This is a genomic window from Pandoraea captiosa, assembly GCF_902459775.1.
Lineage (GTDB): Bacteria > Pseudomonadota > Gammaproteobacteria > Burkholderiales > Burkholderiaceae > Pandoraea > Pandoraea captiosa.
Genome location: NZ_CABPSQ010000005.1, coordinates 230,076 through 280,257, shown reverse-complemented (window position 1 = coordinate 280,257; position 50,182 = coordinate 230,076). Strand labels below are relative to the sequence as shown.

The 50,182-nt window shown below is 63.3% G+C and carries 45 protein-coding genes (1 of these 45 running past the window's edge); 13 read left to right on the top strand and 32 right to left on the bottom strand.

What is annotated here, in order from left to right; translation table 11 throughout:
- Positions 1-554 (bottom strand): electron transfer flavoprotein subunit beta/FixA family protein (locus tag PCA31118_RS16370; protein ID WP_150626166.1); only part of this gene is annotated, 554 nt, incomplete at its 3' end.
- Positions 555-976: 422 nt separating this feature from the next.
- On the opposite strand from PCA31118_RS16370, the gene PCA31118_RS16365 reads away from it, so the two are divergent.
- The gene (locus PCA31118_RS16365) at positions 977-1,912 is read left to right on the top strand and encodes an alpha/beta hydrolase (protein WP_150626165.1); all 936 of its coding nucleotides are present in this window, start codon (positions 977-979) and stop codon (positions 1,910-1,912) included.
- A gap of 102 nt (positions 1,913-2,014) precedes the next feature.
- The gene (locus tag PCA31118_RS16360) at positions 2,015-2,788 is read left to right on the top strand and encodes a ferredoxin--NADP reductase (protein WP_150626164.1); all 774 of its coding nucleotides are present in this window, start codon (positions 2,015-2,017) and stop codon (positions 2,786-2,788) included.
- A 39-nt stretch (positions 2,789-2,827) separates the two neighbouring features.
- Here PCA31118_RS16360 and PCA31118_RS16355 read toward each other — a convergent pair whose 3' ends face one another.
- A complete protein-coding gene (locus PCA31118_RS16355) occupies positions 2,828-3,649 on the bottom strand; it encodes an enoyl-CoA hydratase (protein WP_150626163.1) in 822 nt (273 codons plus the stop codon).
- 148 nt (positions 3,650-3,797) lie between these two features.
- Entirely contained in the window at positions 3,798-4,721 is a 924-nt protein-coding gene (locus PCA31118_RS16350; RefSeq protein ID WP_150626162.1) for a histone deacetylase family protein, read from the bottom strand.
- 483 nt (positions 4,722-5,204) lie between these two features.
- Between PCA31118_RS16350 and mltB the strand changes: the two genes are divergently transcribed.
- Positions 5,205-6,470 (top strand): lytic murein transglycosylase B, encoded by a 1,266-nt coding sequence (gene mltB, locus PCA31118_RS16345; RefSeq protein ID WP_246190269.1) that lies wholly within the window; start codon positions 5,205-5,207, stop codon positions 6,468-6,470.
- A gap of 76 nt (positions 6,471-6,546) precedes the next feature.
- Here the strand turns inward: mltB and cysM are convergent, their stop codons facing one another.
- The 10 genes from cysM to cmk all read right to left on the bottom strand — a co-directional run bounded on the left by cysM (position 6,547) and on the right by cmk (position 16,539).
- Positions 6,547-7,449 carry a cysteine synthase CysM gene (gene cysM, locus PCA31118_RS16340; protein ID WP_150626161.1) on the bottom strand — a complete coding sequence of 301 codons (903 nt, stop codon included), beginning with the start codon at positions 7,447-7,449 and terminating at the stop codon, positions 6,547-6,549.
- Positions 7,450-7,575: 126 nt separating this feature from the next.
- Positions 7,576-8,277, bottom strand: a complete 702-nt coding sequence (locus PCA31118_RS16335) for a ComEA family DNA-binding protein (protein ID WP_150626160.1) — start codon at positions 8,275-8,277, stop codon at positions 7,576-7,578.
- A 261-nt stretch (positions 8,278-8,538) separates the two neighbouring features.
- Positions 8,539-9,543 (bottom strand): ADP-glyceromanno-heptose 6-epimerase, encoded by a 1,005-nt coding sequence (rfaD, locus tag PCA31118_RS16330; RefSeq protein ID WP_150626159.1) that lies wholly within the window; start codon positions 9,541-9,543, stop codon positions 8,539-8,541.
- Positions 9,540-10,529: a D-glycero-beta-D-manno-heptose-7-phosphate kinase gene (gene rfaE1 / locus PCA31118_RS16325; RefSeq protein WP_150626158.1), complete on the bottom strand. Its 990-nt coding sequence runs from the start codon at positions 10,527-10,529 to the stop codon at positions 9,540-9,542. Before rfaE1 ends, rfaD begins: the two co-directional genes overlap by 4 nt.
- A gap of 17 nt (positions 10,530-10,546) precedes the next feature.
- Complete coding sequence (locus PCA31118_RS16320; RefSeq protein ID WP_044454729.1) at positions 10,547-11,920, bottom strand: UDP-glucose dehydrogenase family protein; 1,374 nt, start codon at positions 11,918-11,920, stop codon at positions 10,547-10,549.
- A gap of 21 nt (positions 11,921-11,941) precedes the next feature.
- On the bottom strand, positions 11,942-13,117 hold the full coding sequence (gene lapB / locus PCA31118_RS16315; protein WP_150626157.1) for a lipopolysaccharide assembly protein LapB: 1,176 nt from the start codon (positions 13,115-13,117) through the stop codon (positions 11,942-11,944).
- 60 nt (positions 13,118-13,177) lie between these two features.
- Complete coding sequence (locus PCA31118_RS16310; protein ID WP_044454725.1) at positions 13,178-13,471, bottom strand: LapA family protein; 294 nt, start codon at positions 13,469-13,471, stop codon at positions 13,178-13,180.
- A 248-nt stretch (positions 13,472-13,719) separates the two neighbouring features.
- On the bottom strand, positions 13,720-14,013 hold the full coding sequence (locus PCA31118_RS16305; protein ID WP_017232087.1) for an integration host factor subunit beta: 294 nt from the start codon (positions 14,011-14,013) through the stop codon (positions 13,720-13,722).
- Positions 14,014-14,025: 12 nt separating this feature from the next.
- Entirely contained in the window at positions 14,026-15,729 is a 1,704-nt protein-coding gene (rpsA, locus tag PCA31118_RS16300; protein ID WP_044454718.1) for a 30S ribosomal protein S1, read from the bottom strand.
- Between the two features lie 114 nt (positions 15,730-15,843).
- The gene (gene cmk / locus PCA31118_RS16295; RefSeq protein ID WP_217431273.1) at positions 15,844-16,539 is read right to left on the bottom strand and encodes a (d)CMP kinase; all 696 of its coding nucleotides are present in this window, start codon (positions 16,537-16,539) and stop codon (positions 15,844-15,846) included.
- A 112-nt stretch (positions 16,540-16,651) separates the two neighbouring features.
- Here cmk and PCA31118_RS16290 point away from each other — a divergent pair, with 112 nt between their 5' ends.
- On the top strand, positions 16,652-17,974 hold the full coding sequence (locus tag PCA31118_RS16290) for an Nramp family divalent metal transporter (RefSeq protein WP_150626156.1): 1,323 nt from the start codon (positions 16,652-16,654) through the stop codon (positions 17,972-17,974).
- Positions 17,975-17,994: 20 nt separating this feature from the next.
- On the opposite strand, the gene aroA is transcribed toward PCA31118_RS16290, so the two are convergent.
- From aroA to gyrA, 6 genes are all read right to left on the bottom strand, one after another.
- Positions 17,995-19,317, bottom strand: coding sequence for a 3-phosphoshikimate 1-carboxyvinyltransferase (gene aroA, locus PCA31118_RS16285; protein WP_150626155.1), 1,323 nt, complete (start codon positions 19,315-19,317; stop codon positions 17,995-17,997).
- On the bottom strand, positions 19,317-20,189 hold the full coding sequence (locus tag PCA31118_RS16280) for a prephenate dehydrogenase (RefSeq protein ID WP_150626154.1): 873 nt from the start codon (positions 20,187-20,189) through the stop codon (positions 19,317-19,319). Before PCA31118_RS16280 ends, aroA begins: the two co-directional genes overlap by 1 nt.
- A 20-nt stretch (positions 20,190-20,209) precedes the next feature.
- On the bottom strand, positions 20,210-21,292 hold the full coding sequence (gene pheA / locus PCA31118_RS16275; RefSeq protein ID WP_150626153.1) for a prephenate dehydratase: 1,083 nt from the start codon (positions 21,290-21,292) through the stop codon (positions 20,210-20,212).
- Between the two features lie 102 nt (positions 21,293-21,394).
- Positions 21,395-22,507, bottom strand: a complete 1,113-nt coding sequence (gene serC, locus PCA31118_RS16270; protein WP_150626152.1) for a 3-phosphoserine/phosphohydroxythreonine transaminase — start codon at positions 22,505-22,507, stop codon at positions 21,395-21,397.
- A gap of 306 nt (positions 22,508-22,813) precedes the next feature.
- Entirely contained in the window at positions 22,814-23,401 is a 588-nt protein-coding gene (locus PCA31118_RS16265; RefSeq protein ID WP_150626151.1) for a DUF2059 domain-containing protein, read from the bottom strand.
- 141 nt (positions 23,402-23,542) lie between these two features.
- Positions 23,543-26,164: a DNA gyrase subunit A gene (gyrA, locus tag PCA31118_RS16260; RefSeq protein ID WP_044454706.1), complete on the bottom strand. Its 2,622-nt coding sequence runs from the start codon at positions 26,162-26,164 to the stop codon at positions 23,543-23,545.
- A gap of 411 nt (positions 26,165-26,575) precedes the next feature.
- On the opposite strand from gyrA, the gene ompA reads away from it, so the two are divergent.
- Positions 26,576-27,241 carry an outer membrane protein OmpA gene (gene ompA / locus PCA31118_RS16255; RefSeq protein ID WP_150626150.1) on the top strand — a complete coding sequence of 222 codons (666 nt, stop codon included), beginning with the start codon at positions 26,576-26,578 and terminating at the stop codon, positions 27,239-27,241.
- A 199-nt stretch (positions 27,242-27,440) separates the two neighbouring features.
- On the opposite strand, the gene PCA31118_RS16250 is transcribed toward ompA, so the two are convergent.
- Positions 27,441-28,229 carry a hypothetical protein gene (locus PCA31118_RS16250; protein ID WP_150626149.1) on the bottom strand — a complete coding sequence of 263 codons (789 nt, stop codon included), beginning with the start codon at positions 28,227-28,229 and terminating at the stop codon, positions 27,441-27,443.
- Positions 28,230-28,363: 134 nt separating this feature from the next.
- On the opposite strand from PCA31118_RS16250, the gene PCA31118_RS16245 reads away from it, so the two are divergent.
- Together PCA31118_RS16245 and PCA31118_RS16240 are read left to right on the top strand one after the other, a co-directional pair.
- Positions 28,364-28,834 carry an EVE domain-containing protein gene (locus PCA31118_RS16245; RefSeq protein WP_150626148.1) on the top strand — a complete coding sequence of 157 codons (471 nt, stop codon included), beginning with the start codon at positions 28,364-28,366 and terminating at the stop codon, positions 28,832-28,834.
- Between the two features lie 156 nt (positions 28,835-28,990).
- The gene (locus PCA31118_RS16240; RefSeq protein ID WP_150626147.1) at positions 28,991-29,698 is read left to right on the top strand and encodes an SIMPL domain-containing protein; all 708 of its coding nucleotides are present in this window, start codon (positions 28,991-28,993) and stop codon (positions 29,696-29,698) included.
- A 271-nt stretch (positions 29,699-29,969) separates the two neighbouring features.
- On the opposite strand, the gene PCA31118_RS16235 is transcribed toward PCA31118_RS16240, so the two are convergent.
- From PCA31118_RS16235 to dctP, 6 genes are all read right to left on the bottom strand, one after another.
- On the bottom strand, positions 29,970-31,502 hold the full coding sequence (locus PCA31118_RS16235; RefSeq protein WP_150626146.1) for a malonate--CoA ligase: 1,533 nt from the start codon (positions 31,500-31,502) through the stop codon (positions 29,970-29,972).
- Between the two features lie 63 nt (positions 31,503-31,565).
- Complete coding sequence (locus tag PCA31118_RS16230) at positions 31,566-32,366, bottom strand: enoyl-CoA hydratase/isomerase family protein (RefSeq protein ID WP_150626145.1); 801 nt, start codon at positions 32,364-32,366, stop codon at positions 31,566-31,568.
- Positions 32,367-32,383: 17 nt separating this feature from the next.
- Positions 32,384-33,931, bottom strand: a complete 1,548-nt coding sequence (locus PCA31118_RS16225) for a malonyl-CoA decarboxylase domain-containing protein (protein WP_246190268.1) — start codon at positions 33,929-33,931, stop codon at positions 32,384-32,386.
- 50 nt (positions 33,932-33,981) lie between these two features.
- The gene (locus PCA31118_RS16220; protein WP_150626144.1) at positions 33,982-35,325 is read right to left on the bottom strand and encodes a TRAP transporter large permease; all 1,344 of its coding nucleotides are present in this window, start codon (positions 35,323-35,325) and stop codon (positions 33,982-33,984) included.
- A complete protein-coding gene (locus PCA31118_RS16215; RefSeq protein WP_150626143.1) occupies positions 35,322-35,930 on the bottom strand; it encodes a TRAP transporter small permease in 609 nt (202 codons plus the stop codon). Before PCA31118_RS16215 ends, PCA31118_RS16220 begins: the two co-directional genes overlap by 4 nt.
- On the bottom strand, positions 35,927-36,973 hold the full coding sequence (gene dctP, locus PCA31118_RS16210; RefSeq protein WP_150626142.1) for a TRAP transporter substrate-binding protein DctP: 1,047 nt from the start codon (positions 36,971-36,973) through the stop codon (positions 35,927-35,929). The genes PCA31118_RS16215 and dctP overlap by 4 nt, the downstream gene beginning before the upstream one ends.
- Before the next feature lie 345 nt (positions 36,974-37,318).
- Between dctP and PCA31118_RS16205 the strand changes: the two genes are divergently transcribed.
- The gene (locus PCA31118_RS16205; protein WP_150626141.1) at positions 37,319-37,990 is read left to right on the top strand and encodes a GntR family transcriptional regulator; all 672 of its coding nucleotides are present in this window, start codon (positions 37,319-37,321) and stop codon (positions 37,988-37,990) included.
- A 45-nt stretch (positions 37,991-38,035) separates the two neighbouring features.
- On the opposite strand, the gene PCA31118_RS16200 is transcribed toward PCA31118_RS16205, so the two are convergent.
- From PCA31118_RS16200 to PCA31118_RS16190, 3 genes are all read right to left on the bottom strand, one after another.
- The gene (locus tag PCA31118_RS16200; protein ID WP_150626140.1) at positions 38,036-39,517 is read right to left on the bottom strand and encodes an ankyrin repeat domain-containing protein; all 1,482 of its coding nucleotides are present in this window, start codon (positions 39,515-39,517) and stop codon (positions 38,036-38,038) included.
- A gap of 297 nt (positions 39,518-39,814) precedes the next feature.
- Complete coding sequence (gene lgt / locus PCA31118_RS16195; RefSeq protein WP_150626139.1) at positions 39,815-40,705, bottom strand: prolipoprotein diacylglyceryl transferase; 891 nt, start codon at positions 40,703-40,705, stop codon at positions 39,815-39,817.
- A gap of 257 nt (positions 40,706-40,962) precedes the next feature.
- Positions 40,963-41,922, bottom strand: coding sequence for a LysR family transcriptional regulator (locus tag PCA31118_RS16190; protein ID WP_150626138.1), 960 nt, complete (start codon positions 41,920-41,922; stop codon positions 40,963-40,965).
- Between the two features lie 227 nt (positions 41,923-42,149).
- Here PCA31118_RS16190 and ilvD (PCA31118_RS16185) point away from each other — a divergent pair, with 227 nt between their 5' ends.
- The 3 genes from ilvD (PCA31118_RS16185) (at position 42,150) to PCA31118_RS16175 (ending at position 46,564) form a co-directional block, all read left to right on the top strand.
- Positions 42,150-44,018 (top strand): dihydroxy-acid dehydratase, encoded by a 1,869-nt coding sequence (gene ilvD, locus PCA31118_RS16185; RefSeq protein ID WP_150626137.1) that lies wholly within the window; start codon positions 42,150-42,152, stop codon positions 44,016-44,018.
- A 204-nt stretch (positions 44,019-44,222) separates the two neighbouring features.
- Positions 44,223-45,896: a dihydroxy-acid dehydratase gene (ilvD, locus tag PCA31118_RS16180; RefSeq protein ID WP_150626136.1), complete on the top strand. Its 1,674-nt coding sequence runs from the start codon at positions 44,223-44,225 to the stop codon at positions 45,894-45,896.
- A 272-nt stretch (positions 45,897-46,168) separates the two neighbouring features.
- Positions 46,169-46,564, top strand: coding sequence for a c-type cytochrome (locus PCA31118_RS16175; protein ID WP_246190267.1), 396 nt, complete (start codon positions 46,169-46,171; stop codon positions 46,562-46,564).
- A gap of 75 nt (positions 46,565-46,639) precedes the next feature.
- Here the strand turns inward: PCA31118_RS16175 and PCA31118_RS16170 are convergent, their stop codons facing one another.
- From PCA31118_RS16170 to PCA31118_RS16160, 3 genes are read right to left on the bottom strand one after another with little or no spacing between them, the layout of a single operon-like run.
- A complete protein-coding gene (locus PCA31118_RS16170) occupies positions 46,640-47,008 on the bottom strand; it encodes a DUF2486 family protein (protein ID WP_174990496.1) in 369 nt (122 codons plus the stop codon).
- A 2-nt stretch (positions 47,009-47,010) separates the two neighbouring features.
- Positions 47,011-47,427 carry a DNA polymerase III subunit chi gene (locus PCA31118_RS16165; RefSeq protein ID WP_044454684.1) on the bottom strand — a complete coding sequence of 139 codons (417 nt, stop codon included), beginning with the start codon at positions 47,425-47,427 and terminating at the stop codon, positions 47,011-47,013.
- Positions 47,424-48,935 (bottom strand): leucyl aminopeptidase, encoded by a 1,512-nt coding sequence (locus PCA31118_RS16160; RefSeq protein WP_150626134.1) that lies wholly within the window; start codon positions 48,933-48,935, stop codon positions 47,424-47,426. Before PCA31118_RS16160 ends, PCA31118_RS16165 begins: the two co-directional genes overlap by 4 nt.
- A gap of 91 nt (positions 48,936-49,026) precedes the next feature.
- Here PCA31118_RS16160 and lptF point away from each other — a divergent pair, with 91 nt between their 5' ends.
- Both lptF and lptG read left to right on the top strand, forming a co-directional pair.
- Positions 49,027-50,154 carry an LPS export ABC transporter permease LptF gene (gene lptF, locus PCA31118_RS16155; RefSeq protein WP_150626133.1) on the top strand — a complete coding sequence of 376 codons (1,128 nt, stop codon included), beginning with the start codon at positions 49,027-49,029 and terminating at the stop codon, positions 50,152-50,154.
- On the top strand, positions 50,154-50,182 hold the start of the coding sequence (gene lptG / locus PCA31118_RS16150; RefSeq protein WP_150626132.1) for an LPS export ABC transporter permease LptG. The gene runs 1,111 nt beyond the window's last position; only the first 29 of its 1,140 coding nucleotides appear in the window; its start codon is at positions 50,154-50,156; the stop codon falls past the right edge of the window. The genes lptF and lptG overlap by 1 nt, the downstream gene beginning before the upstream one ends.

Sequence of the window (50,182 nt, the reverse complement as noted above, 5' to 3'; positions counted from 1 at the left end):
TAACGCGGCTCGTTCAGACGCAGGTCCGTCGTGATCACCGCCGGCAGCGACAGCGACACCGTCTCCAGACCGCCATCGACTTCACGCGTGACCTGCGCACGGTTGTCCGCCACCGTCACCTTCGAGGCGAACGTTGCCTGCGGCAGCTTCGCCAGCGCCGCGAGCATCTGACCGGTTTGATTCGAATCGTCGTCGATCGCCTGCTTGCCCAGGATCACCAGTTGCGGCTGCTCCTTGTCGACGATCGCCTTGAGCAGCTTGGCCACGGCCAGCGGCTGCAGCTCTTCCTCCGACTCGATGAGGATCGCGCGATCCGCACCGATCGCCAGCGCCGTGCGCAGCGTCTCCTGCGACTGCGACACCCCCGCCGACACGGCGATCACTTCCGTCGCCACGCCCGCTTCCTTCAGGCGCACCGCCTCTTCCACCGCGATTTCGTCGAACGGATTCATCGACATCTTCACGTTCGCAATGTCGACGCCCGTGCCGTCGCTCTTCACGCGAACCTTTACGTTGTAATCCACTACCCGTTTGACCGGTACCAGGATCTTCATGAACTCGCTCCAAAGTTACGTTTACGTCAATCCGCTGCCATTATAACCACACGGCCAATGACGCATAAATTGCATATTTGAGGCATTTTGTGGCGACGTTTCACGACGCACTTCTGATTTGCCACAGATGCGCGATCCCGCTCAAACCGGCAGTGGCACCGGCGGGAACCAAGCCTGTCCGTCGCCGTTTCGCGCCGAACGATCGTGCTATTTTTATGCAAATCGCCACGCGCAGCCAGTTTCCTCGTGGTGCGTTTCCTCTAGAGAAAACGCGCCGCCGCGTGCACGTCTATGATCGAATAGCGAACCGATAATTGCAGCGCCGTCGCGGCAAAGGCGACACCACCATCGGCGAACGTTGGCGGTGTGTGGGGAAGGCTTTACGTCGTCAGGCGAAGACGGCCATCGCGCCCGGAGGAGACATGACAACGCATTCTGAATCGAAGCTGCGCGCCAGCGACGGTCTGGCCCTTCATGTCCACACGTGGCGGCCGCCCGCCGGGCGCGTCCCGCTGCGCGCCGTGGTGGCCATCGTGCACGGCATGGGCGAGCATGGCGGGCGTTACGCGCCACTGGCCGAGCACTTCGCCGCATATGGCATCGCCACCGTGAGCTACGACCTGCGCGGACATGGCCGCTCCGACGGTGCACGCGTCTACGTCAACCGCTTCGACGAATACCTCAACGACACCGAGATCTTCCTTACCCACGTACGCACCACGTTCGGGCCGACGCCGCTGTTCCTGCTGGGCCACAGCATGGGCGGCGCCATTGCCGCGCTTTATACGATTACGCGCGCGCCGGCGAACGTCAGCGGACTGATGCTCAGCAGCCCCGCGCTCGGCCCGGGGGAGCCCGTGGCGCCGTGGATGGAAAAGGCCGGGCGCTGGGTGTCGCGCTGGTTGCCGAAGGTCCCCGTGTTCAAGATCGATCCGGCCGCCATTGCCCGCGACACGACCGTGGTGGACGCTGCACGGCAGGACCCGCTCAACGCCTATCGGGGCACACCGGCGCGCACTGCCGCCGAATTGCTCGACGCCATGGCACGCATCCATGCCAACGCCAACGCCCTGCACCTGCCGCTCTACATCTTCCATGGCACCGCAGACCGGCTCACCGCCCCATGGGCAAGCGAACGGTTTCACGGCAACGCCGGCTCGCAGGACAAGACCCTGCGCCTGTACCCGGGCCACTTTCACGAAACACTCAATGACCTCGATCGCGAGAAGGTCATCGATGAACTGACACAGTGGCTGGAGCAGCACCTGCCGCAGACCGGCGACGCGTCGTCGGACTTCGAGCCCCAACGATTTGCGCCGTCGGCGCGACCGGCATTCGGCGCGCATCACAACGTCTGAACGAGGCCTTCACGCGGAACCCGCCCCGCGAGCAGGGTCTCGCGGCGCGATACCCCACTGCGCGTTACACTGAAAGCGTGTCGAATTGCGAGGAGCCCCGGCATGCAAGCGCAGACGAAGTACTCGCCGCAGACCGTTACCGGCATGCATTTCTGGACGCCGACGATCTTCAGCATCAAGACCACTCGCCCGCCCGGCCTGCATTTCACGGCCGGACAGTTCGTGCGACTCGGTTTGCCGGGCGACGACGGCGAACTGATCTGGCGCGCCTATTCCTTCGTGAACTCGCCCGCAGAAGATACATTGGAGTTCTATGTAATTACAATTCCGGAAGGACAGCTCACGCCACGCCTTGCCGCGCTCAAGGTCGGCGACGAACTCTTCGTCGATCACACCGCGTACGGCTTCCTCACGCTCGATCGCTTCACCGGCGGCGAGGACCTGTGGCTGCTGGCCACCGGCACCGGGCTCGCGCCTTTCATTTCGATTCTGCGCGACCCCGCCGTGTGGCGACGCTTCGAGCGCATCTTCGTCGTGCACAGCGTGCGATGGGAACGCGACCTTGCCTACTACGAGGCGCTCAAGCACTTCTCGCACCCGGACGTCGATCCTGCGCTGGTGCACAAGCTTCGCTTCGCCGTGAGCGTGACGCGCGAGCAAACGCAGGGCGCACTGTCCGGACGCATCACGTCGCTACTGTCGTCGGGCGAGCTGGAAAAGGCGATGGGCGCAACGCTCGATCCCGCGACGTCGCGCATCATGGTGTGCGGCAATCCCGACATGATCAAGGAATTGCGCGCCTGGTTCACCGGCAATGGCTACGCGGTGAGCCGCACGGCAACGCCCGGGCCGCTGGTGCTCGAAAAGCAATGGTAGGCACCGTGAGCCGACGCCACGGCGCCACGGCACGGGGCGTCACCCCGCAGGCTTCGCCCAGTCGGGGGGACGTTTCTCGATGAACGCCTGCACGCCTTCGAGCGCGCACGCCTGCATCATGTTGCAAGCCATTGTCTGTCCGGCCATCTGATAGGCCGCTTCGATGCCGGTCTCGGCCTGGCGGTAGAACAGCCCCTTGCCTGCGGCGACCGCCGCCGCCGGCTTGGCAAGGATCGCCCGGCACAGCGCCGCCACTTCCGCATCGACCCGCTCCATCGGCGCCACGCGATTGACGAGTCCGCGCTCGCGGGCGGTTTCTGCATCGATGAACTCCCCCGTGAGCAGCATCTCCATGGCCTGCTTGCGGGTGAGATTACGAGAGAGCGCAACACCGGGCGTCGCACAGAACAGCCCGACGTTGATGCCGGAGACGGCAAAGCGCGCCGCAGACGCCGCGACCGCGAGATCGCACATGGCCACCAGCTGACAACCCGCAGCGGTGGCGATCCCATGCACGCGTGCGATCACGGGTTGCGGCATGCGCTGCATCGTCAGCATCACGCGCGTGCATTGGTTGAACAACGTGCGGTAGTAGTCGAGCGACGGCTCGGCGCGCATCTCCTTGAGATCGTGCCCCGCACAAAACGCCGGACCGGCGCCTGCGAGCACCACGACACGAGCGCTGTCGTCATGCGAAATGCTATCGAGCGCCGCTTGCAGCGCAGCCAGCATCGCCTCGGAGAGGGCATTGAACTGACGTGGACGATTGAGCGTGAGGGTGACCACACCGGCCAACTCACCTTCTGCGCGTGAAACGAGGACCAGCGGCTCGGCAGCCGCCATCGACTCCGATGACGTCATGATGTCTCCTGTGGCGCAGCGGTCTTCGCCGTGCGGCATTTCTCAGTCGCTACTCAGTCGCAATCTGCCCGTCCCTGGCTCATCACTCACCGACGTACTGTCGAGTATTGTCGAGCACGAGGTGTCACCGCGCGCCGGGCACAGGACGTCAAACGTCGGCGAGCACTTTCAGATGCGCCACGACACTGCGTCCGAGCGCCGAGAGGTTGTAGCCACCTTCGAGGCAGCTCACGATGCGTCCCTTGGCATGACGGTCCGCAATGGCCTTCACTTCCTTGGTGATCCAGGCGAAGTCCGCTTCCGTAAGCCCGAGGCCACCGAGGTCGTCTTCGCGGTGCGCATCGAAACCCGCCGAGAAAAAGATCATCTCGGGACGGAAGGCGTTCAGGCGTCCCAGCCAGCCGTACTCGATCGCTTCACGCGCCGCCATGCCGGACGTGCGCGCTTCGAGCGGAATGTTGAGCATGTTCGGGGCCGGATCGTTCGCCCCGGAAAACGGATAGAACGGATGCTGGAAGATGCCGCACATGAGCACGCGCTCGTCGTTGCCGAAGGCCGCTTCCGTGCCGTTACCGTGATGCACGTCGAAGTCGACGATGGCGACGCGCGAGAGCCCGTGGACTTCGAGCGCGTGCGCGGCCGCAATCGCCACGCTGTTGAACAGACAGAAGCCCATCGCACGCGTGGGCGTGGCGTGGTGGCCCGGCGGGCGCACGCTGCAAAATGCGTTATCGAGTTCGCCACCGATCACGGCGTCCGTCGCGGCAACGGCAGCGCCGGCGGCACGCGTGGCGGCACGCCAGGAGTACGGATTGAGCAGCGTATCGGGATCGATCGGGAAATAGCCGGACTCGGGAATATTGTCGCGAACGAAATCGATATGGTCCTGCGAATGCACCAGCCGCAGGCTGGCCTCGTCGGCGGCCGGCGCTTCACGGCGCTCGAGAAGCCCATCGATGCGGCCTGCGATCAGCTGGTCCTCGATGGCACGCAGCCGCTCCGGGCATTCCGGATGCCACTCGCCCATCTCATGACGGACGCAATCGGGATGTGTATAGAACCCGGTAGCCATTCGTTGTGTCGCCTATCGCTTCGAATCGTTATATTGAGACGGGCGGGGAATGCCCGCCGCGCCGTGGTCTCCACGTCCGGTAGCGGCCGAGTGCGGAGCCTGACTCGCATTGCGGCAACGTGACTTCGCATGCGATCACGTCACTTGCAAATGCGTGCCGATGGCCGGCATCCCCCATGAACACTGTCACAGACAGTGCACAGGCCTTAAGGTATCACAGGTGCACTCGGTTATACTGCCAGGCAGTCTCCCAGCAGACCCGTGTCCGCCGGTAAGGGCCAATCTCCCGAAATTCGGGACGGCCGGAACTGGCATGAATGGTTGACGCTCTAGGTATTAACGCACGTCGAGTGACATGTCGGATCGTCACGCGTGGTAGATGTGCATCGACTCAGGTCGACGTGAGTTTCAACGCGACTAGCGTGGTGGTGGTTCCCGAGTGGACCGCGCCACATTCGACTTCATACAGGCCTGACAGACAGCATGACTTCACCGGTACGGATGTACGACGCTTTCTCATCGGCGCACGCGCGCCCCACTCATCGACCGGACCATGGCCGCCATCCCACGATGGCCGCGCACAGCGCCCGCACCACGCCATCGGTCGGGCAACCCCTCATGATCGCTCGTCGTTCGCAGCGCCCGAATCCGCTTCGCGCCATCGGCGCATTGGGCATTGCGCTGTGCATCGGTGCACTCGCCATGACGAGCGTGGGCGTGCACGCGCAGACAGGCCCCCGGCAGACCGCGCAGACCGAGTTTGAAGAGGAAGTGATACCGCAACGCTATGCGGCGAATCCGGAGGTCGACGCGTTCATCAATGACATCGTGGCGCGCGACGGCTTCAATCGCAGCGAATTGCAGAAGGTGTTCTCGCGCGTCGTGTTCTCGCAGACGGCGGCGCGACTCGCTGCGCCGCCCGCTACCCCCGGTCAGAAGAACTGGACGAATTACGAGAAGCGGTTCCTCGACAACACGCGCATCAACGGCGGCGTGCGGTTCTGGAACCAGAACGCCGCAGCGCTCTCGCGGGCCGCCAGGGAGTATGGCGTGCCGGAGGAGATCATCGTCGCCATCATCGGTGTAGAGACGATCTACGGGCGCAACATGGGTAACTTCCGCACGATTGATGCGCTCACCACCCTCGCGTTCGATTACCCGCCCGCTCGCAACCGCTCGGAGCGCATGGCGCTATTCCGCAAGGAACTGGAAAACCTGCTGCTCTACGCGCGTGAGCGCAGCGTCGATCCGTTCAGCATCTATGGCTCGTACGCCGGGGCCATCGGCATTCCGCAGTTCATGCCGTCATCGATCCGGAATTACGCGGTCGATTACAGCGGTGACGGGAAGATCAATCTGACGAGCGACGTGGCCGACGCCATCGGCAGCGTTGCCAACTTCCTCAAGCAGCACGGATGGCAACCGGGTCAGCCCGTCGTGTGGAACATCGCCAACGATCGCGGCAGTCAGGGCCTGGCGGAAGCCGGGGCCGACGGCCAACCCGAACCGCACTGGAAACTCAGCGACTTCATCAAGGCAGGCATGCTGATGAACGAGCCGAGGCTCGATGTCGGCTCGGCGCTCGACACGCCGGTGCTGATCGTCGATCTGCCGACGCCGGGACAAGCCACGCAGTACCGCATGGGTCTCACGAATTTCTACGTGCTCACGCGCTACAACCGCAGCTTTTTCTACGCGATGTCGGTGTACGATCTGGCCGACGCGATCAAGGCGGCACGTGCGCCGTAACGCCTGAGACTCGCCGTCACCTTACGAAAAACGGGACCTGAGGGTCCCGTTCTCGTTGATGTGGCAGCGCTCGCGATTACGCCGGGAACACGCCCGTCGACAGATACCGGTCGCCACGATCGCATACGACGAACACGATGGTCGCGTTCTCGACTTCGTGCGCCAGGTTCAGCGCAATCTGGCAGGCGCCGGCGGCCGAGATACCGCAGAAAATGCCCTCTTCGGCTGCGAGTCTGCGGGCCATGATTTCCGCGTCGGCCTGCGTTACCGAGACGGTGCGATCGACACGCGCCCGGTCGAAGATCTTCGGCAGATAGGCTTCCGGCCACTTGCGGATGCCGGGAATGCGCGAGCCTTCCGCCGGTTCGGCGCCGATGATCTGGACCGCCTCGCTCTGCTCCTTCAGATATTGCGAGACCCCCATGATCGTGCCCGTGGTACCCATGGCCGAGACGAAGTGGGTGACACGGCCTTCGGTGTCGCGCCAGATTTCCGGACCGGTGCTCTCGTAGTGCGCGAGCGGGTTGTCAGGGTTGGCGAACTGATCGAGGATGATGCCGCGTCCGTCACGTTGCATCTGCTCGGCGAGGTCGCGGGCATACTCCATGCCGCCCTTGACCGGCGTGAGAATGATCTGTGCGCCGTACGCGCCCATGCTCTGACGACGCTCGATGGAGAGGTCTTCCGGCATGATGAGGATCATCTTGTAGCCACGAATGGCCGCTGCCATGGCGAGCGCAATGCCGGTATTGCCGGAGGTCGCCTCGATCAGCGTATCGCCCGGCTTGATGCGCCCGCGCAACTCCGCGTGCTTGATCATCGACAGCGCCGGACGATCCTTCACCGACCCCGCCGGATTGTTGCCCTCGAGTTTGCCGAGAATCACGTTGTTGCGGCGGCGAACTTCGTCGTCGGGCAAACGCACCAGTTGCACCAGCGGCGTGTTGCCGATGGTGTCTTCGATAGTCTTATAGGCCATTGCGCTAAGCTTTTTCGGTCGGGAATCGAAACATTCTAATCCACCGGCCATCAGCGCGCTCAGGCTGAGGTCTTCCGGCCGGGCGGCGCGCTCGCGCACACCCGGCGATTTGCCGCTTCCGGATTGTCAGAGCTTTGGCGCGCTTGCTGCCGCCGGCGCCTTGGCCTTCTTCGACTTGGATGACTTGGACGACGCGGCATCGGCGGGTGCAGCCGGTGCGGATGCCGTCGCAGGGGCCGTTGCGGCCAGTGGGGTGCTCTTGGAAGCGTCGGTCGTCTTGGACTGCTTGGACTTCCCCGATTTGGATGCCTTGGCATCAGCCGCGCCCGCAGCAGGGGTTACCGACGAGGGGGCCGCGGCCGGTGTGACCGGTGTGGCCGGTGTGACTGATGTCGCCGGTTTTGCCGGGATAGCAGTCGGCCCGGCCGAGGCAGGGGTCGGCGTCGGCGCGGCAGACGGCGTGGGTGTCGGCGTCTTTTGCGTGGCCGTGGCCGGCGCCGGAGCGGGGCTCGCCGCTGGCGCCTTGGCAGAAGTTGCGGGCGTTGCCGGTGCCGCGCCACCGCCCTTCCCACCGATGGTCATCCCTTCGGCTTGCAGAGACGACACGGACTTGGCGCCTAGCCCTTTGACGCGCTTGGCGACGTCGTCGGCGTCCTTGTACGGCCCATGGGCATTCCGTTCGTCGATGATGGCCTTGGACTTGACCGGCCCGATGCCCTTGAGCGTCTCGAGTTGCGCCTGATCGGCGGTATTGATGTCGACGGCGGCCATGGCCAGGCAGCACAGGGCAAAAAAGGTAACAACCGCCAGCAAGAGTTTGCGAAGCATGATCTGTTCCTTGAAAGGTCACTCGGGCCGGTACCCGCCGATACCCCGATACCGCCGATACCCAGTTAACGCCTCAGTCGCCCCCAGGATGACATGGATCCCCCCACATCGCGTAGCGCATTGCCCGCCACAATGCCGTGTGGATGCCCTTGGATGCCCTTGGATGCCCTCTGAATGCCCTTGGGTGCCCTTGAATGCCCCGCAAACAACGCGGGGAGCCGTCTGGCTCCCCGTGTCGTCGGCGTCCACCGCTGCTCGAACTTACTGCGCCAGCAGCCAGCGCACGTAGCGCGAAACGCCCTCGCCCACGGTGAAGAACGGTTGCTGATACCCCCCGGCGGTGCGCAGATGTTCGATGCTCGCCTGCGTGAAGCACTGATACTTGCCGCGAAGTGCATCCGGGAACGGAATGTACTCGACGATCCCCTGCTTCACCATCTCGTCAAGCGAAAGCGGCGCTTCGCCGGCCTCCTCGCGCAACGTATTGATCACGGCGACGGCAATGTCGTTGAACGGCTGTGCACGCCCGGTCCCCAGGTTGAAGATGCCGCTGCGCTCCGGATGATCGAAGAAATGCAGGTTGACCTTCACGACGTCCTCGACCGACACGAAGTCACGGCTTTGCGTACCGGCGGCATACCCGTTGTACTCGCCGAAGAGCTTCACACGGCCATTGGCGCGGAATTCGTTGAAGTTATGGAACGCCACCGACGCCATGCGGCCCTTGTGCGCCTCGCGCGGCCCGTAGACGTTGAAGTAACGGAAGCCCGCGACCTGACTCGGCAACTTGCCGCCCGCTTCGCGCATTGCGCGTCGCACGATCTGGTCGAACAGAAACTTCGAGTAGCCGTAGACATTCAGCGGCTTCTCGTACTCACGCGTTTCCACGAACGTCTCCGAGGCGCCATAGGTCGCCGCCGACGACGCATAGAGGAACGGCACTGTCTGCGACTGGCACGCCTCGAACAACGCACGCGTGTAGCGGAAGTTGTTCTCCATCATGTAGCGACCGTCCGTCTCCATCGTGTCGGAGCAGGCGCCTTCATGGAAAATCGCGCGCACGCGACCGAATTCGCGACGCTGAAAACGCGCAACGAAGTCGGTCTTGTCGAGGTAATCGCTGATCTCGCAATCGACGAGGTTGCGGAATTTGTCGGCGCGCGTGAGGTTATCGACCGCGACGATGTCGGTCTCTCCGCGCTCATTGAGGGCTTTGACGATATTGGCGCCGATGAAGCCCGCAGCGCCCGTCACGATGATGGTCATGTCAGGTCGGAAAAGAGTTCGTTGTAGTCGACGGTCGCGGTACCCAGTTTGCCCACGACGATACTGCCCGCGCGGTTGGCAAGCACGACCGCCTGCGGCAACGGCAGACCGGCTGAAAGCGACGCGGCCAGCGTAGCGATCACGGTGTCGCCCGCGCCTGAGACGTCATACACTTCACGCGCCTGCGCGGGCACGTGCAATGCGCCGCCTTCCGTGAAAAGCGTCATGCCCTCTTCGGAACGCGTGAGCAGCAGCGCTTCGAGTCCCAGCGACTCGCGCAGATTTTGCGCGCGCGAAGTCAGGTCGTCTTCCGAGCGCCACACCCCCACGACCTGCTGCAACTCGGCGCGGTTCGGCGTGAGGATGGTCGCGCCACGATAACGCTCGTAATCGCTGCCCTTCGGGTCCACCAGCACGGGCTTGCCCGCGGCTCGCGCCGCCTCGATCATGGGCTGGACATGCGTCAGGCCGCCCTTGGCGTAATCCGAGAGCAGCACGACGTCGTAGCTCGAGAGCAATTGACGATACTGATCGAGCACAGCGAGCAGCACTTCGCGCGCCGGCTGATTTTCGAAGTCGATGCGCAGCAATTGCTGCTGACGCGACACGATGCGCAGCTTGATGGTCGTCGCCAGATCGGCATCGCGCGTCACGAACGCCGTCACGCCGCTCGCATCGAGCATGTCGACCACACGCTCGGCCGGTTCGTCTTCACCGAGCACGCAAAGCAGACCGGCCTGGGCGCCCAGCGACGTGGCGTTGAGCGCCACGTTCGCCGCGCCACCGAGACGTTCCTCGTTGCGCTTGACGTGCACGACCGGCACGGGCGCTTCCGGCGAAATGCGATTGACGTCGCCAAACCAGTAGCGATCGAGCATCACGTCGCCAACGATCAGCACGCGTGCATGGCTGAATGCCTCGCGGGCCACCTTGGGCACGCCAGGCGCCTGAACCGTGCGAGTGAGCGAAGTTGCCGTCGAAGTCATGCGTCGTTCCTCGAAATTCAAGCGGACTCGCTCAGCCCGCGGCCGATGGCGTGATACTCGATGCCCAGTTCCTGCATGGCTTCCGGCTCGTACAGGTTACGGCCGTCGAAGATCAGCGGCAGCGACAACGCGGACTTCACCTTGGCGAAGTCAGGGCTGCGGAAAGCCTTCCATTCGGTGACGATGACCAGGGCGTCTGCGCCGCTCAGCGTGTCGTTCTGCGTCGCACAGAATTCGACGCGGCTGTGCGCCTGCGCATCGTCGGCGAAGTCCAGCGCCACAACGCGACGTGCCTCTTCGAGGGCCACCGGGTCGTATGCACGCACGCGCGCACCGCGACGCACCAGCTCCGCGATCACGCGGCGGCTCGGCGCTTCGCGCATGTCGTCGGTATTCGGCTTGAACGCCAGGCCCCACAGCGCAAACGTCTTGTCCTTGAGGTCGTCGCCCAGACGCGCGACGATCTTGTCGATCAGCACCGTCTTTTGCGTCTCGTTGACGGCTTCCACGGCGTTGAGAATTCGTAGCGGCAAACCGTAGTCTTCGGCAGTGCGCACGAGCGCCTGAACGTCCTTCGGGAAGCAGGAACCACCATATCCGCAACCGGCGTAGAGGAAGTGGTAACCGATGCGCGGATCCGAACCGATGCCCTGACGCACGTCTTCGATATCAACGCCCACGCGATCGGCGAGATTGGCCAGCTCGTTCATGAACGAGATACGCGTGGCCAGCATGGCGTTGGCGGCGTACTTGGTGAATTCCGCCGAGCGAACATCCATGTACAGCGTGCGCTCGTGATTGCGGTTGAACGGCGAATACAGGCGCTTCATCATGGCGCGCGCCTGCTGGCCGTCGGCGTCGTCGTCCACGCCGATCACGATACGGTCCGGGCGCATGAAGTCGTCCACCGCCGCGCCTTCCTTGAGGAATTCGGGGTTCGAGACCACGGAGAACTTCACGTCCTCGCCGCGCTTGGCGAGTTCCTCGGCCACCGCTGCGCGCACTTTGTCAGCCGTGCCGACGGGGACCGTCGACTTGTCGACGATGACCTTGAAACTCTTGGCGTAGCGGCCAATGTTGCGCGCGGCGGCCACCACGTATTGCAGGTCTGCCGAGCCATCTTCGTCGGGGGGCGTGCCCACGGCGATGAATTGCACGTCGCCATGCGCGACCGAGGCCTCGACGTCCGTCGAGAATTGCAGCCGGCCGGCTTCGCGGTTACGTGCGATGACTTCCTGGAGACCCGGTTCGTGGATCGGCACGCCGCCGTTGTTCAGGATCTCGATCTTGCGCGGATCGACGTCGAGACAGAACACGTCGTTGCCGACGTCTGCGAGACAGGCACCCGTGACAAGGCCGACGTAGCCGGAACCGATGATGGTGATCTTCATGATTTTGCGATGTTATGAAACTTATGATGCTGCCGGCACGTCGGCACGGCGCGGCGTGTACGTCTCCCAGCCATTACAGCCAGGGCACTGCCAATAGAAGAGCCGGGCGCGAAACCCGCACTGGTCGCAGACGTAGCGTGGCAACGATTTGGTCCGCTGCGTAATCAGCTTGCCCATGAGTTGCAGGTCGGACTGCATATCGCCGTGCGCGGTCACCGCATTCGCTTCGAGCAGGCGCGCCATGCCCGGCGCGCTCGGCGCGCGATGCATCTGTTCGCGCATCAACTGAAGCGCGGCCTCCGGCCCTTCGAGCGACAACGTCTTCTCGTAGACGATTTCCAGCAGATCGTCCGACGGGTTCTTGCGCAATGCGTCACGCAACATCGCCAGTCCCTCCGGCGCACGCCCCAGCGCTTCGTACGCTTTCATCACGCGTTTGGCGGCCAGCCCGAGATACATCGGATTCTGCGCTTCGATCGTGCGCAGCACTTGCAACGCGCCTTCGGCGTCCCCAGCGGCGAGGAGCATATCGCCACGCAGAAGCGGCGCACGCACATTTGCCGGATTGATGGCAAGCGCGGCATCCAGCTCGCGGCCGACCGCTTCGACGTCCTTGCGCTGCAGCGCTTCCTGCGCCAACTCGCAATGGAACTGTGCAATCTCCTTGCGATACGACACGGCGGGATCGAGATCGCTCAGCATTTCGGCTTCTGCGAGCGCCTTGCGCCATTCCTTCTCGATCTGATAGATCGTGAGCTTCGCGTGCTGCGCAGCCTTGGCGTAAGCGCCGGTATGCAACCGGCCAAAGGCGTCTTCCGCACGATCGAGCAACCCGGCCTTCAGAAAGTCATGCCCGAGTTCATAGAGGGCGTGTTCCTGATCGGCCTGCGGAAGATCGTCGCGCGAGAGCAAATTCTGATGCACGCGAATGGCGCGCTCGGTCTCGCCGCGACGGCGAAACAGGCTACCGAGCGCGAAGTGCAGTTCGGTCGTCTCGGGGTCGAGCTTCGCGACCTCGATAAAGGCGTCGATCGCCTTGTCCGGCTGCTCGTTGAGCAGAAAATTCAGACCGCGGAAATAGGATGCCGGCAGATTGCGGCTCTCCGAGAGCAGGCTGCGCAAGTCCAGTCGCGCAGCCACCCAGCCACAGCCGAAGATCACGGGGATGGCGAGAAGCCACCAGACCTCGAATTCCATGAATGCGTGTTGTCGTTGAAACAGTCGATGAAGATGGCGAGTGTCGCGCGCCGCGCCGTGTCAGACCGGCGGTAGCATCGGCGGCTGATCGCTCGCCTCGGGGTCACGCTGGGCGCGCGCAAGGTCGCGGCGCGTACGACGCAGTTCCAGGCGTTGGCGCATCAGGCTCGGCAAGGTGGCAAGTACGCCGATGATGCCGCCGACCACAAAAAACGCCAGGCCAATCATGATGAGCGGCGCCGTCCACGTATGACCCAGGAACAGGTTCAACGTGACCTCACCGGTGTTGGCGAGCGCAAGACACAGCAACACCACGAACACGATCAGACGAACGATCCAAACAATCAGCTTCATGCCGAAAGGCTCCTGCGGCAGGATTGCCGTATGTTTTGCAACTTGGGCCGCCCGTACGGGGCATCGAAGCGCCCAACGCACCGGGTCGGCACGTGGGCGTATTGTACCGGATGTGCTCCGCGAGGCGTCGTTCCTGCAAAGGGCTTCACATTTGTGGCGATCGCCCGCATGCGCGATTCGCTGCCGAGCGCCAGAGACAAAAAAAGCGCCCGAAGGCGCTTTTCTTGCGTAGTAGATCCCAAAGGGCCTTATTGGTCCGACGCCTTGTGATCAACCCGCTCTCGCAATTCCTTGCCGGGCTTGAAGTGCGGCACGAATTTCTCCGGCACCATCACTTTCTCGCCCGACTTCGGATTGCGGCCGACGCGCGGAGGCCGACGGTTGAGCCCAAAGCTGCCGAAGCCGCGGATTTCGATTCGATGACCGCGCGCAAGCGCGTCAGCCATCGCGTCGAGAATCGTCTTCACCGCGAAATCGGCATCCTTGAGCACCAACTGGGGAAACCGCGCCGCCAACTGGTTGACCAATTCAGACTTGGTCATAGGCCTTGGACCTTACTGATTCTGGCTGTCCAGCTTGGCCTTGAGCAGGGCACCGAGGTTCGTGGTGCCGCTCGCTGCCGAGCTATCCGACGACATCTTGCTCATCGCTTCCTGTTGTTCGGCCGAATCCTTGGCCTTGATCGACAGGTTGATGTTGCGCGACTTGCGATCGATGTTGACGATCATTGCGTTGACGGCTTCGCCTTCCTTCAGCACGTTACGGGCATCTTCCACACGGTCGTGCGAGATTTCCGAGGCGCGCAGGTAGCCTTCGACGTCATCGCCCAGCGAGACGACAGCACCCTTCGGATCAACGGCCTTGATGGTGCCGTCAACGATCGAGCCCTTGTCGTGGATCGCCACGAAGGTGTTGAACGGGTCGCCTTCGAGCTGCTTGATACCCAGCGAGATGCGTTCCTTCTCGACGTCGATGCCCAGAACCACGGCTTCGACTTCGTCGCCCTTCTTGTACTTGCGGACGGCTTCTTCGCCGGCTTCGCTCCACGACAGGTCCGAGAGGTGAACCAGGCCGTCGATGCCGCCAGGCAGACCGATGAACACGCCGAAGTCGGTGATCGACTTGATGGCGCCCTTGATCTTGTCGCCCTTCTTGAAGTTGCGCGAGAAGTCATCCCACGGGTTCGGCTTGCACTGCTTCATGCCGAGGCTGATACGACGACGGTCTTCGTCGATCTCGAGGACCATGACTTCGACTTCGTCGCCCAGCTGGACAACCTTGGTCGGCGCAACGTTCTTGTTGGTCCAATCCATTTCCGACACGTGAACCAGGCCTTCGATGCCCGATTCCACTTCGACGAATGCGCCGTAGTCGGTGATGTTGGTGACCTTGCCGAACAGGCGGGTGCCTTGCGGGTAACGGCGAGCAATGCCTTCCCACGGATCTTCGCCGAGTTGCTTGACGCCCAGCGAGACACGACCCTTTTCCTGATCGAACTTGAGGATCTTGGCGGTGACTTCCTGGCCAACCGAGAGAACTTCGCTCGGGTGACGCACGCGACGCCATGCGATGTCGGTGATGTGCAGCAGGCCATCGATGCCGCCGAGGTCGACGAACGCGCCGTAGTCGGTGATGTTCTTGACCACGCCCTTGACGATCGCGCCTTCCTTGAGCGTCTCGAGCAGCTTGGCGCGCTCTTCACCCTGGGTGGCTTCGATCACGGCACGACGCGACAGCACAACGTTGTTGCGCTTGCGATCGAGCTTGATAACCTTGAATTCGAGGGTCTTGCCTTCGTACGGGGTCGTATCCTTGACCGGACGCGTATCAACCAGCGAACCCGGCAGGAATGCACGGATGCCGTTGACCATCACGGTCAGGCCGCCCTTGACCTTGCCGGTGATCGTACCGGTCACGAGGTCGCCCGATTCGAGGGCTTTTTCCAGTTGCAGCCACGAGGCCAGACGCTTGGCCTTGTCGCGCGACAGCACGGTGTCGCCGTAGCCGTTTTCCAGGGCGTCGATCGCCACGGAAACGAAATCGCCGGCCTGAACTTCGACCTCGCCCTGATCATTCAGGAATTCTTCGATGGGGATGTACGCTTCGGACTTGAGGCCGGCGTTGACGACCACGAAGTTGTGGTCAACCCGAACGACTTCAGCACTGATGACTTCACCAGCACGCATGTCTTGACGGGAGAGCGACTCTTCGAAAAGCGCCGCGAAAGATTCGTTGGTCGAGGTTTGCAGGTCGGACATAAAAGTGGATTACGCCGCTGACGCTCATCTGCCTAAGGGGGGCTGACGACAACGTGCAACGGTTGGGTTAAAGGTTAAACAAAGCCTTGCCGAATGACTGCATGAAACATCCGGTCAGGCGCCTTGCGGGTACTGCACTTGCGCGAACCATTCGAGCACCTGAGCCACCGCCTGATCGACGTTCAGCCCCGATGTGTCGAGTACCCGCGCACCCTCTGCCGGCCTTAGCGGCGCCTCCGCCCGGGTACGATCCCGCGCATCGCGCGCCTCAAGGTCCAGCATGAGACTGTCTATGTTAGCAGAAAATCCTTTTTCTATCAATTGCTTATATCGCCTCTCGGCACGCGCCTGTGGCGTTGCGGTCAAAAACACCTTCAGATCGGCTTCCGGAAAGATCACCGTCCCCATGTCCCGACCATCTGCGACGAGGCCCGGCGCCGTCTTGAAGCCGCGCTGGAGCGCCATGAGCGCCTGACGGACCGCCTTGTGCACGGCAATGGCGGAGGCCCGGTTGCCGATGGCTTCGGCGCGAATGGCGTCCGTCACGTCCTCGCCGGACAACCAGATACGCTGATCGCGGAAGCGCACGTCCAACGTCTCGGCGAGCACCGACAGGGCGCCGACGTCGTCCGGATCGATGCCGTGACGGGCGCTGGCCAGCGCCGTCAGCCGGTAAAGTGCGCCGCTGTCGAGGTAATGAAAGCCCAGTTCATCGGCCACACGGTGCGCCACCGTGCCCTTGCCGGATGCCGTCGGGCCGTCCACCGTAATGACCGGAATCGAGTCGTCCACCACCGTCAAATCAGGCATTCCTTTGTCTCTGTCTATTCAACACATTAAAAAAATAAAACTTCCCATCCAAATAATAATGATTATCATTTAGATGTAGACGCCACTCGCGTCACCTGAAAATGTGACTGCCATGCAAACCCGCGATTATCCCTTAGTCGGTCCCGAATGGGTGCCGCCACCCGACCCGCAAAATCGGCCGCGCCGAGCACAGCGCTGGATGGGATTTGCCGGGGCGGGCACGCTCATCGCCGTGGGCTATATGGATCCGGGAAACTGGGCCACGGCCATTGCCGGTGGGGCCCGCTACGGTTATACGCTGCTGAGCGTGGTGCTGCTCTCGAGCGTCATGGCGCTATTGCTGCAATGGCTGGCGGCTCGCGTCGGCCTCGTGACCGGGCGCGATCTTGCGCAACTCTCACGTACCCAGTATAGCCGTCGCACTTCGTTGGCGTTATGGGGCCTTTGCGAGATCGCCATCATCGCCTGCGACCTCGCCGAAATCATTGGCAGCGCGGTCGCACTGCAATTGCTTTTCGGTCTCTCGTTGCCGGTCGGCGTCCTCCTTGCGGGCGCGCTGGCATTCGCCATGCTCGGGCTGCAAGGCTTCGGCCAGCGTCGTCTGGAAGGCGCCGTCGCTGCGTTGATTCTGCTTACCGCCGGATGTTTTGCGGCACAGCTCGCCCTCGCCAACCCGGATTGGGGCGCCGCGGCCTCAGGGCTGCGACCGCGCGGCGAAATCGTCGCGCAAGCCGGCATGCTGTGGCTCGCGGTCGGCATTCTCGGCGCGACCGTCATGCCGCATAACCTCTATCTGCACTCGGCACTGCTTCGGATGCGTGGCGAGGCCATGACCGAACACACGCCGGCGGCGATGAAGCAGGCATTGCGCACGACCCAGTGGGACACCACACTCTCGCTCGGTTTTGCGTTTCTGATCAATGCTGCCCTGTTGATCCTCGCGGCCGCCGTATTCCATGCAAGCGGAAACACATCGGTGGAATCGCTGGGCGACGCGCACAAACTACTTGCGCCCCTGCTGGGCAGTCACTGGGCGGGCATGATGTTCGCGATAGCCTTGCTCGCTTGCGGCCTGAATTCGACCGTCACGGCCACACTCGCCGGCCAGGTCACGATGGAGGGTTTCCTCAATCTGCGCATGAAGCCATGGCAGCGTGCGCTCATCACACGCGGGCTCGCGCTGATTCCCGCCCTGCTGATCGTCGGTCACGGCGGCGAGGCGCAGACGACGAACCTGCTCATTTTCAGTCAGGTTGTGCTAAGCCTGCAGTTGCCGTTTGCCGTCATACCGCTGGTTCGCTTTGCAGGCGACGCGACGCTCATGGGGCAATGGCGCGTGCGCGGCGTCCTGCTCTCGGCTGCCTGGCTCATTGCAATCGCCATCGTTGCGCTCAACGGCGTACTGCTTTGGCAGGCGATGACGGGGCAAGGCTGACATGACCCCGCGAGTGCGAATTACGACGCGACGCGCGCAAACTCCGCGAAGTAGGTCGGGAATGTTTTCGCGACGCATTTCGGATCGTTGATCGTCACCGGCACGCCTCCCAGACTGACGAGCGAGAAGCACATGGCCATGCGGTGATCGTCGTAGGTGTCGATGGACGCATTCGGCGTCAGCGCTGCGGGTGGTGTCACGCGAAGATAGTCGTCGCCCTCCTCCACCGTAGCGCCGACCTTGCGCAACTCGGTCGCCATCGCGGCGAGTCGGTCCGTTTCCTTCACGCGCCAACTCGCCACGTTGCGAAGCGTCGTCGTGCCATCGGCAAAGAGCGCTGCAACGGCAATCGTCATCGCGGCATCGGGAATGTGGTTGAAGTCCATGTCCAGCGCACGCAGCTTGCCGCTCGGTGTATCGATCCCGTTCACTTCGATGGCGTCGTCATGCAGCGTCACCCGAGCGCCCATCGCTGCGAGCGCGTCGACGAATCGCACGTCGCCCTGAATGCTGTCACGGCCCACGCCCTCGACTCGCATGGGACCACCGCCAATCGCGCCGGCCGCAAGGAAGTACGACGCTGACGACGCATCGCCTTCGACCCGAATCTCACCCGGACTGCGGTACTTCGCACCGGCGGCACCGGCGGCGGGCAACGTGAATCGCGACCACCCGTCCTGTCGGACATCAATGCCGAACCGGCGCAGCAGCCGCAGCGTAATGTCGATGTACGGCTTCGAAATCAGTTCACCCTCGACCTCGACGACGATTTCGCCCGTCTCCGACGGCAATAGCGGCAGTGTGAGCAGTAGCGCGGTCAGAAATTGACTCGACACGTCGCCGCGCACACGAATCGGTGCCGCGGGCGCTGCCACGCTTGCCGGCTTGATGTGAAGCGGGGGGTAACCAGCGTTACCGAGGTAGTCGATCTGTGCGCCAAGTTGACGCAGGCCGTCGACCAGGTCGCCGATCGGACGCTCATGCATACGCGCCACGCCCGAGACTTCATAGTCACCGTGGCTCAGCGAGAGCGCGGCGGTCAGCGGCCGAATCGCGGTGCCTGCGTTACCCATGAAGAGCTTCGCCGCCTTCACGGGAAATACGCCGCCACAACCTTCCACGATGAAGTCGCGGGAGTCCCCGACCTGCGTGCATTTCACGCCGAGCACGGCCAGCGCGTCCAGCATGACCTGCGTGTCGTCCGACGCCAGCAATTCGCGCACGCGCGTCGTGCCCCGCGAAAGGGCCGCGAGCAACAGCACACGGTTCGAGATGCTTTTCGAGCCGGGCAGTCGAAGCGTGCCTTCGGCATGGCCATACGGGCCAAGATCGAGCGTTTCCATTACTTTTCCTGTTGCTTGGCCCAGTCCGTTCGGGCCCGACTGGTGCGAGCGAATACGGCCTCGAGACCGGCGCCGTCGCCAGCATCGATCAATTGACGCAGCGAACCGAGCGTGGCGAGGTAGCCATCGAGTTCGGCAAGCAGGGCGTCTCGATTTGCCACGCAGATGTCGCGCCACATTTCCGGATTCGAGGCCGCGATTCGCGTGAAATCGCGAAACCCACCACCGGCAAAACCGAACTTCAATGCGGCATCCGGCGCATCCAGAATCTGCGCGATCAACGCGTATGACAACACGTGCGGCAAGTGGCTCACGGACGCAAACACGTGATCGTGCTGCGTCGGTGTCATTTCGGAGACCCGAGCGCCGGTCGCCTCCCACATCGCGCGCACGCGCGCCACGTCGTCACTGCGATTCTCCGGCTGCGGGCACAGGACGACACGGCGATCACGATACAGATCGGCCTTGGCCGCATCGACACCCGACAACTCTGCGCCGGCGATTGGGTGACCCGGAACGAAACGCCACGCGTCTTCACCGAGCGCGGCATGCGCAGCGGCGACGGCGTCCGACTTCGTGCTGCCTGCATCGGTTACGATCGTCGTGCCGCCCAGATGCGGACGGATAGCGGCGAGCAGCGCTGGCGTTTGCGCCACTGGCGCGGCGAGCAGCACGATGTCCGCACCGGCAACGGCGTCCGCCATCGACACTGCGGCCCTGTCGATCACGCCCAACTCGCAAGCGCGTACAAGCGATGTCTGTGTGCGTCCCACGCCCACGACTTCCTTCACCGCACCGGCCGCCTTGAGCGCACGCGCGAGCGATCCGCCGATCAGACCGACGCCACAGATAACGAGTTTGTTCACACTCATGGTGTCTCGCCTACCGCGCGTCATGCGGAGCGCGGGTAGGACCCGAGCACCTTGCAGTAAGCGGCATTCTGGCGGAGCGCTTCGAGCGCCTTGGCGACGTTGGGATCGTCGCGATGCCCTTCGAAGTCGACGTAGAAGTAGTACTCCCAGGCGCCGCTCTTGGCCGGACGCGACTCGAAGCGCGTCATCGACACGCCGTTGTTAGCGAGCGGTTCGAGCAATGCGACCACAGCGCCTGCACGATTCGGCACGGACAGAATCAACGATGTCTGATCGCGACCGCTCGGTGCCGGGTCCTGCGTGCCGACCACGACGAAACGGGTGCGATTGTGCGGATCGTCCTGCACGTGCGCAAACGCAATCTGCAGTCCGTACTGGGTCGCCGCCGCCTCTCCGGCGATGGCAGCAATGGCCGGATCGGCCGCAGCCATACGTGCAGCTTCGGCGTTGCTCGACACCGCCTGACGCTCGATATTCGGAAAGTGAGCCGTGAGCCAGTGCTGGCATTGCGCCAGCGACTGGGCATGCGAACAGATGCGCGTCACGCCGTCGAGCGTACCGGAACGCGACATCAGATTATGGTGAATCGGCAACGCCACTTCGCCGCCGATGGTCAACGGACTTTGCAGCAGCAAATCCAGCGTGCGGGATACCACGCCTTCAGTCGAGTTTTCGACCGGTACCACGCCGAAGTCCGCACTGCCCGCCTCGACCGCACGGAATACCTCGTCAAGCGACGGGCACGGCAGGCCCTTCACGCTCTGGCCAAAATAGGCCAGCGAGGCCTGCTCGCTATACGTGCCTGCCGGACCAAGATAGGCCACGGTCATGACCTTCTCCAGTGCGCGACTGGCCGACATGATCTCGCGCCAGATAGACGCCAGATTGTCGCCGTACAAAGGGCCGTCGTTCGCTTGTTGCAGCCGGGAAATCACCTGCAATTCTCGCTCGGGCCGGAACACCGGCGCGCCGAAACGCTTCTTGACCTCGCCGACTTCAAGGGCGATGGCCGCACGTTGATTGAGCAACTTGAGCAGTTGCGCGTCGATGGCATCGATTTTCTCGCGCAAGGGGCGCAGCGATGCGTTCAGATCGTCTTCCATGGAGCGTATTGTCTTCTTGCTATGTGACATGATCAGGCGGTTCGCGGCGCGATGTCATCGCAGGATGCAGGGTGTACCCGTCGCGCCGGCCGCTCGCCCTCGTCAGCCGTGGCTGCGCTCGAATTCGCGCAGATAGTCGACCAGTGCCTCGACGCCGGCAAGCGGCATTGCGTTATAGATCGAGGCGCGCATACCCCCCACGGACTTGTGGCCCTTGAGTTGCAGCAGGCCGCGCTCGCGCGCGCCGGCCAGGAATGTTTCGTTCAGCGCATCGTCGTGCAGGAAAAAAGGCACGTTCATACGCGAGCGGCAGTCTGGTGCGACCGCTGTGCGATAGAAGTCGCTGCTGTCGAGAAAGCCGTACAACAACTCGGCCTTCTGCTTGTTCAGCGCTTCCATCGCACTCAGCCCGCCCTGACGCTTGAGCCACTGGAACACCAGCCCCGCAATGTAAATCGCATAGGTCGGCGGCGTGTTGTACATCGAATCGTTTTCCGCCACCGTTTTCCAATCGAAAGCGCTGGGCGTAAAGGGGAGCGAACGCCCGAGCAGATCGTCGCGCACTATCACGACCGTCAGCCCCGACGGCCCGATGTTCTTCTGCGCGCCGCCATACATCACGCCGAACTTCGACACGTCCATGGGACGCGAAAGGATGTGAGACGAAACGTCTGCCACGAGCGGCACATTCGGCAACCCGGCAGCCGCCAGATCCGGCGTCCAGAAATACTCCACGCCATGGATGGTTTCGTTCGTGCAGATGTGAACGTAGGCCGGGTCCTTCGACAGCTTCCATTCGTCGATCTGCGGCAGCCGCGTGAAATGTTCCGCTTCGGTCGTTGCGGCGATATTGACGTCACAGTACTTGCGCGCTTCCTTCTGCGACTTGACAGACCAGGAACCAGTCACGACATAGTCCGCCGTACGGCGCGCATCTGCCCCGGCGCCACCAAGCAAGTTCATCGGGATAATCGCGTTTTCGGCGAGCGCACCGCCCTGCATGAAGAGAATGCGGTAGGTCTCCGGCACAGCCAGCAACTCGCGCAGGTCCGCCTGCGCCTGCGCCAGAATGCTCATGAACTCGCGGCCGCGATGGCTCATTTCCATCACGCCCATGCCGGATCCATGCCAGTCGAGCATTTCATCGGCCGCCTGACGTAAGACTTCCTCGGGCAATGCCGCCGGGCCGGCAGAAAAATTGAAAGCGCGCGTCATAGTGGTTTTGCAGCAGTAAAAGTGAAACGCAAGCCGGCGGATATTGACCCGTGCGGCTTGCGTTTCACGTCTTTCGAGGACTCGCGATTGACCGGGGGATCCCGGTTGAGCGGCGGCGGCAAAGACCAACTATACCGCCAGTTCGCCCTGACGTGCGGGCGTTTGGCGTAATTCGGGCATGGGATGGGCACTTCCCGGAAAATTCCGAGCGAACGCTGCCGCCAAACCCCCATGAATGCAAAATGGCCGTTTGCGATCTCTCGCAAACGGCCATTATCGGTCAATCCCGTTGGGATCGTCCGAAATTTACTTCTTGGCCGGAGCCTTCGGTGCCGACTTGGCAGCCGCTGCGATTTCGGCGTCAGCTTGCTTGCTGGTCGCGTCGATCGATTGCGGCATGTACTTCTGCATCAGACCGCCAACCACTTCCTGGCCAACCTGATCCTGCACCTTGATGTACTTCTGGCCGACCGGGCTCTTGTAGAAAGCGGTCAGACCCTTGATTTCTTCCGTCGTGTAGTTCTTGCCGTAGGCGGCGTACTGAGCCTGGACGGCGTCGTTCTTGAATGCGTCGCTCGTGAACACCTTGCCTGCGCCGTCAACCAGCTTCTGCACCGAATTCTGCTGCAGGGTCGGCACGATGGCTTGCTTCTGGGCATCGCTCAACGTCTTGTTTTCGACCAGTTGGCGTTCGAGCACTTGCGGCGCCAGTTGCTTGGCTTGCTGTTGTGCACCTTCGCCGATCGCCGTCACCAGCTTGTTTGCATCGATGGCGTCCAGCAGCTCCTTGATGGCTGCCTTCTTGTCCGCGTCAAGCGGAGCGCTCTGCTGAGCCATTGCCATTGCCGGTGCTGCGAGCAGCAGCCACATCCACTTCTTGACGTTGCGTTGCATAGTAATAGTCACTCCAAAGTTCGTCGGCTTACGCCGACGATAAATAGATGCATCCTCGCCTGGGCACTTCACTGCATCGGGCCAGATTTTACTGACTTTTCGGGGCAATGCACCCCTAGATTACATCGAGTTACGCCGGTATTACTCCGTGACATCCGCTTCCGGTGCTTCATCGTCACCCTGCGCGTCGCCGTTGTCGGCGACTTCCGCGTCGGACTCAACGATGCGTTGCAGGCCGGAGAGCGTCGTGCCTTCATCCAGGCTGATCAGCGTCACCCCCTGCGTGGCGCGACCCATTTCGCGAATCTCGGAGACTCGCGTACGAATCAGCACCCCGCCGGTCGTGATCAGCATGATCTCGTCATCCGGCTCGACCAGCGTTGCCGCGACCACACGGCCGTTGCGCTCGCTCGTCTGGATCGCAATCATACCCTTAGTGCCACGGCCGTGGCGGGTATATTCCGTGATCGACGTGCGCTTGCCGTAGCCGTTCAGCGTCGCCGTCAGCACCGACTGCTGCTCGTTTTCGGCGACCAGCAATGCAATCACCGTCTGACCGTCTTCGAGCTGCATGCCACGAACGCCACGCGCCTCGCGCCCCATCGGACGCACGTCGTTCTCGTCGAAACGCACCGCCTTGCCGGCGTCGGAGAACAGCATGACGTCGTGCGCACCGTCGGTAATGGCCGCGCCGATCAGCACGTCGCCGTCATCGAGGTTCACGGCGATGATGCCCTTCTTGAGCGGACGGCTGAAGGCCGCAAGCGGCGTCTTCTTTACCGTGCCCAAGCTCGTTGCCATGAACACGAATCGATCTTCCGTGTACTCCTTGACCGGGAGCACGACGTTGATCTTCTCGCCTTCCTGCAACGGGAACATATTGACGATCGGACGACCACGCGAGTTCCGCGAACCCTGCGGGACTTCGTAGACCTTGATCCAATAGACGCGGCCACGGTTCGAGAAACACAGGATCGTGTCGTGCGTATTCGCGATGAAGAGCGTGTCGATCCAGTCGTCGTCCTTCGTCGCCGCAGCCTGCTTGCCCCGGCCGCCACGCTTCTGCGCACGGTATTCCGAGAGCGGCATCGACTTGATATAGCCCGAGTGCGACAACGTCACGACCATGTCCTGCGGCGTGATCAGGTCTTCGGTATCGAGTTCGGTCGCGTTGTGCTCGATGGTCGAGCGGCGTGCGTCACCGAACTCGGCGCGCACGGCCGTCAACTCTTCGCTGATGATGGCCGTCACGCGCGGCGGGCTTGCCAAAATGTCGAGCAGGTCGGCGATCTGGGCCATCACTTCCTTGTACTCGGAGACGATCTTGTCCTGCTCCAGACCGGTCAGGCGCTGCAGACGCATCTGCAGGATTTCCTGCGCCTGCGTCTCGGACAGACGATACAGACCGTCGGCCTGCACACCGACCGTGAGGTCGAGCCCTTCCGGACGGTAGGCCGCCAGGCCGCCTTGCGTCTCGGTCTCGGCGCGCGCCAGCATCTCGCGCACGACGGACGAATCCCATGACTTCTCCATCAACGCCGCCTTCGCGAGCGGCGGCGTCGGCGCGGCCTTGATGATGGCGATGAAGTCGTCGATGTTAGCGAGCGCTACCGCCAAGCCTTCGAGCACATGGCCCCGTTCGCGAGCGCGACGCAGCTCATAGATCGTGCGGCGAGTAATCACTTCGCGGCGATGCGCCAGGAAGTGCACCAGCATTTCGCGCAGGTTCAGCAACTTGGGCTGCCCATCGACCAGCGCCACCATGTTCATGCCGAACGTATCTTGCAGTTGCGTGTGCTTGTAGAGATTGTTCAGGACAACCTCGGGCACTTCGCCGCGCTTGAGTTCGATCACGACACGCATACCGCTCTTGTCGGACTCGTCGCGAATGTCGGAAATCCCTTCCAGACGCTTCTCGTTGACGAGTTCTGCAATACGTTCGAGCAGTGAGCGCTTGTTAACCTGATAAGGCAATTCGTCGACGATGATCGCCACGCGCTGGCCGCGGTCGATATCTTCGAAGTGCGTCTTGGCGCGCATCACCACGCGGCCACGGCCAGTGCGATAGCCTTCGCGTACGCCGGAGATGCCGTAGATGATGCCGGCGGTCGGGAAGTCCGGCGCCGGGATGATCTCGATCAGTTCGTCGACGGTCGCTTCGGGATTCTTCAGAACATACAGACACCCCTCGACGACTTCATTGAGGTTGTGCGGCGGAATGTTCGTCGCCATACCGACCGCGATCCCGGACGAACCGTTGAGCAGCAGGTTCGGGATACGCGCCGGCAGAATCAGCGGCTCCTTTTCACTGCCGTCGTAGTTCGGACCGAAGTCGACGGTTTCCTTGTCGATGTCTGCGAGCAGTTCGTGACCGATCTTGGCCATACGGACTTCGGTGTATCGCATGGCGGCAGCGTTGTCGCCGTCGACCGAACCGAAGTTGCCCTGACCGTCGACCAGCATGTAGCGCAGCGAGAACGGCTGCGCCATGCGAACGATGGTGTCGTATACAGAAGCGTCGCCGTGCGGGTGGTACTTACCGATGACGTCACCGACGATACGTGCCGACTTCTTGTAAGCACGGTTCCAGTCGTTGTTCAGCTCATGCATGGCGAACAACGCGCGGCGGTGAACTGGCTTCAGGCCATCGCGCACATCCGGCAAAGCGCGGCCGACGATCACGCTCATGGCGTAATCGAGGTACGACCGCCGCATTTCTTCTTCGAGCGAAATCGGGAGAGTTTCTTTGGCGAACTGATCCATTATCCGTGTCTATCAAGCCCTAATCGCGATAGGCGGCTGCCGGCGATATGATCGTGCGATTCTAACATGCCCGTCATAGGCGTCCGAAACGAGCGTGATGCGATGCACAAGAGATGTCTGGCACGCCAAAACGCCAAACAATGGAAAGAAATGAAACGGTTGGCGAGGGGCCTCAAAAGGTGTTGCGCTCAAACCACAACTGCGCCACGACGGGCCGCAAAGCTAGGGTTTTTCTCGCGACCGTCTGAATCGCTATGGCAAAATGCCGTGGCATAAGTTAGACATTATTCGAAGTGCATGGGCCATGCTTTCGCGCACTTGCCGATGTTATACTTCGAGCGATGTAAGACTTTGGTTCTGTCGTCTAGGCTCGCAGTAAACCTGCGGTAATCTCATTTCGAGAGGAGAAATATGAATAAATTCGCTAAGCTCGCGATCGTTGCAGCTACCGCAGTGATGGCTGCTTCGGCTATGGCCCAAAACTACGTCCAGACCGCTCCGGGCCCGATCGCGGCCTCGAAGCAAGCCGTCAACGACAACTGGGTGAACGGCAGCGGCGAGTGGGTTTGGAAGAACGGCTCGGACGAACTGTGCTGGCGCGATGCCTACTGGACCCCGGCGACGGCCAACGCCAAGTGCGACGGCTCGATCATCGCCCAGGCTCCGGCCCCGGCACCGGCACCGGTCCCGGTCGCTCCGGTCTCGCAGAAGGTTACCTACCAAGCTGACGCGCTGTTCGACTTCGACAAGGCCGTTCTGAAGCCGGAAGGCAAGCAGAAGCTGGACGACCTGGCATCCAAGGTTCAGGCGCTGAATCTGGAAGTCGTGGTTGCTACGGGCTACACGGACCGTATCGGTTCGGACAAGTACAACGACCGTCTGTCGCTGCGCCGTGCTCAAGCTGTGAAGGCTTACCTGGTCAGCAAGGGCGTCGAAGCCAACCGCGTGTACACCGAAGGCAAGGGCAAGCGTAACCCGGTTACGACGGGTTGCAACCAGAAGAACCGTGCTCAGCTGATCAAGTGCCTGGCACCGGATCGTCGCGTGGAAGTCGAAGTCGTCGGCACGAACAAGTAATCACGTTCGCCGACTACGAAAAAACCCCGCCTCGGCGGGGTTTTTTTACGTCCCTTGTTTTACGTCCCTTTTGCGTCCCTTCTACGTCCCTTCTACGTCTCTTTTATGTCCGTTGCCAGCGCCGCCAGCGAACAACGCCTCAACCGGTTTGACTGGCCACGGACTAAGGACTACGAATCACGGCCGGTCTGCCCAACCGTCAGGCCTCGCTCCCGAGCTGGGGATACTGACGCTTGACCATGAAGGACATGAGCGCCTTGACCGGACGGTCGCGCCACCACGAACCGGTCTCCAGCGGCTTGAACATCATGCGCGTGGCCGCTTCCACCGGCATGTACTGCTTCATGATGTCGCCCGACATCTCGAGAAACGCCTCCCAGGTCATCGTCTCGAACGGCGGCGCAGCGCGCCAGAAGTTATTGAGCGGCTCGAACGCAAAGGCGATGTCCTCGTCGCGCACCAGCTCGCTACGCGCCACCATCGTGCGCAGCCGGCTGATCACGCCGTGCCGTTCGACCGCGTTATAACGATCGAACGTCTTTCGAAAATACCGGTAGTGCCCGACCTCTTCGCTGCTCAGCTTACGCATCATTTGCTTGAGTTCCTCGACCGGCATGTACGATTCGAGGCAGCGGTAGATCATGGCGGTCTGCGTCTCCGTCACGCACCTGGATAACGCTTCGAGCGCCAGCGACGGCCGCATGTACTGCACATCGCAGCGGGGCTTGTAGCGGGCCAGAAAGGCCTCGTACGCCGGCGCCCAGTCAAACTCCGGCCAGACACGTGCGATATAGTCCTTCGCAAGCCGCCCGTGCTCGACCTCCTCGGGCAGCCAGGTGTCCTGAAGCCACGTGCGCATCTCGTCGTCGTCGCCATACATCTGATTGAGCGTAGAGACGAACTCGGGAACGCTGGTCTCGATGAACGACACCGTGGCGAGGGAATAGAAAATGAACGCGTTGCTGCGAACAGACGGCTCTGCTGCCATGACTCACTCTCCTATCGGCATAGGCGGTTGAACATGTACATGAAACGTCACGCAAAGGTCACAAAGGCATAGTATAGGAATTGGCCCAATATCGCAGTGCGGCAAACATTCAGAGACGATTTCACCGAAACCTCATGACGCAACGTTACTGGCTAATGAAGTCCGAGCCCGAAGAGGCGAGCATCGACGACCTCGCCAACGCCAAGCACCAGACCCTGCCCTGGACCGGCGTGCGCAACTATCAGGCGCGCAATTTCATGCGTGACGACATGCGCATCGGCGACGGCGTGCTCTTCTACCATTCGAGTTGTGCGGTGCCGGGCATTGCCGGATTGGCGACCGTCGCCTCGACGGCGTATCCCGATCCGACGCAGTTCGACCCAAAGAGCCCGTACTTCGATCCCAAATCGACGCCCGAGGCCCCACGCTGGCTCCTCGTCGACGTGAAGCTCGATCGCAAGACCCGGCTCGTCCCATTGACCGAAATGCGCGAGACACCGGCGCTCGACGGCATGCTGGTACTCGCGCGCGGCAATCGCCTTTCGATCACGCCCGTCGCCCCCGAACACTGGAAATACATTAGCAAGCACTTACTTAGAGTCTGATTCGCCAGAAGTATCCCGAAGGGAACCAAAATTGTTGCGATAGCGTCTGTATAACGTTGCCGGCTTACGCATAGTACGTACCCACTAGCGGTGGTCGGCAGCCGGTCAAACGTTCGCCGCCAAGATGCGAACTTACATTCGAAAAAGGACAAAACTATGCGCAAGTCTCTCGCCGCAGCGCTGTTGATTGCGACTGCCGCCAACGCCGCCTATGCCCAATCGGGTGACGAGTCGAACCGTCAGGTCTCCGGCGTGCTGGGCCTCGAAGCCCATGCAACGAAGGAAGTCGAGCAGGACACCGTTCACATCACCATGTCGGCGCAGGAACAAGGTCCCGATGCCGCGACCGTGTCGCGCAACCTGACGCAGAAGGCGAACAAGGCGATGTCCGTCGCCAAGAGCCAGAACGCCGTTGAAGTGCAGACGGGCAACGTCTCGCTCTATCCGACAACCAACCGCGACGGCAAGATCACCGCATGGCGGGGCCGCACCGAACTGCAGATGAAGTCGAAGGATTTCGGCGCTGCGTCGCGTCTGGCCAGCCAGATCTCGGATCAGATGCAAATGGATGGCGTGTCGTTCTCGCTCTCACGCGAAGCGCAGGAGAAGACCCAGGCCGAGCTGACCAATCAGGCCATTCAGGCCTTCCGCGATCAGGCGCAGAGCAACGTGAAGGCTTTCGGCTACAGCGGGTACACGATTCGTCAGGTGCAGGTCGGCACGAACGCCCCCGTCATGCCGCGCCCTTACGCAATGAAGGCGATGGCCGTGAGCGCAAGCGCCGATGCCGCGCCGCCGATGCAACTCGAAGGCGGCAAGACGCAAGTGACCGTAACGGTCTCGGGCACCGTGCAGATGAAGTAACTCACGCGGTTAGTCTGACGCGTTGGGTCCGCTTCGGACGAAACACTTCGGACGAAACACTTCAGACGAAACACTTCGGACGAAACACGACAGCGCACCCCAAAAATTGCCGCCCGGAAACGGGCGGCATTTTTTATGTCCGGCACCGCATCACCTCGATGCCGGACCCTCTGCGCGGCACATCGTCGCATGACAGCGCCACGGACGGCACCACGTCATTCGTCAATGTGCGCCAACGTGCGTCAACTTGCGACAGCGTGTCGCAAACCCCTCACTTGAACCGGTCGCGCAGCAGGTTCTTCTGCACCTTGCCCATCGTATTGCGCGGCAACTCGTTCACGACGTGCACACGTTTGGGCACCTTGAAGTTGGCGATGCGTTGCTTGAGCGCGTCGATCACGGCGCGCTCATCGGGCGCCTGCGCACCGTCACGCGGCACGATCACGGCGACCACCGCCTCTCCGAAGTCCGGATGCGGCACGCCGATCACGGCCGACTCCGCCACGCCGTCCATCTCGTCGATGAAGCCTTCGATTTCCTTCGGGTAGACGTTGTAACCGCCGGAGATGATGAGGTCCTTGGAGCGACCCACGATATGCACGTAGCCGTCCTCATCGATTCGGCCCACGTCGCCGGTCTTGAAGAATCCATCGTCCGTGAACTCTTCCGCCGTCTTCTCCGGCATGCGCCAATACCCCGCGAACACGTTAGGCCCCTTGACCTGAATGTGCCCGATGTCGCCTGGCGCGCTAGGCTGGCCGTCGTCGCCGACGATGCGAACGCTCACCTCGGGCAGCGGAATGCCGACCGTGCCCGCCCGACGCACCGCCGGCGCGTCGCCGTGATACGGATTGGAGACCAGCATGACCGTCTCCGACATGCCGTAACGCTCCAGAATCGTGTGCCCCGTGCGCTGCCTGAACGCATCGAAGGTCTCGCGCAGCAACGGCGCCGAGCCCGAAATGAACAAGCGCACGTTGCGGCACACCTCGCGATCGAGTCCGGCTTCCGCGAGCAGGCGGACGTAATACGTCGGCACCCCCATGAAGACCGTCGCGCGCGGCAACTGATGGAGCACTTCGCGCGCGTCGAACTTCGACAGCCAGATCATCTTGCTGCCCGAATACAGCGCGGCGTGGCTTGCCACAAACAGTCCGTGGACGTGGAAGATCGGCAACGCATGGAGCAACACGTCACCGCCCTCGCGCTCGCCCCATCCCCAGAACGAATGCAACACGCGCGCGTTGCTTGCAAGATTGCCGTGCGAGAGCATCGCCCCCTTGCTGCGTCCCGTGGTGCCCGACGTGTAGAGAATCGCCGCCAGATCGTCCGGTGCACGCGGCACCGTCTCGAAGGTATCGCCGAACCATGCCGCGCGCTCGAGCAGCGAGCCGGTGCGGTCGTCGCCCAGCGTGTAGACGTGCTTCGCGCCGTTGGTAAAGGCGATCTTCGACACCCAGCCGAAGTTCGACGGACTGCACACCACCACATCGGGCTCAGCGTTCTCGACGAAATACGCGATCTCGCCTTCGCGATAGGCGGTATTGAGCGGAAGATAAACGAGGCCCGCGCGCAACGTGGCGAGGTACAGCAGCAATGCCTCGGGCGACTTCTCGACCTGCACGGCCACGCGTGCTCCCGGACTCAGCTCCAGACTGGCGAGCAGATTCGCAATACGCGCACTAGCGCGTTCGAGATCGTCCCAACTGTAGTAAAGCCCTTCGGGGGTCTCGATGGCGCACGCCGTCTTGTCGGCGGGAAAACGTTCGGCAAAGAGTCGGTAGAGGTTGGCGTCTTGCGTCATAAACAGAACCGGATTCAGAACAATGTAAGCGTCGTCGAAAAAGGGGGACGAGGCACGCTGCGCTCAGCGGCCCCGGAAGTCGGGCGGGCGCTTCTCGAGAAACGCGCTCACGCCTTCGCGGTGATCGTGCGAGTCCCAGTAGGAAAAAGCCTTTTGCCACTCGGCCTCGGACAGCGGCGGCACGTTCGGCGCCAGTCGCGCAATGAGCCACTTGTTCAACTGCGCGGCGAGCGGCGCTCCCGCGGCGACGCGTCGGGCGCAAGTGTAGCCTGCTTCTTCCACCTCTTCGTCCTCGACGATGCGGGTGAGCAGCCCCTTCTCCTTCGCCTCCGCCGCGCCGAACACACGGCCTTCGAGCAGAATTTCCAGCGTGACGGCCCGACCGACCAGCGCCAGCACGCCGCGCAGTTCACCCGGCGCCATCGGGAAACCGAGTTTGTTGATCGGCACACCGAAACGCGCGCCCTGCGCCGCGATACGAAGATCGCAATGCGCCGCGATCTCAAGGCCACCGCCGACACACACGCCCTCGATCAGCGCCACGCTCGGATGACGGCAGCGCGCGAGCGCCTCCAGCGTCGGCCCGATCACCTCGCCGTGATAGCGGCGCAGCGCGTCGTAACTGTCTCGCTCGGTCGGGAATTCCTCGATATCTGCGCCGGCAGCGAAGTTTCCTTGCGCGCCGCGAATGACGATGGCCCGCACGCGCGGATCGCCGTCGAGCGTCTGCAAATGCGTGCGCAGCGCCTGCCACATCGCCACCGAGATGGCATTGAGCTTGCCGGGGTTGGACAGCGTCAGTGTCACCAACCCCTCGTCAAGCAAACTGTCGTCGCGCAGAACCTCGCTCACGCGTGTCTCCATGGGGTTTCCTGACGGGCTCACAGCAAGCGCGCCACGGCACGCCCGAGTGCGGGCTCGCCGTCGATAAGGCGTTGCAGATTGGCGTCGAGTTCGTCCGGCACGTAAAGATAATTGACCATCATGCCGCATGACTGCCTCACGCCCTTCTTCGAGAGATCGGCGTGCCAGTTGATGCGCTCCACACGCGCCCCGTTACCAAGGTGAAAGCGCGCGACCGGATCACGCGGTTGCCCGCGAACGAGCTCGCGCGCCAGATAGTGCGCCGCAAGCGCCTCGCCCAGCGAACGCTGCAACGTCTGCACGCTCTTGCGCTCGGGCGCTGTCTGCAACCAGGCCAGCACCTGCGCACCGGTCGCCTGCGTCGCCAGCGACGGTTCCTGCGCGAGCCACTTCCCCCGCTTGGGACCGAGCACCTGCGCGAGCGCCTGCGCCGGGAGTTGCCGCAACCAGTCGCTGAACCCGGGAATCGGCGAGAGCGTGGCGAAATTGCGCAGCTTCGGGAAGTCGATCTGCAATTCGTCGATCACGCGCTTGAGCAGGAAGTTGCCGAAGCTCACGCCTCGCAGCCCCGGCTGCGTATTCGAGATGGAATAGAAGATGGCCCACCGCACGCGCCGCAGGTCTTCGAGCGGCGCCTTTTCGTCGAGCAGCGAGTGCACGTCAGCCGCCATATCGGGCACGAACGCCACCTCAACGAAAATCAACGGCTCGCGCGGCATACGCGGGTGAAAGAAGGCATAACAACGACGATCGGAATCGAGCCGGTTGCGCAAATCCGCCCACGACGAAATCTCGTGCACGGCTTCATAGCGCATGAGCTTTTCGAGCAGCGACGCCGGGGAGTCCCAGGTAATCGGATGCAATTCCAGCAAGCCGACGTCGAACCAGGTCGAGAAGAGGCTGCCGAGGTCTTCCTCGAGGGCGGCGAGCCCCGGCAACGCGGCGCGGTGCTGCAACATGTCCGCGCGCCAGCGCACGAGAAACGGCAAACCGTCGGGCAGTGCGTTGAAGCGCTTGAGGAAACGCACGCGCGCGCTGCCCAGCGCACCGGCCAGTCCGGTCGCGGCGCGTCGCTCCCTGGCTTCCTTGCCTTCCTTGCCCTCCCCTCCGGCTTTTGCGTCGCCGCCGGCCTCGCCGTCGCTCGCGCAGATATCGGCGACGACCGTGAGCAGCGCCAGCTGCTCTGCGGGCGGCGCCGCGCAGTATCGCGTCATAAACTCACGTGCCGCCTCGTTGGCCGACGAGTCGGTCAGCCGCGCCGACAGGCACTGCGTCAGCTGCCTGCGCAAGGCGTTCTCGGCACGCGCCGAGAGCGTTGCCGCGACCACTTTGCCCTCCTTGCCATCCTTCGGCCCTCCGCCCTGCCCGCCCGACTTGCCGCCGCGACCGAACCATTGTCCGAGCCGCTCGCCCAGCGATGGCTTCGGCGAAGGCACCGGTGCGCTCACCTCCGCCACACTGTCGGGCGCGCCGCGCCCGGCTGCGGTAGCGACGGATGATGACGACGTACCCGATGACGATGAACTCATCGACAACGGAACGGGCGTGGCAGACATTGCAGACATGATCGGCTCATCCTTCATGGCTTCCTCTCAAGACATTGTGGTCTGCGCCCTCATCCCATCAACAGGTCCGGCAGCCACAGCGACAAGCCGGGCAACAGGCAGATGAGAACGACGGCCACGACCATCAGCACGACGAAAGGCATCACGCCCCAGACGATGTCGCGCAACGCGATATCGGGGGCAGTGTTCTTGATCACGAATATGTTGAGACCGACGGGCGGGTGAATCAACCCCAGTTCCATGACGATCGTCATCACGACACCGAACCACACCAGGTCGAAGCCCGCGGCGCGCAGCGGCGGCAGAATGATCGGCGCCGTCATGAGAATGATGCTCACCGGCGGCAGGAAGAAGCCCAGCACGACCACCATCAGCAAGATCGCGGCGAGCAGCACCCAGCGCGACAGTTGCAGCCCCACGATCCACTGCGCGGCCGACTGGCTGATGTGCAGATAGCTCATCACGTAGGAATAGAGCAGCGACATGCCGATGACGAACATCAACATCGTCGACTCGCGCAATGTGCCGGTCAGAATCGGCGCCAGCTGGCGCGGGCGCCACATGCGGTAGATCACCGCAATGAGGGCCAGCGCGAGCAATCCACCGAGCCCGGCCGTCTCCGACGGCGTGGCGTAACCGCCGTAGAGCGCCGCCATCACACCGATGAGCAGCGTCACGAACGGCAGAACGCGCGGCAGCAGCGCCAGCTTTTCGCGCAGCGTGGCGGGCGGTTCGGTCGGGAACGGCGACGGTGTACCGTGCCTGGCGAGCGCGACCTGCGCACTGGCGTACTCCTTCCGGTAGCGCCAGGCCGCATAGCAGGAAAACAACCCCACCAGCAGCAAGGCGGGCACGATGCCCGCCAGGAACAGGCGCCCCAGCGACTGCTCCGCTGCCACCGCGTAGAGAATCATGGTGATCGACGGCGGCAGCAGAATGCCCAGTGTGCCGCCCGCCGCAATGATCCCGGCGGCAAATCCCGGCGAATATCCGCGCTGGCGCATCTCCGGAATCCCCGCACTGCCGATGGCGGAACACGTTGCCGGACTCGACCCCGCCATCGCCGCGAACAGGCCGCAGGCGAAAACGTTGGCGATGCCCAGCCCACCGGGAATCCGTCGCATCCACGCATGCAACGCGAGATACAGGTCCTGCCCTGCGCGCGACTTGCCGATCGCCGCGCCCTTCAGAATGAAGAGCGGAATCGATAGCAGCGTAATGCTGGCCATCTCCTCGTAGACGTTCTGCGTGACCGTATCGAGCGACGACGCCGGCATGAATCCGAACATGAATGCGACCGCCACCGCGCCGAGGGCAAAGGCGATGGGCATGCCCGAGAACATGGCGACGAGCGTGGCGCCCCCGTACAGCAATCCGATACCGAGCTCGCTCATGCGTGCCCTCCCGTGCGATCCGGGGTGTGTCCCCCAGCCTCTGCATTCCCCGAATGTCCGGCAACGCCTGCCTTCATCTCGCAAGCCCCGATCGCGACTTGCAGCAGAAGTTGCACCGAGAGCAACGTCATGCCGAACGCCATCAGACCATACGGAATCGAGAGCGGCGGCCCCCAGGTCGAACTGCTCGTCTGACCGTCCACGTAGGCTTCCCAGAACAGCGTCCACGACTTCCAGGCGAAGAAGCCGCAGAACGCCAGTGTGAAGATGTCGACGACCCAGCGCCGCACACGGTTCACACGCGGCGAGAGCAGCGTGGTAATCGCTTCGATGCCGATGTGACCGCGCAAGTGCTGCACGTGCGCGGCCGAGACGAAGGTCGCACCGACGAGCATGAACACGGCAGCTTCGTCCTGCCAGTCGGTGGCGAGCTTAAGCACGTGCCGCGCAAACACGCTGTAGCTGAGCACAAGGGCGGCCCCCACGAGCGCCAGCATGCACACGAGCATCAGCAAGCGACTCACGCCCTGCAGGAGCGCGTCGAGCCGCCGCAGCGCGCGTGAGCGAGCCACCACCGGCTCGGCGCTCGCGACGGCCCCACTCATGCGGGCACCTTCTCGGCAAGCGCGAGCAGCTTCGCGCACGTGTCCGACTTGCTCGCGTAATCCTTCCACGCGGTGCGCCGGGCAATGTCGCGCCACTTCATGACCGTCGCTTCGTCGAGGTCGTATACCTTCGCGCCGGCCTTCGTGTACACGCTGGCGATCTGCGCATCGTCGGCCTTGGCGGCTTCCGTGCCGAACGACTCCAGTTCCGCCCCGACCTGCAAAATGACCTGCTGCTGATCCTTGGGCAGCTTGTCGAAGATCTGCTTCGACATGAGCAGCGGCTCAAGCATGAACCAGTAGGATTTGTTGCGTCCCGTGGTCAGATGCTTCGACACTTCTTCGAGTCGGAACGACATGAGGCTGGTCGACGAGGTCATGGCCGCGTCCATCGCCCCGGTCTGCATGGCCGCGTAAAGCTCGTTGGACGGCAGCGAAATCACGGCGGCACCGGCTTCCTTGAGCATCATGTCCATCTCGCGGCTGCCGCCGCGCACCTTCAGACCCTTGGCATCTTCCGGCGCCACGAGCGGCTTGGCCCGGCTGGCAACACCACCGGCCTGCCACACCCAGCTCACGATGACGATGTTCTTCTCCGCGAGCACATCGGTGAGCACCTTGCCGATCTCCCCGTTGCGCCAGGCGGTGCCTTGCGCGTAGGACGTCACCAGTCCGGGCATCAACCCGATGTTGAGCTCGCGGACTTCGCCACCCGCATAAGGCAGCGGATAAAGCGACAGGTCGAGCGCGCCGCGCCGCAACGCCGAGAACTGGGCGTTGGTCTTCATGAGCGAGCTACCCGGGTAGACCTGGAATTTCAGGGCACCGTTGGTGCGCTTCTCGACTTCCTGCGCGAACTTGCGACATAGCCGGTCGCGAAAATCGCCTTCGGTCAGCGTGCCGCCGGGAAATTGATGGGAAATCTTGAGTGGGCCGGATTGCGCGAATGCGCCGCCCCACGGGCTGGCCAGACCACCGGTGACCAACGCCGATGCGGCGCCGAGCATGAGTTGCCGCCGCAGCGGGGAAGGGGTTGTCTCCATGGCGTCTCCTGTCACTTCTGTCAGTGAAGAACCAGCGAAGCCCGGTGCCTGACATCGCCCGTCACGCGTCTCCTGAATCCTGGAGATCGCGCATCGGGTGCACCACCGGCACGCCGGCACTGCATGTACGGATGACTGCTTTATTTTGAGGTTTCGAGTGCGTGAGTTGCCGCTCTCGGAATGAAATCGTATAGTCAATCCATCGTCGTGTATACAAATCGACGACGATAAAAATACAATTTTGGTGTTTACCCCGATCTGCAACGCGGGGTTCGCGCGCTACTTTGGCAACATCCCCCTGCGGCCCCGTCTCACGGGATCGAAACCTGACCGAGCGAGAGCGTCATGACCGTAAAACCCAAGCGATCGGAAGCGCTGCGACAGGCGATCGAGGAGCGCATCGCCGTGGGCGAGTACGCGCCGGGCATGCGGCTCGACGAGGTTGAACTGGCGACTTCCTTCGGGGTGTCGCGCACGCCGTTGCGAGAGGCGCTGATTCAGTTGGCGTCATCGGGGGTGATCGAGATCCGGCCGCGACGGGGGGCGGTCGTCTCCCAGATCGACCCGCAGCGGCTGTGCGAGATGTTCGAGGTCATGGCGGAGCTGGAATCGATGTGCGGGCGGCTCGCGGCACGCCGCATTACCGACGACGAACTGAAAGCTTTGCGTGAGACCCACGAAGCCAGCCGGGCGGCAGCCGAGGCGCGGGACATCGACACGTATTACGAAGTGAACGCACGTTTCCATGCGCTCATCTATCAGGCGAGTCACAACGCCTATCTGCAGGAAACGGCGCTGCAACTGCACCGCCGTCTGCGCGTATACCGGCGCCTGCAACTACGCGTGCGCGACCGGCCGCATCAGTCGTTCTCGGAGCACGACGCCGTGTTTCGCGCCATCGAGGCGGGGGATGCCGACGCGGCATCCGATCACCTGCGCGCCCACGTCACGGTGCAAGGCGAGCGGTTTGCCGACCTGATGGCCTCGTTGCACGCCTTGGCGCGCAAGACGGGATGAGGCGAACAACGCGGACGATGTGACGGTCCCGGGTCGCCGGTGTCTTCAGTGCGCCACGGCGGCCCGATGCACGACCGGATCGCCGGGCAGCGACGCCAGCGTGGCGCGCATGATCCTTCGGTGAGAAAGCACTCTCGCATTCGGTGCAATGTCGTACCTTGTGTGGTCGTCCATCCATTCGTTGATACACACGGCAGCCTCGATCTTGCCCTCGTCCATGACCGGACATCCCTCACGGCTGTTGCCCCCGTACCACGTCAGGAACATGTCGTAGATGCGCGATCGATAGGTCGGCCCGCCATGCGCCGGAGCGCTATCGAGCACGGATATGACGTCGCAGCCATCGGCGCATGATCCATCCATCGCGCGCAACCAGTGTTCCAGCTCCGCGGTGGTTGCCGATCTGTCCGCTTCCAGCAGACGCATCGTCAGCACCTCGGCCAGGAGTTCGCCGTTGGCGCGACGGCGAACGGGGTCGGTGTCCGTCGAGATCCAGGCGTCACGCGCCGAAATCGCTCGCGCGATGAGGCCCGCGCATGGTCCCGGCATTGGGCGGGGCGTGGCGCCGGCCACCGCGACAGGCGTGTAGCCGTCGGGCGTCGCGATATCGAGACGGCCGCCGTGCGTCGTGAACAATGCCGCCATCGCCTCGCGGGACCCGACGAATGCGGCGTGGTGCATGGCCGTAGCCCCCACCCTGAAATCCTTCGCCCACGTGGGCGCGATCGCATCGGCACATGCAAGCGCTTCATTGGGGTCGGCGCCATGCCGGATCAGCACGTCGAGCACGCGCGCAGGCACGTGCCGAGACAGGGCATAGATGAGCGGCGGCACACTATCGAACACCCCGGCATCGCAACGCGCACCGCATTCGAGCAGTATCGACAGCGCCGTCGCGACGTTGCCCGTTCCGGTCGGACTCAAGTGAGTCCGCGCCGAGAACAGGTCGAGCAGGCCCCGCACGAAGCTGCCCTTGCCGTCACTGGAGCGCGGCAAACCGCCGAGCCGGCTTTCCACGATGGCCTGCCCGATCGACACGGCAACGGCCGCCCCATCTCCGGCTTCGGACTGATACGCGTGCGCATAGTATTTGTCCAGACCGTCGCCGAGGAACAGCAGCGCCGATTCGACGCCGATCGTCTCGTCGATCGTGTGAACGAGGAATTCGGAAGACATGAGCGGCGTGTTTCGCAAATGCGAGATCAACACTGTCGCCGTCGTCGCCTCGACGCCCAGCGATTGCAGATGCTGCGCCGTCCACCCCTGCGGGGGCATCCGAAGCACGCGCGCGACATCCGCGGTCTTGCGCGCAATCGATGCCACGTCCTCGGGACGCAGTGTTGTCGTCGGTCGCGCCGTGCAGGCTGCCGCTTCTGATGCAGCGTGCGATGCCCCCGTGAAATCCGCGAACGCGCCCGCGCCATGCAGGGCATCGCATCCGCTACGTTGGTTCGCGCGGTCCGCTTGATCCGATCGTTCCGGACGATCACCACGGTATTGCGCCACGCGTTCACTCAGGTCGGCCATCGCGCCGATTCCCTGCCATATGCCCGTCGATTCCATGTGCGCCCCCCCGATGACGTCCATCACATCCATCGCGCCGCACCGGTTCGCGTCGGCACATGCGCTCGCGTGGATGACACGCCCAGCTTATCGACGACACGAACGGCCAACCTGCAAAAATCGGCTCACGGGCAGTGGGACCATTCCCTGAAAAGACAACGGGCCGCCGGAGCATTCTCCGGCGGCCCGTCCATGTTGACAGAACCGTCGATGGCGCATGCCCCAGCGAGGCCATGCTCGCTGGGGGCGCCCTACGTTGTTTTATGCCGCCGAAGTCACCTGCCCGCGTCGATAGGACCACACGAGCATGATCACGCCCGCCACGATCATCGGCAGCGACAGCCATTGGCCCATCGACAGTCCGAACGACAGGAGCCCCAGGAAGGCGTCCGGCTCGCGCGTAAATTCGGCGAGGAAACGGAACAGGCCATAGCCCACAAGGAACATGCCCGAGACCGCACCCACCGGACGCGCGCGACGCGCGAAGCACCACAGCAGCACGAACAGCGCCACGCCTTCGAGGGCAAACTCGAAGAGTTGCGACGGATATCGCGGCAGGCCATGGAACTGCGCGAAGACCATCGCCAGGGCGTGATCGGACATCGCTTGCTGATGCGAGAACACCCACTGCGCGTCTTCGGCAGCGGCTTGCGGGAAAAGCATCGCGAAGCGCGAATCGGGCGACGTGACACGTCCCCACAGCTCCCCATTGATGAAGTTGCCCAGACGCCCCGCCGCGAGCCCCAGCGGAATCATCGGCGCGATCAGGTCGGTGCCTTCGAGCAGCGAGTGACCGCGACGGCGCGTGAACAGCCACATCGCAACGAGCACGCCGAGGAAGCCGCCATGAAACGACATGCCGCCTTCCCATACCTTGAAGATGTCGAGCGGATTCGCGAGATAGAACGACAGCTTGTAGAAGACCACATAGCCCAGACGACCGCCGAGAATAACGCCGAGCACACCGTAGAACAGCATGTCGTCGAGATCCTGCGCCTTCCAGCCTTGCGCCGCGATGGACGGCTGGCGCACGCGCAGGCGTCCCACGAGCAGGAAAAGAATGAAGCCGACCAGATACATCAGGCCGTACCAGCGAATAGCGAGCGGGCCGAGGTGAATCGCAACCGGATCGAATTGAGGATGAATCAGCATGGATCAGAAGAATGGAGTCGTGAACAAAAAGTTCCGCCAGAGATGAGGAGGCCGCCGTCGCGCGTACCGTCGTGTGCGCTGTCGTCATGCGGTTGCCGCCATCGTCCGCCATCGCCCCGGAACGCCTGTGCCGTCGGATAAGACGTACGCACCGCAAGCGACGGGATGGGCAGCACAATACCACGAGCCCACGACGATGCGGCACGCGAAGCGCTCGTCTTCACGATTGCCTCCTCGCGTCGATGCGCTTGCCGCACTCAGGCAGACAGCGTGGCGCCCGGCGGCGTATGGGCCACACCACGCGCCGTCTCGAGAAAGCCTTCGAGCACCGGCGTGACCTCGGCGGTGCGCCAGAGCAGGCCCGTCTCGATGAGGGCGCTCGTCTCGCGCAGCGCCCGGTACGTCACCCCGGTGCGCCGCAGATGACACAACGACTGCGGCACCAGCGCCACGCCCATGCCTGCCGATACCAGACTCACGATGGTCTGCATCTGGATCGCTTCCTGCCCCACCCGTGGCGTAAGCCCGAGTGCGCCATAGCATCCCATGATGATGTCGTAGAACGCCGGGGCGACGCGCCTTGGGAAGATGACAAGCGGCTCGTCCGCGAAGTCGGCCAGACTCACTGCGGCGCCGGGCTGCACGTCGAGGGCATCGCTTTGCGCGGACGCTGTCGGCATGGCGTCGCCTCGCGCGGCGGGCAGCGCCAGCATCAGCGGCTCCCGAACGATCGGCAGGTAAGACAATTCGTTGGCGAAGCGTGCGGGCACCGGCGGGATAAACAGACCGGCGTCGATGCGACCGTCCATGAGCGCCTCGACCTGCACGTCGCTCGTGGCTTCGAGCAGTTGCAGGCGAACGCGCGGATAACGCTCACCGAACTCACGCAACAGCGGCGGCAGAATGCCGTAGTCCGCCGTGGAGACGAAGCCCAGCGAAAGCGTGCCGACCTCGCCGTGCGCCAGCCCCTGTGCGAGCGCGGGCAGCGCATCGGCGTCCGCGAGAATGCGACGGACTTCCGGCAAAAGTTGCCGCCCCACGGCGGTCAGCTCGACCGAGCGGTTGGTGCGCACGAACAGGGGCGCACCGAACGAGGCCTCGAGCGCACGAATCTGCTGCGAGAGCGGCGGCTGGGTCATCGAGAGGCGCTGCGCGGCGCGCCCGAAGTGACGTTCCTCGGCCACGGCGACGAAGTAGCGGAACTGACGTAAGTCCATGATATGTTTTTCGACTCAATTCGAGTCAAATAATATATTTGACAAGCATTCAAGGAAAGACGAATCTTGACGTCCGGCCAAATCGAGCCGGATCCGTCTGCGCAGGACGCGCTTGTCGCTCATGTCGCGCATGTCGCGCCGCGTGGGACGGATCGGCAAATGGCACTCGAAAGTGCCACACGGCCCCGGATTTCGTTCATCCCACAAGCAGCGTTTCAGACACGACCATGCCTCAATACCGTTCCCGCACCTCGACCCACGGCCGCAACATGGCCGGCGCCCGCGCCCTTTGGCGCGCCACCGGCATGACCGACGCCGACTTCGGCAAGCCGATCATTGCCGTCGTGAACTCGTTCACGCAATTCGTGCCGGGTCACGTGCACCTGCGCGATCTGGGCGCCATCGTGGCCAAGGAGATCGAAGCGGCCGGCGGCGTGGCCAAGGAATTCAACACCATCGCCGTGGACGACGGCATCGCCATGGGTCACGGCGGCATGCTGTACTCGCTGCCCTCGCGCGAGTTGATCGCCGACTCGGTCGAGTACATGGTCAATGCGCACTGCGCCGACGCCATGGTCTGCATCTCCAACTGCGACAAGATCACCCCGGGCATGCTCATGGCCGCCATGCGCCTGAACATTCCGGTCGTGTTCGTCTCGGGCGGACCGATGGAAGCGGGCAAGGTCAAGTCGGGCGACGGACAGGTGATCGCGAAGATCGACCTGATCGACGCCATGATCAAGGCCGCCGACCCGAAGATCAGCGACGCCGAAGTCGCCGAAGTCGAGCGCAGCGCCTGCCCGACGTGCGGTTCGTGCTCGGGCATGTTTACCGCCAACTCGATGAACTGCCTGACCGAAGCCATCGGTCTGGCGCTGCCGGGCAACGGCACCATCGTCGCCACGCACGCCTGGCGTCGCGGCCTGTTCGAACAGGCCGGGCGTCTCGTGGTCGACCTGTGCCGTCGCTACTATCAGGAAGATGACGCCTCGGTCCTGCCGCGCAACATCGCCACCAAGGCGGCGTTCGAAAACGCCATGGCGCTCGACGTCGCCATGGGCGGCTCGACCAACACCGTGCTGCACCTGCTCGCCGCCGCGCAGGAAGCCGGCGTCGACTTCAAGATGGCCGACATCGACCGCATCTCGCGCAACGTGCCCTGTCTGTGCAAGGCCGCCCCGGCGACCGACAAGTACCACATCGAAGACGTGCACCGCGCCGGCGGCATCATCGGCATTCTGGGTGAACTCGCCCGCGGCGGCCTGCTCGACACGTCGTGCGGCAACGTGCACAGCGGCACCCTCGGTGAAGCCATCGCCAAGTGGGACGTGAAGGACAGCGCCAACGACCGCGCGCAAACCTTCTACAGCGCCGCCCCGGGCGGCGTGCCCACGACCATCGCCTTCAGCCAGTCGTCGACCTACCCGTCGCTCGACCTGAACCGCGAAGTCGGCTGCATCCGCGACAAGGAACACGCCTACACGAAGGACGGCGGTCTTGCCGTGCTGTACGGCAACCTCGCCGAAAAGGGTTGCATCGTGAAGACGGCCGGCGTGGACGAATCGCAGTGGGTCTTCACCGGCCGCGCGCGCGTGTTCGAGAGCCAGGACGATGCCGTGGAAGGCATTCTGGGCGACAAGGTCCAGCCGGGCGACGTCGTCGTGATCCGTTACGAAGGCCCGAAGGGCGGCCCGGGCATGCAGGAAATGCTGTACCCGACGTCGTATCTGAAGTCGAAGGGCCTGGGCAAGACGTGTGCCCTGTTCACGGATGGTCGTTTCTCCGGCGGTTCGTCGGGGCTGGTGATCGGTCACGCTTCGCCCGAAGCGGCCGAAGGCGGCACCATCGGCCTGGTGGAAGACGGTGACGTGATCGAGATCGACATCACCCAGCGCAAGATGCATCTGGCCGTGTCGGACGAAGAACTCGCCCGCCGCCGCGCCGCGATGGAAGCCCGTGGCGACGCGGCATGGCAACCGCTCAACCGGGAGCGCGTGGTGTCGCAGGCGCTGCAAGCCTACGCCGCGCTGGCGACCTCGGCCGACCGTGGCGCCGTGCGCGATCTGTCGCAGTTGAAGCTCGGCAAGCGCGGCTAAAGCGCCGCTCGCAGTCGAAAGTCGTACCGGGAGCGGCGCCTCGCGAAGGTGTCGCCCCCGCGCAGTCGAAAAGCAATGACATGGGGCGGCCCCCCCCCGGATTTTTCGGGGGTGCCGCCGGCAAACCAGCGTGATACAACATCGCCTGTGTGCGACGCTGCGACAGCCCGTGGCGTGGCCCATCCCCACAAGGAGAGAGACGTCATGGCATTCAACCGTCGTTCGCGCAACGTCACGCAAGGCGTGGCACGCTCGCCCAACCGCTCGATGTACTACGCGTTGGGCTACAAGGAAGAAGACTTCGACAACCCGATGATCGGCGTGGCCAACGGCCATTCGACGATCACTCCGTGCAATGCGGGGCTGCAGCGTCTGACCGACGCCGCGGTCGACGCCATCAAGACCCATCAGGCCAACCCGCAGACGTTCGGCACGCCCACCATTTCCGACGGCATGTCCATGGGCACCGAGGGCATGAAATATTCGCTCGTCTCGCGCGAGGTGATCGCCGACTGTATCGAGACGGCCGTGCAGGGCCAGTGGATGGACGGCGTGGTCGTCATCGGGGGCTGCGACAAGAACATGCCCGGGGGCATGATTGCGCTCGCGCGTATCAACGTGCCGGGCATCTACGTCTACGGCGGCACCATCAAGCCGGGCAACTGGAAAGGCAAGGACCTCACCATCGTCTCCTCGTTCGAAGCCGTGGGCGAGTTCACCGCCGGACGCATGACCGAGGCGGACTTCAAGGGCATCGAGAAAAATGCCTGCCCGTCGACCGGCTCCTGCGGCGGCATGTACACGGCCAACACGATGAGTTCGTCGTTCGAGGCGCTGGGCATGTCCCTGCTCTACTCGTCGACGATGGCGAATCCGGATCAGGAGAAAGTCGACTCCGCCGCAGAATCGGCTCGCGTGCTGATCGAAGCCGTGAAGAAAGATCTCAAACCGCGCGACATCATCACGCGCAAGTCCATCGAGAATGCCGTCGCGCTGATCATGGCCACGGGCGGCTCGACCAACGCCGTGCTGCACTATCTCGCCATTGCGCATGCCGCCGACGTCCAATGGAACATCGAAGACTTCGAGCGCATTCGTGCACGCGTGCCGGTCATCTGCGATCTGAAGCCATCGGGCAAATACGTGGCGACGGATCTGCACAAGGCAGGCGGTATTCCGCAAGTGCTCAAGATTCTGCTCGACGCCGGCCTGCTTCACGGCGACTGCATGACCATCACCGGGCGCACCCTTGCCGAAGAACTCAAGGACGTGCCGTCGGTGCCCCGCGCCGATCAACAGGTGATCTTTCCCATCGAAAAGGCGCTGTACAAGGAAGGCCATCTCGCGATTCTCAAGGGCAATCTGGCCGAAGACGGTGCGGTGGCGAAGATCACCGGGCTGAAGAATCCGGTGATCACTGGACCGGCGCGCGTGTTCGACGACGAACAAAGCGCCATGGAGGCCATTCTCAGCGACAAGATTCAGGCAGGCGACATTCTGGTGCTGCGCTATCTCGGTCCCAAGGGCGGCCCCGGCATGCCGGAGATGCTCGCGCCCACCTCGGCGATCATCGGCAAGGGGCTTGGCGAGTCGGTCGGCTTCATTACCGACGGCCGCTTCTCCGGCGGAACGTGGGGCATGGTGGTCGGCCACGTGGCGCCCGAGGCGTTCGTCGGCGGCACCATTGCGCTGGTTCAGGAAGGCGACTCGATCACCATCGACGCGCACAAACTGCTGCTGCAACTGAACGTGGCCGACGATGAACTCGCCCGCCGCCGCGCCGCCTGGAAGGCGCCGGCACCGCGCTACACACGGGGGGTGCTGGCCAAGTACGCCGCCCTCGCGCAACCGGCCAACAAGGGCGGATCGACAGGCTAAGGACCGGCTGAGGACAGGCTAAGGACGGGCTGAGATCGAACGTACGGCCGCGCGGCCGCACGATCACTCGATCGCCACGAAGGCCGCCGAATCCAACACGGCACGCGCCGCATCTCCGGCGGGCGTGCCGTTTTTTCATGCGTCGGCATGACGCGGCAGCAAGGTTCTGCGTCGCCGTATAATGGCGCGTCGATGCACCTGCCTGAAGTCGTCGCCTACAGACGTCCGCGGTGCGTCGCACAGGAATTCCATCAACGGTCGGGGAGTATCGAATGAAGGGATTGGCCGGCGTCCACGGCAGGACGATGCTGAGCGCACGTCTGATGTGTCTGATGTGTCTGACGTTTGCGTCAGGCGCGGTCTTCGCACAATCCGCGCCCGCGTCCGACGTGCCGGACGCGCGGGCGATGGAAAAGCTCGCGCGCTCGCGCAACTGCATGACGTGCCACGCCCCCGACCGGACGTTGCTCGCACCGTCCTACCGCGACATCGCGAAGCGCTATGCCGGGCAGCCCGGTGCGGCCGACGAACTTGCGCGCGCCATTACGGACGGCAGCCAGGGCAAATGGGGAAAGATTCCGATGCCCGCGAGCCTGCAACTCGCCCCAGGCGAGGCCAATCGGCTGGCTGAATGGATTCTGGGAATGGCGCGACCCTCGCGCTCCTGAAACGGCTACCGGCGTCGTGCCTCATGCCGTCGCGCCTGACGCCGCCCCCCGGAAAGGGCATCGCCTCAGCTTCCGTCATCCCTGACTGCGCACCTGCTTCGCGACCTCTTCGATGACCGCCTGACGGATACGGTCGGGAAGTTGGGCCTGCAAGGCATCGGCGACCTGCTTGCCGATCAGTTGCACGAGCCAGGACGTCTGATCGATCAATGCGTCGTGACAACGGCGCTCCACCATCGTCGTAATCTCGTCGGCCAGTTGCAGCGTGAGCCGGGCGCTCACGCGCTCGGCAAAGACCGCGACGTCTGCCGGCACACCCCGCTCGTCCCCGTTGGCCGTTGCGGCCTCGTCTGCCGACGCTTCGGGCGGCGCGACCTCCCCCGTCGCAAGCACTTCGGTCAGCGTGGGAATGCCGGGGTCGTTGCGCTCGGGCTCGTTCGTCACGGTCAACCTCGTTGGTCGTAGTTGTTCAGCGTGTAGCCGCGATCACGGTAGAAGCGATAACGCTCGCGCGCCCCCGACAAGTCTTCGGGCGAGTCGCCAATGATCTCCACGACCCGTTCAAAGCGCGCAAAGTGCGTCGGCACGCTGCCGGCGAGATTGAGCAGCACCTGATGATGCTGCGCCTCCTCGTCGGGCGCCGCGAGCACGACGGGCGTCTTTGCGGCAAGCGGGTCGCCGGTGAAGCAATGGGGCACGAACTCCAGCGGCGAGAACGTCCACAACGTCTGGTCGAACGCGCGCAGCACGTCGGGCTCGGCCACGACCACGAGCGTCTGGCCGGCCCCGTAGACCTTGCGCGCGAACCGGCACGCATATTCGAGCCGGTTCGCCACATGGGTGTGAAAGTCGACGCGGGTCACCGGGCTTCGCGATCGATCAGGAACTGCGTGAGCAACGGCACCGGACGGCCCGTTGCGCCCTTGGCGGCGCCGCTCTTCCACGCCGTGCCGGCGATGTCCAGGTGCGCCCACTCGTATTTCTCGGTAAAGCGCGCCAGGAAGCATGCCGCCGTCACGCTACCGGCCGGGCGTCCGCCAATGTTCGCCACATCGGCAAAGTTCGACTTGAGCTGTTCCTGATACTCGTCTTCGACCGGCAGACGCCACGCCGTGTCGCCCGTCGTGCGACCGGCCGCCAGCAGTTCGTCGGCCAGTGCATCGCTCTTCGAGAACAAGCCGGAGTTCACGTGGCCGAGCGCGATGATGCAAGCGCCGGTGAGCGTGGCGACGTCGATCACTGCGGCCGGGTGGAAGCGTTCCGCGTACGTGAGCGCGTCGCACAGGATCAGACGGCCTTCGGCATCGGTGTTGAGCACTTCGATCGTCTGGCCGGACATGCTCGTGACCACGTCGCCCGGCTTCGTCGCCTGACCGCTCGGCATGTTCTCCGTGGCCGGCACGATCGCGATGACATTGAGCTTGAGGCCCATCTCGGCCACCGCACGGATCGTGCCGAACACCGAACCGGCGCCGCACATGTCGTATTTCATCTCGTCCATGCCCTCGCCCGGCTTGAGCGAGATGCCGCCCGTGTCGAACGTCACGCCCTTGCCTACGAGCACGATCGGCGCCTGCTTGGCGCCGCCGCCTTCATATTTGAGGACGATGAACTGCGGCGGCTGTACCGAGCCACGGGCGACCGACAGGAACGACCCCATCTTGAGCGCCTCGATCTGCTTCGGTCCGAGGATTTCCGACTTGAGCTTGAATTCGCGGGCCAGCTTGCGAGCCGTGTCCGCCAGGTAGGTCGGCGTGCATACGTTGCCCGGCAGGTTGCCGAGATCCTTGGTGAGCGCCATGCCGTTGGCAATGGCTTCGCCTTGCTTCGCGGCCAGCTTGGCGGCCTTCAGATCTTCCGGGGAGACAGAGAAGACGACCTTGCGCAGCACCGTGCTGGCGGCGTCGACCTTGCTCTTCATTTGCGTGAAGCGGTAGGTCGCATCGCGCAGGGCCAGTACCGATGCGCGCACGGCCCATGCGGTGTCCTGCTTGACGATTTTGGCTTGCGGCAGCGTCCAGAGGGCATCCGTGGCGCGCGAGGCCAGCACGGCGCGCACGGCGGCACGGGACGCTTCGTTGAATTGCTTCTGCGAGAGTTGGTCTTCGCGACCGAGACCGACGAACAGCACACGTGCCGGGCTCCAGCCGGCGACCTCGTGCAGCATCAGGGTGCTGCCGAGCTTGCCATCGAGTTCGCCACGCTTGACCATGCGTGCGAGCAGGCCCTTGCTCGCCGCGTCGAGCGCCTTGGCGAGTCCTGCGAGCGGCTGCTGCTCGAACACACCCACCACCAGACATTCGGTCTTTGCGTTGGCGAGACCGGCCTGGCCCGCCTTGGTCGAATCGAAGGCTTTTGTGCTAAAGTCCATCGCGCTTTCCTCGGGTAAAATTCGTACGAGCCGCAATTATCCGCTTTTTTCCGCGCTCGCCCAACCGCGAGAGCACCCCAACCGTCATCACATGATTTTTCAGCGTTCCCTGCAGCGCGAGCTGAACTACACCGCCGGGGCCGTCTTCATGGTGCTGATCACCGTCATGCTCACCACCATGATGATCCGCATCCTGGGCTTCGCCGCGTCGGGGAAAGCCGATCCGCGCGACGTGCTCGTGCTCATCGGCCTGGCCGTGATCGGCTACCTCGCCGTCATTCTGATCGTGACGCTTTTCGTCTCGATCCTGTTCGTCCTCACCCGGTGGTACCGCGACTCCGAAATGGTCGTGTGGTTCGCCTCGGGCCTGTCGATCACCGACTTCATCAAACCGGTGTTGCGCTTTGCCGCGCCCTATCTCGCTGTCGTCACGTTCTGCGCGCTGGTCGCGTGGCCATGGGCGAACCAGCAGATCTCGGCGCTCGAAGCGCGCTTCGCCCAGCGTGACGACGTCTCCATGATCTCCCCCGGTCAGTTCCGCGAGAGCGCAGCGAGCCATCGCGTGTTCTTCGTCGAGACGGTCTCGGGGGACGCCACCCAGGTTCACAACGTCTTCGTCTCCGGCACGGAGAACGGCAAGGTCAACGTCGTCGTCTCGAAAGACGGTCATATCGAGACGGCCAAGGACGGTAACCGCTACATCGTGCTGGAGAAAGGCCGCCGCTACGACGGTGTGCCGGGTCAGCCCGACTACCGCGTGATGGAGTTCGAGCGCTACGGCGTCAAGATCGACAACCCGACGGCCACCGACACCGACAATACGCCGACCAAGGGCGTGCCTACAGCGCGTCTGTTCCGCGAAATCCAGAATCCGATCTTCCGCGGCGAAATCGTCTGGCGCGTCGGCCTGCCGCTGCTCGCGCTCGCGCTGGTACTGCTCGCGGTACCGCTGGCCTATCAGAACCCCCGGCACGGGCGCACCGTGAACCTTGTGATGGCCGTACTCATCTACCTCGCGTACACCAACCTGCTGAGCCTGTCGCAGGCATGGGTGGCGCAGGAGCGTCTGCCGCTCGCCATCGGTATCTGGCTGCTTCACGCGCTCGCCATGGCGATCATCGTGCTGCTTTACGTGCGCCGCGTGCGCTTCCGCGGCCTGTTCGGCCGACGTCGTAACAACGGATCCGACGGGATGCGCGCATCGGGAGGGGCTCGCTGATGCGCGTCTACGAGAAATATTTCGCGCG

Coding starts and splice junctions, on each gene's coding strand:
- PCA31118_RS16365 (WP_150626165.1), top strand. CDS start 977: ATGACAACGCATTCTGAATCGAAGCTGCGCGCCAGCGACGGTCTGGCC.
- PCA31118_RS16360 (WP_150626164.1), top strand. CDS start 2,015: ATGCAAGCGCAGACGAAGTACTCGCCGCAGACCGTTACCGGCATGCAT.
- PCA31118_RS16355 (WP_150626163.1), bottom strand. CDS start 3,649: ATGACGTCATCGGAGTCGATGGCGGCTGCCGAGCCGCTGGTCCTCGTT.
- PCA31118_RS16350 (WP_150626162.1), bottom strand. CDS start 4,721: ATGGCTACCGGGTTCTATACACATCCCGATTGCGTCCGTCATGAGATG.
- mltB (WP_246190269.1), top strand. CDS start 5,205: ATGACTTCACCGGTACGGATGTACGACGCTTTCTCATCGGCGCACGCG.
- cysM (WP_150626161.1), bottom strand. CDS start 7,449: ATGGCCTATAAGACTATCGAAGACACCATCGGCAACACGCCGCTGGTG.
- PCA31118_RS16335 (WP_150626160.1), bottom strand. CDS start 8,277: ATGCTTCGCAAACTCTTGCTGGCGGTTGTTACCTTTTTTGCCCTGTGC.
- rfaD (WP_150626159.1), bottom strand. CDS start 9,543: ATGACCATCATCGTGACGGGCGCTGCGGGCTTCATCGGCGCCAATATC.
- rfaE1 (WP_150626158.1), bottom strand. CDS start 10,529: ATGACTTCGACGGCAACTTCGCTCACTCGCACGGTTCAGGCGCCTGGC.
- PCA31118_RS16320 (WP_044454729.1), bottom strand. CDS start 11,920: ATGAAGATCACCATCATCGGTTCCGGCTACGTCGGCCTTGTCACGGGT.
- lapB (WP_150626157.1), bottom strand. CDS start 13,117: ATGGAATTCGAGGTCTGGTGGCTTCTCGCCATCCCCGTGATCTTCGGC.
- PCA31118_RS16310 (WP_044454725.1), bottom strand. CDS start 13,471: ATGAAGCTGATTGTTTGGATCGTTCGTCTGATCGTGTTCGTGGTGTTG.
- PCA31118_RS16305 (WP_017232087.1), bottom strand. CDS start 14,013: ATGACCAAGTCTGAATTGGTCAACCAGTTGGCGGCGCGGTTTCCCCAG.
- rpsA (WP_044454718.1), bottom strand. CDS start 15,729: ATGTCCGACCTGCAAACCTCGACCAACGAATCTTTCGCGGCGCTTTTC.
- cmk (WP_217431273.1), bottom strand. CDS start 16,539: ATGCCTGATTTGACGGTGGTGGACGACTCGATTCCGGTCATTACGGTG.
- PCA31118_RS16290 (WP_150626156.1), top strand. CDS start 16,652: ATGCAAACCCGCGATTATCCCTTAGTCGGTCCCGAATGGGTGCCGCCA.
- aroA (WP_150626155.1), bottom strand. CDS start 19,317: ATGGAAACGCTCGATCTTGGCCCGTATGGCCATGCCGAAGGCACGCTT.
- PCA31118_RS16280 (WP_150626154.1), bottom strand. CDS start 20,189: ATGAGTGTGAACAAACTCGTTATCTGTGGCGTCGGTCTGATCGGCGGA.
- pheA (WP_150626153.1), bottom strand. CDS start 21,292: ATGGAAGACGATCTGAACGCATCGCTGCGCCCCTTGCGCGAGAAAATC.
- serC (WP_150626152.1), bottom strand. CDS start 22,507: ATGACGCGCGCTTTCAATTTTTCTGCCGGCCCGGCGGCATTGCCCGAG.
- PCA31118_RS16265 (WP_150626151.1), bottom strand. CDS start 23,401: ATGCAACGCAACGTCAAGAAGTGGATGTGGCTGCTGCTCGCAGCACCG.
- gyrA (WP_044454706.1), bottom strand. CDS start 26,164: ATGGATCAGTTCGCCAAAGAAACTCTCCCGATTTCGCTCGAAGAAGAA.
- ompA (WP_150626150.1), top strand. CDS start 26,576: ATGAATAAATTCGCTAAGCTCGCGATCGTTGCAGCTACCGCAGTGATG.
- PCA31118_RS16250 (WP_150626149.1), bottom strand. CDS start 28,229: ATGGCAGCAGAGCCGTCTGTTCGCAGCAACGCGTTCATTTTCTATTCC.
- PCA31118_RS16245 (WP_150626148.1), top strand. CDS start 28,364: ATGACGCAACGTTACTGGCTAATGAAGTCCGAGCCCGAAGAGGCGAGC.
- PCA31118_RS16240 (WP_150626147.1), top strand. CDS start 28,991: ATGCGCAAGTCTCTCGCCGCAGCGCTGTTGATTGCGACTGCCGCCAAC.
- PCA31118_RS16235 (WP_150626146.1), bottom strand. CDS start 31,502: ATGACGCAAGACGCCAACCTCTACCGACTCTTTGCCGAACGTTTTCCC.
- PCA31118_RS16230 (WP_150626145.1), bottom strand. CDS start 32,366: ATGGAGACACGCGTGAGCGAGGTTCTGCGCGACGACAGTTTGCTTGAC.
- PCA31118_RS16225 (WP_246190268.1), bottom strand. CDS start 33,931: ATGTCTGCAATGTCTGCCACGCCCGTTCCGTTGTCGATGAGTTCATCG.
- PCA31118_RS16220 (WP_150626144.1), bottom strand. CDS start 35,325: ATGAGCGAGCTCGGTATCGGATTGCTGTACGGGGGCGCCACGCTCGTC.
- PCA31118_RS16215 (WP_150626143.1), bottom strand. CDS start 35,930: ATGAGTGGGGCCGTCGCGAGCGCCGAGCCGGTGGTGGCTCGCTCACGC.
- dctP (WP_150626142.1), bottom strand. CDS start 36,973: ATGGAGACAACCCCTTCCCCGCTGCGGCGGCAACTCATGCTCGGCGCC.
- PCA31118_RS16205 (WP_150626141.1), top strand. CDS start 37,319: ATGACCGTAAAACCCAAGCGATCGGAAGCGCTGCGACAGGCGATCGAG.
- PCA31118_RS16200 (WP_150626140.1), bottom strand. CDS start 39,517: ATGGCCGACCTGAGTGAACGCGTGGCGCAATACCGTGGTGATCGTCCG.
- lgt (WP_150626139.1), bottom strand. CDS start 40,705: ATGCTGATTCATCCTCAATTCGATCCGGTTGCGATTCACCTCGGCCCG.
- PCA31118_RS16190 (WP_150626138.1), bottom strand. CDS start 41,922: ATGGACTTACGTCAGTTCCGCTACTTCGTCGCCGTGGCCGAGGAACGT.
- ilvD (WP_150626137.1), top strand. CDS start 42,150: ATGCCTCAATACCGTTCCCGCACCTCGACCCACGGCCGCAACATGGCC.
- ilvD (WP_150626136.1), top strand. CDS start 44,223: ATGGCATTCAACCGTCGTTCGCGCAACGTCACGCAAGGCGTGGCACGC.
- PCA31118_RS16175 (WP_246190267.1), top strand. CDS start 46,169: ATGAAGGGATTGGCCGGCGTCCACGGCAGGACGATGCTGAGCGCACGT.
- PCA31118_RS16160 (WP_150626134.1), bottom strand. CDS start 48,935: ATGGACTTTAGCACAAAAGCCTTCGATTCGACCAAGGCGGGCCAGGCC.
- lptF (WP_150626133.1), top strand. CDS start 49,027: ATGATTTTTCAGCGTTCCCTGCAGCGCGAGCTGAACTACACCGCCGGG.